The sequence below is a fragment of the Cognatishimia sp. MH4019 genome (genome assembly GCF_020177595.1).
Classification (GTDB): Bacteria; Pseudomonadota; Alphaproteobacteria; order Rhodobacterales; family Rhodobacteraceae; genus JAHTBL01.
This window is the reverse complement of record NZ_JAHTBL010000004.1, coordinates 276,171-328,879: the sequence shown is the minus strand read 5'-3', so window position 1 is coordinate 328,879 and position 52,709 is coordinate 276,171. Positions and strand designations below refer to the sequence as shown.

The 52,709-nt window shown below is 58.2% G+C and carries 64 protein-coding genes and 2 tRNA genes (2 of these 66 cut by a window edge); 31 read left to right on the top strand and 35 right to left on the bottom strand.

Annotated elements, in window-relative coordinates; genetic code table 11:
* Together KUW67_RS09820 and KUW67_RS09815 are read left to right on the top strand one after the other, a co-directional pair.
* A protein-coding gene (locus KUW67_RS09820; protein ID WP_224825108.1) for a thiamine/thiamine pyrophosphate ABC transporter permease ThiP crosses the window boundary here: on the top strand, positions 1-853 show its 3' portion. Its footprint begins 713 nt before the window's first position; only the last 853 of its 1,566 coding nucleotides appear in the window; its start codon lies off the left edge, out of view; its stop codon occupies positions 851-853.
* Entirely contained in the window at positions 840-1,532 is a 693-nt protein-coding gene (locus KUW67_RS09815) for an ATP-binding cassette domain-containing protein (RefSeq protein WP_224825107.1), read from the top strand. Before KUW67_RS09820 ends, KUW67_RS09815 begins: the two co-directional genes overlap by 14 nt.
* 48 nt (positions 1,533-1,580) lie before the next feature.
* On the opposite strand, the gene KUW67_RS09810 is transcribed toward KUW67_RS09815, so the two are convergent.
* The 3 genes from KUW67_RS09810 to petA are packed head-to-tail and all read right to left on the bottom strand — an operon-like array spanning position 1,581 to position 4,325.
* On the bottom strand, positions 1,581-2,387 hold the full coding sequence (locus KUW67_RS09810) for a cytochrome c1 (protein ID WP_224825106.1): 807 nt from the start codon (positions 2,385-2,387) through the stop codon (positions 1,581-1,583).
* 13 nt (positions 2,388-2,400) lie between these two features.
* Complete coding sequence (locus KUW67_RS09805; RefSeq protein WP_224825105.1) at positions 2,401-3,750, bottom strand: cytochrome b N-terminal domain-containing protein; 1,350 nt, start codon at positions 3,748-3,750, stop codon at positions 2,401-2,403.
* A gap of 14 nt (positions 3,751-3,764) precedes the next feature.
* Entirely contained in the window at positions 3,765-4,325 is a 561-nt protein-coding gene (gene petA / locus KUW67_RS09800; protein WP_224825104.1) for a ubiquinol-cytochrome c reductase iron-sulfur subunit, read from the bottom strand.
* A 251-nt stretch (positions 4,326-4,576) separates the two neighbouring features.
* On the opposite strand from petA, the gene KUW67_RS09795 reads away from it, so the two are divergent.
* Both KUW67_RS09795 and KUW67_RS09790 read left to right on the top strand, forming a co-directional pair.
* Positions 4,577-5,221, top strand: coding sequence for an outer membrane beta-barrel protein (locus KUW67_RS09795; RefSeq protein WP_224825103.1), 645 nt, complete (start codon positions 4,577-4,579; stop codon positions 5,219-5,221).
* A gap of 156 nt (positions 5,222-5,377) precedes the next feature.
* The gene (locus KUW67_RS09790) at positions 5,378-6,955 is read left to right on the top strand and encodes an alkaline phosphatase (RefSeq protein WP_224825102.1); all 1,578 of its coding nucleotides are present in this window, start codon (positions 5,378-5,380) and stop codon (positions 6,953-6,955) included.
* Positions 6,956-7,063: 108 nt separating this feature from the next.
* On the opposite strand, the gene KUW67_RS09785 is transcribed toward KUW67_RS09790, so the two are convergent.
* The 7 genes from KUW67_RS09785 to dapF all read right to left on the bottom strand — a co-directional run bounded on the left by KUW67_RS09785 (position 7,064) and on the right by dapF (position 12,169).
* The gene (locus KUW67_RS09785; RefSeq protein ID WP_224825101.1) at positions 7,064-7,843 is read right to left on the bottom strand and encodes an SDR family oxidoreductase; all 780 of its coding nucleotides are present in this window, start codon (positions 7,841-7,843) and stop codon (positions 7,064-7,066) included.
* Between the two features lie 102 nt (positions 7,844-7,945).
* Positions 7,946-8,548, bottom strand: coding sequence for a glutathione S-transferase (locus tag KUW67_RS09780; RefSeq protein ID WP_224825100.1), 603 nt, complete (start codon positions 8,546-8,548; stop codon positions 7,946-7,948).
* A gap of 3 nt (positions 8,549-8,551) precedes the next feature.
* Complete coding sequence (locus KUW67_RS09775) at positions 8,552-8,830, bottom strand: hypothetical protein (RefSeq protein ID WP_224825099.1); 279 nt, start codon at positions 8,828-8,830, stop codon at positions 8,552-8,554.
* A 45-nt stretch (positions 8,831-8,875) separates the two neighbouring features.
* Positions 8,876-9,487 carry an FMN-binding negative transcriptional regulator gene (locus KUW67_RS09770; protein WP_224825098.1) on the bottom strand — a complete coding sequence of 204 codons (612 nt, stop codon included), beginning with the start codon at positions 9,485-9,487 and terminating at the stop codon, positions 8,876-8,878.
* Positions 9,488-9,490: 3 nt separating this feature from the next.
* The gene (locus tag KUW67_RS09765; protein ID WP_224825097.1) at positions 9,491-10,111 is read right to left on the bottom strand and encodes a glutathione S-transferase; all 621 of its coding nucleotides are present in this window, start codon (positions 10,109-10,111) and stop codon (positions 9,491-9,493) included.
* The gene (gene mtaB / locus KUW67_RS09760) at positions 10,108-11,370 is read right to left on the bottom strand and encodes a tRNA (N(6)-L-threonylcarbamoyladenosine(37)-C(2))-methylthiotransferase MtaB (protein WP_224825096.1); all 1,263 of its coding nucleotides are present in this window, start codon (positions 11,368-11,370) and stop codon (positions 10,108-10,110) included. Before mtaB ends, KUW67_RS09765 begins: the two co-directional genes overlap by 4 nt.
* Before the next feature lies 1 nt (position 11,371).
* Positions 11,372-12,169, bottom strand: a complete 798-nt coding sequence (gene dapF, locus KUW67_RS09755; protein ID WP_370634944.1) for a diaminopimelate epimerase — start codon at positions 12,167-12,169, stop codon at positions 11,372-11,374.
* 132 nt (positions 12,170-12,301) lie between these two features.
* Here dapF and KUW67_RS09750 point away from each other — a divergent pair.
* From KUW67_RS09750 to KUW67_RS09740, 3 genes are all read left to right on the top strand, one after another.
* Positions 12,302-12,377, top strand: a tRNA-Lys gene (locus KUW67_RS09750).
* A 161-nt stretch (positions 12,378-12,538) separates the two neighbouring features.
* Entirely contained in the window at positions 12,539-13,321 is a 783-nt protein-coding gene (locus KUW67_RS09745) for a mannosyl-3-phosphoglycerate phosphatase (RefSeq protein ID WP_224825094.1), read from the top strand.
* A 12-nt stretch (positions 13,322-13,333) separates the two neighbouring features.
* The gene (locus KUW67_RS09740; protein WP_224825093.1) at positions 13,334-14,554 is read left to right on the top strand and encodes a glycosyl transferase; all 1,221 of its coding nucleotides are present in this window, start codon (positions 13,334-13,336) and stop codon (positions 14,552-14,554) included.
* Here KUW67_RS09740 and KUW67_RS09735 read toward each other — a convergent pair.
* The 6 genes from KUW67_RS09735 to KUW67_RS09710 form a co-directional block, all read right to left on the bottom strand.
* Positions 14,548-16,311, bottom strand: coding sequence for a sugar phosphorylase (locus tag KUW67_RS09735; RefSeq protein ID WP_224825092.1), 1,764 nt, complete (start codon positions 16,309-16,311; stop codon positions 14,548-14,550). The two genes, KUW67_RS09740 and KUW67_RS09735, sit on opposite strands and share 7 nt — an antisense overlap.
* Positions 16,312-16,452: 141 nt before the next feature.
* Complete coding sequence (locus tag KUW67_RS09730; protein WP_224825091.1) at positions 16,453-17,529, bottom strand: DUF1513 domain-containing protein; 1,077 nt, start codon at positions 17,527-17,529, stop codon at positions 16,453-16,455.
* 1 nt (position 17,530) lies between these two features.
* A complete protein-coding gene (locus tag KUW67_RS09725; RefSeq protein WP_224825090.1) occupies positions 17,531-18,523 on the bottom strand; it encodes an imelysin family protein in 993 nt (330 codons plus the stop codon).
* Between the two features lie 3 nt (positions 18,524-18,526).
* On the bottom strand, positions 18,527-20,056 hold the full coding sequence (locus KUW67_RS09720) for a di-heme oxidoredictase family protein (protein ID WP_224825089.1): 1,530 nt from the start codon (positions 20,054-20,056) through the stop codon (positions 18,527-18,529).
* 118 nt (positions 20,057-20,174) lie between these two features.
* Positions 20,175-21,437, bottom strand: coding sequence for an imelysin family protein (locus tag KUW67_RS09715; RefSeq protein ID WP_224825088.1), 1,263 nt, complete (start codon positions 21,435-21,437; stop codon positions 20,175-20,177).
* A gap of 310 nt (positions 21,438-21,747) precedes the next feature.
* The gene (locus tag KUW67_RS09710) at positions 21,748-22,695 is read right to left on the bottom strand and encodes a mechanosensitive ion channel family protein (RefSeq protein ID WP_370634943.1); all 948 of its coding nucleotides are present in this window, start codon (positions 22,693-22,695) and stop codon (positions 21,748-21,750) included.
* A 150-nt stretch (positions 22,696-22,845) separates the two neighbouring features.
* Between KUW67_RS09710 and KUW67_RS09705 the strand changes: the two genes are divergently transcribed.
* From KUW67_RS09705 to KUW67_RS09695, 3 genes are all read left to right on the top strand, one after another.
* Positions 22,846-23,715, top strand: a complete 870-nt coding sequence (locus tag KUW67_RS09705; protein WP_370634942.1) for a formate/nitrite transporter family protein — start codon at positions 22,846-22,848, stop codon at positions 23,713-23,715.
* Positions 23,708-24,184, top strand: coding sequence for an MgtC/SapB family protein (locus KUW67_RS09700; protein WP_224825087.1), 477 nt, complete (start codon positions 23,708-23,710; stop codon positions 24,182-24,184). The genes KUW67_RS09705 and KUW67_RS09700 overlap by 8 nt, the downstream gene beginning before the upstream one ends.
* 72 nt (positions 24,185-24,256) lie before the next feature.
* The gene (locus KUW67_RS09695; RefSeq protein WP_224825086.1) at positions 24,257-24,433 is read left to right on the top strand and encodes a PLDc N-terminal domain-containing protein; all 177 of its coding nucleotides are present in this window, start codon (positions 24,257-24,259) and stop codon (positions 24,431-24,433) included.
* A 15-nt stretch (positions 24,434-24,448) separates the two neighbouring features.
* On the opposite strand, the gene KUW67_RS09690 is transcribed toward KUW67_RS09695, so the two are convergent.
* The gene (locus tag KUW67_RS09690) at positions 24,449-25,177 is read right to left on the bottom strand and encodes a Crp/Fnr family transcriptional regulator (RefSeq protein WP_224825085.1); all 729 of its coding nucleotides are present in this window, start codon (positions 25,175-25,177) and stop codon (positions 24,449-24,451) included.
* Between the two features lie 100 nt (positions 25,178-25,277).
* Here KUW67_RS09690 and KUW67_RS09685 point away from each other — a divergent pair, with 100 nt between their 5' ends.
* Complete coding sequence (locus tag KUW67_RS09685) at positions 25,278-25,604, top strand: hypothetical protein (RefSeq protein WP_224825084.1); 327 nt, start codon at positions 25,278-25,280, stop codon at positions 25,602-25,604.
* A 111-nt stretch (positions 25,605-25,715) separates the two neighbouring features.
* Positions 25,716-26,213, top strand: a complete 498-nt coding sequence (locus KUW67_RS09680; protein WP_224825083.1) for a Dps family protein — start codon at positions 25,716-25,718, stop codon at positions 26,211-26,213.
* Between the two features lie 128 nt (positions 26,214-26,341).
* On the opposite strand, the gene KUW67_RS09675 is transcribed toward KUW67_RS09680, so the two are convergent.
* Positions 26,342-27,154: a response regulator gene (locus tag KUW67_RS09675; protein ID WP_304522392.1), complete on the bottom strand. Its 813-nt coding sequence runs from the start codon at positions 27,152-27,154 to the stop codon at positions 26,342-26,344.
* Positions 27,155-27,253: 99 nt separating this feature from the next.
* On the opposite strand from KUW67_RS09675, the gene KUW67_RS09670 reads away from it, so the two are divergent.
* The 6 genes from KUW67_RS09670 to KUW67_RS09645 all read left to right on the top strand — a co-directional run bounded on the left by KUW67_RS09670 (position 27,254) and on the right by KUW67_RS09645 (position 32,201).
* Positions 27,254-27,421: a NepR family anti-sigma factor gene (locus KUW67_RS09670; protein WP_224825081.1), complete on the top strand. Its 168-nt coding sequence runs from the start codon at positions 27,254-27,256 to the stop codon at positions 27,419-27,421.
* Positions 27,418-27,978, top strand: coding sequence for an RNA polymerase sigma factor (locus KUW67_RS09665; protein ID WP_224825080.1), 561 nt, complete (start codon positions 27,418-27,420; stop codon positions 27,976-27,978). The genes KUW67_RS09670 and KUW67_RS09665 overlap by 4 nt, the downstream gene beginning before the upstream one ends.
* The gene (locus KUW67_RS09660) at positions 27,975-29,705 is read left to right on the top strand and encodes a sensor histidine kinase (protein ID WP_224825079.1); all 1,731 of its coding nucleotides are present in this window, start codon (positions 27,975-27,977) and stop codon (positions 29,703-29,705) included. Before KUW67_RS09665 ends, KUW67_RS09660 begins: the two co-directional genes overlap by 4 nt.
* Before the next feature lie 3 nt (positions 29,706-29,708).
* A complete protein-coding gene (locus KUW67_RS09655) occupies positions 29,709-31,259 on the top strand; it encodes a phospholipase D-like domain-containing protein (RefSeq protein WP_224825078.1) in 1,551 nt (516 codons plus the stop codon).
* 74 nt (positions 31,260-31,333) lie between these two features.
* Positions 31,334-31,534 carry a CsbD family protein gene (locus KUW67_RS09650; protein ID WP_224825077.1) on the top strand — a complete coding sequence of 67 codons (201 nt, stop codon included), beginning with the start codon at positions 31,334-31,336 and terminating at the stop codon, positions 31,532-31,534.
* A 73-nt stretch (positions 31,535-31,607) separates the two neighbouring features.
* Entirely contained in the window at positions 31,608-32,201 is a 594-nt protein-coding gene (locus KUW67_RS09645; protein ID WP_224825076.1) for an exopolysaccharide biosynthesis protein, read from the top strand.
* A gap of 78 nt (positions 32,202-32,279) precedes the next feature.
* Here the strand turns inward: KUW67_RS09645 and KUW67_RS09640 are convergent, their stop codons facing one another.
* The gene (locus KUW67_RS09640) at positions 32,280-32,444 is read right to left on the bottom strand and encodes a DUF1328 domain-containing protein (protein WP_224825075.1); all 165 of its coding nucleotides are present in this window, start codon (positions 32,442-32,444) and stop codon (positions 32,280-32,282) included.
* Positions 32,445-32,591: 147 nt separating this feature from the next.
* Here KUW67_RS09640 and KUW67_RS09635 point away from each other — a divergent pair, with 147 nt between their 5' ends.
* Together KUW67_RS09635 and KUW67_RS09630 are read left to right on the top strand one after the other, a co-directional pair.
* Positions 32,592-32,924: a YqjD family protein gene (locus KUW67_RS09635; RefSeq protein WP_224825074.1), complete on the top strand. Its 333-nt coding sequence runs from the start codon at positions 32,592-32,594 to the stop codon at positions 32,922-32,924.
* Between the two features lies 1 nt (position 32,925).
* Positions 32,926-33,276 carry a hypothetical protein gene (locus tag KUW67_RS09630; RefSeq protein ID WP_224825073.1) on the top strand — a complete coding sequence of 117 codons (351 nt, stop codon included), beginning with the start codon at positions 32,926-32,928 and terminating at the stop codon, positions 33,274-33,276.
* A gap of 75 nt (positions 33,277-33,351) precedes the next feature.
* Here KUW67_RS09630 and KUW67_RS09625 read toward each other — a convergent pair whose 3' ends face one another.
* Positions 33,352-33,519, bottom strand: coding sequence for a hypothetical protein (locus tag KUW67_RS09625; protein WP_224825072.1), 168 nt, complete (start codon positions 33,517-33,519; stop codon positions 33,352-33,354).
* Between the two features lie 166 nt (positions 33,520-33,685).
* Between KUW67_RS09625 and KUW67_RS09620 the strand changes: the two genes are divergently transcribed.
* The gene (locus KUW67_RS09620) at positions 33,686-34,333 is read left to right on the top strand and encodes a PRC-barrel domain-containing protein (protein WP_224825071.1); all 648 of its coding nucleotides are present in this window, start codon (positions 33,686-33,688) and stop codon (positions 34,331-34,333) included.
* A 281-nt stretch (positions 34,334-34,614) separates the two neighbouring features.
* Positions 34,615-34,821: a hypothetical protein gene (locus KUW67_RS09615; RefSeq protein ID WP_224825070.1), complete on the top strand. Its 207-nt coding sequence runs from the start codon at positions 34,615-34,617 to the stop codon at positions 34,819-34,821.
* Between the two features lie 3 nt (positions 34,822-34,824).
* Here the strand turns inward: KUW67_RS09615 and KUW67_RS09610 are convergent, their stop codons facing one another.
* Entirely contained in the window at positions 34,825-35,790 is a 966-nt protein-coding gene (locus KUW67_RS09610; RefSeq protein ID WP_224825069.1) for a cupin domain-containing protein, read from the bottom strand.
* Positions 35,791-35,951: 161 nt separating this feature from the next.
* On the opposite strand from KUW67_RS09610, the gene KUW67_RS09605 reads away from it, so the two are divergent.
* Together KUW67_RS09605 and KUW67_RS09600 are read left to right on the top strand one after the other, a co-directional pair.
* Positions 35,952-36,374: a hypothetical protein gene (locus tag KUW67_RS09605; RefSeq protein ID WP_224825068.1), complete on the top strand. Its 423-nt coding sequence runs from the start codon at positions 35,952-35,954 to the stop codon at positions 36,372-36,374.
* A 105-nt stretch (positions 36,375-36,479) separates the two neighbouring features.
* Positions 36,480-36,950, top strand: coding sequence for a Dps family protein (locus KUW67_RS09600; RefSeq protein WP_224825067.1), 471 nt, complete (start codon positions 36,480-36,482; stop codon positions 36,948-36,950).
* On the opposite strand, the gene KUW67_RS09595 is transcribed toward KUW67_RS09600, so the two are convergent.
* Positions 36,947-37,189 (bottom strand): DUF1289 domain-containing protein, encoded by a 243-nt coding sequence (locus KUW67_RS09595; RefSeq protein ID WP_224825066.1) that lies wholly within the window; start codon positions 37,187-37,189, stop codon positions 36,947-36,949. The genes KUW67_RS09600 and KUW67_RS09595 overlap by 4 nt on opposite strands.
* Positions 37,190-37,230: 41 nt before the next feature.
* The gene (gene hemP, locus KUW67_RS09590) at positions 37,231-37,392 is read right to left on the bottom strand and encodes a hemin uptake protein HemP (RefSeq protein ID WP_224825065.1); all 162 of its coding nucleotides are present in this window, start codon (positions 37,390-37,392) and stop codon (positions 37,231-37,233) included.
* A 313-nt stretch (positions 37,393-37,705) separates the two neighbouring features.
* Here hemP and KUW67_RS09585 point away from each other — a divergent pair, with 313 nt between their 5' ends.
* On the top strand, positions 37,706-38,902 hold the full coding sequence (locus KUW67_RS09585) for a CaiB/BaiF CoA-transferase family protein (protein ID WP_224825064.1): 1,197 nt from the start codon (positions 37,706-37,708) through the stop codon (positions 38,900-38,902).
* A 3-nt stretch (positions 38,903-38,905) separates the two neighbouring features.
* Here the strand turns inward: KUW67_RS09585 and KUW67_RS09580 are convergent, their stop codons facing one another.
* The 4 genes from KUW67_RS09580 to KUW67_RS09565 are packed head-to-tail and all read right to left on the bottom strand — an operon-like array spanning position 38,906 to position 42,444.
* Entirely contained in the window at positions 38,906-40,360 is a 1,455-nt protein-coding gene (locus KUW67_RS09580; RefSeq protein WP_224825063.1) for a glycosyltransferase family 39 protein, read from the bottom strand.
* Positions 40,335-40,640: a lipid-A-disaccharide synthase N-terminal domain-containing protein gene (locus tag KUW67_RS09575; RefSeq protein ID WP_224825062.1), complete on the bottom strand. Its 306-nt coding sequence runs from the start codon at positions 40,638-40,640 to the stop codon at positions 40,335-40,337. The genes KUW67_RS09580 and KUW67_RS09575 overlap by 26 nt, the downstream gene beginning before the upstream one ends.
* Positions 40,633-41,349 (bottom strand): glycosyltransferase family 2 protein, encoded by a 717-nt coding sequence (locus KUW67_RS09570; protein WP_224825061.1) that lies wholly within the window; start codon positions 41,347-41,349, stop codon positions 40,633-40,635. Before KUW67_RS09570 ends, KUW67_RS09575 begins: the two co-directional genes overlap by 8 nt.
* A gap of 60 nt (positions 41,350-41,409) precedes the next feature.
* Positions 41,410-42,444 carry a LacI family DNA-binding transcriptional regulator gene (locus KUW67_RS09565; protein WP_224825060.1) on the bottom strand — a complete coding sequence of 345 codons (1,035 nt, stop codon included), beginning with the start codon at positions 42,442-42,444 and terminating at the stop codon, positions 41,410-41,412.
* 110 nt (positions 42,445-42,554) lie between these two features.
* Between KUW67_RS09565 and KUW67_RS09560 the strand changes: the two genes are divergently transcribed.
* Positions 42,555-42,631 (top strand) — tRNA-Arg (locus tag KUW67_RS09560).
* Positions 42,632-42,638: 7 nt separating this feature from the next.
* Here the strand turns inward: KUW67_RS09560 and KUW67_RS09555 are convergent.
* Together KUW67_RS09555 and KUW67_RS09550 are read right to left on the bottom strand one after the other, a co-directional pair.
* Positions 42,639-43,343: a hypothetical protein gene (locus KUW67_RS09555; RefSeq protein WP_224825059.1), complete on the bottom strand. Its 705-nt coding sequence runs from the start codon at positions 43,341-43,343 to the stop codon at positions 42,639-42,641.
* Entirely contained in the window at positions 43,315-43,593 is a 279-nt protein-coding gene (locus tag KUW67_RS09550; RefSeq protein WP_224825058.1) for a hypothetical protein, read from the bottom strand. Before KUW67_RS09550 ends, KUW67_RS09555 begins: the two co-directional genes overlap by 29 nt.
* A 171-nt stretch (positions 43,594-43,764) precedes the next feature.
* Between KUW67_RS09550 and KUW67_RS09545 the strand changes: the two genes are divergently transcribed.
* The 3 genes from KUW67_RS09545 to KUW67_RS09535 all read left to right on the top strand — a co-directional run bounded on the left by KUW67_RS09545 (position 43,765) and on the right by KUW67_RS09535 (position 46,163).
* Positions 43,765-44,220, top strand: coding sequence for a hypothetical protein (locus KUW67_RS09545; protein WP_224825057.1), 456 nt, complete (start codon positions 43,765-43,767; stop codon positions 44,218-44,220).
* A gap of 99 nt (positions 44,221-44,319) precedes the next feature.
* Entirely contained in the window at positions 44,320-44,967 is a 648-nt protein-coding gene (locus tag KUW67_RS09540) for a ribonuclease HII (RefSeq protein WP_224825056.1), read from the top strand.
* An 89-nt stretch (positions 44,968-45,056) separates the two neighbouring features.
* On the top strand, positions 45,057-46,163 hold the full coding sequence (locus tag KUW67_RS09535; protein WP_224825055.1) for a site-specific DNA-methyltransferase: 1,107 nt from the start codon (positions 45,057-45,059) through the stop codon (positions 46,161-46,163).
* A 76-nt stretch (positions 46,164-46,239) separates the two neighbouring features.
* Here the strand turns inward: KUW67_RS09535 and KUW67_RS09530 are convergent, their stop codons facing one another.
* From KUW67_RS09530 to mutY, 3 genes are read right to left on the bottom strand one after another with little or no spacing between them, the layout of a single operon-like run.
* A complete protein-coding gene (locus KUW67_RS09530; protein WP_224825054.1) occupies positions 46,240-46,797 on the bottom strand; it encodes a hypothetical protein in 558 nt (185 codons plus the stop codon).
* A 42-nt stretch (positions 46,798-46,839) separates the two neighbouring features.
* The gene (locus KUW67_RS09525; protein WP_224825053.1) at positions 46,840-47,973 is read right to left on the bottom strand and encodes an alkane 1-monooxygenase; all 1,134 of its coding nucleotides are present in this window, start codon (positions 47,971-47,973) and stop codon (positions 46,840-46,842) included.
* Positions 47,974-48,028: 55 nt separating this feature from the next.
* Positions 48,029-49,087, bottom strand: coding sequence for an A/G-specific adenine glycosylase (mutY, locus tag KUW67_RS09520; RefSeq protein WP_224825052.1), 1,059 nt, complete (start codon positions 49,085-49,087; stop codon positions 48,029-48,031).
* Between the two features lie 79 nt (positions 49,088-49,166).
* Between mutY and KUW67_RS09515 the strand changes: the two genes are divergently transcribed.
* Entirely contained in the window at positions 49,167-49,685 is a 519-nt protein-coding gene (locus tag KUW67_RS09515; RefSeq protein WP_224825051.1) for a DUF721 domain-containing protein, read from the top strand.
* A gap of 9 nt (positions 49,686-49,694) precedes the next feature.
* On the top strand, positions 49,695-50,366 hold the full coding sequence (locus KUW67_RS09510; protein WP_224825050.1) for a DsbA family protein: 672 nt from the start codon (positions 49,695-49,697) through the stop codon (positions 50,364-50,366).
* On the opposite strand, the gene lpxK is transcribed toward KUW67_RS09510, so the two are convergent.
* The 3 genes in view from lpxK to KUW67_RS09495 are tightly spaced (at most 6 nt apart) and all read right to left on the bottom strand, a layout consistent with a single transcriptional unit that may run on beyond the window.
* Positions 50,351-51,352 (bottom strand): tetraacyldisaccharide 4'-kinase, encoded by a 1,002-nt coding sequence (lpxK, locus tag KUW67_RS09505; protein WP_224825049.1) that lies wholly within the window; start codon positions 51,350-51,352, stop codon positions 50,351-50,353. The genes KUW67_RS09510 and lpxK overlap by 16 nt on opposite strands.
* The gene (locus tag KUW67_RS09500; RefSeq protein WP_224825048.1) at positions 51,352-52,566 is read right to left on the bottom strand and encodes a 3-deoxy-D-manno-octulosonic acid transferase; all 1,215 of its coding nucleotides are present in this window, start codon (positions 52,564-52,566) and stop codon (positions 51,352-51,354) included. Before KUW67_RS09500 ends, lpxK begins: the two co-directional genes overlap by 1 nt.
* 6 nt (positions 52,567-52,572) lie before the next feature.
* Positions 52,573-52,709: the 3' portion of a DUF4170 domain-containing protein gene (locus KUW67_RS09495; protein WP_224825047.1), read on the bottom strand. It continues 106 nt past the right edge of the window; the window shows 137 of its 243 coding nt (coding positions 107-243); the start codon falls outside the window, past its right edge — the gene reads right to left on this strand; it ends in the stop codon at positions 52,573-52,575.

Sequence of the window (52,709 nt, the reverse complement as noted above, 5' to 3'; positions counted from 1 at the left end):
GGGACTGGTGCAGGTGATGATCTGCGTTGTCGCGGGGGCTTTGGTTTTCAAAGTGCGCTTGCCGTCGACCAGCGGGGTCGGATTGGACCGCGTGGTGCGACGGTGGGAGGCGGACGGGCTGGGCCTGCGCGTCTTGGACGCCCTGTGCATCGGGCTGGCAGCAGTGTTCCTTTTAGGACCGCTGAGCATGATCGTGATTGAGGGGATCGGCGGTGTATTCAGCTTGCCGGGATCGGTGCTGGAGGCGGCGTGGAGCTCAATCTGGGTGACGGTGGTCTCGACCGCGCTGTGCATGGCTTTGGCCCTGTCGATGGCGCTGGCGGTGAGCCGGTTGTCAGCGGGGGCGGGCGCTTTGGTGGAAGGGATCGGGTCCCTGACAATCGCCGCGTCGCCCTTGGTGATGGGCACCGGGCTTTTCGTGATGATCTTTCCGTTTGCGGACCCTACAGCGCTGAGCTTACCCGTTACTGCGGTGGTGAACGCGGCGATGGCCTTGCCTTTTGCGTTGCGCGCGTTGGTGCCTGCGGTGCGGGATTTGCAGGCGGGCTATGGCAATTTGAGCGCGTCACTGGGGATCAGCGGCTTTACATGGTTGCGCTGGGTGGCGGTGCCGCGTTTGCGGCGACCTTTGGGCTTCGGCGCAGGGCTGGCGGCGGCGTTGTCGATGGGCGATCTGGGGGTGATTGCGCTGTTCAGCAACCCGGACGTGGAAACGTTGCCGCTGGCGCTCTTCCGGCTGATGGGGGCCTACCGGTTGGAGCAGGCGGCAGCGGCGGCGCTGGTGCTGGTGACGCTGAGCCTTGCCGCTTTCTGGATTTGCGACCGTGGAGGACGCGTTGATGTTGACGTTTGAGAACATGCGTGTCGATTTGGGCGACTTCACGATGGAAGGCACGTTTGAGGTCGCCAAGGGCGCGCGTGTGGCGGTGATGGGGCCGTCGGGCGCGGGGAAATCGACGCTGCTCAATGTGATTGCCGGTTTTCAGGACGCGACGGGGCGGCTGATGTGGAACGGGCAGGAGATCGGCCCGCTACCCCCGGCTGAGCGGCCGGTGAGCATGGTCTTTCAGGACAATAACCTCTTTCCGCATCTGACGGCGTTTCAGAATGTGGGTCTGGGGATTTCGCCAAAGTTGAAACTGAACGAGGCTGACGCCACGCGCGTGCGGGAGGCGTTGCAGCGTGTGGGGCTTGAAGGTCTTGAGGATCGCAAGCCAGCGGCGCTTTCAGGGGGGCAGCAAAGCCGTGTGGCTGTGGCGCGGATGCTTCTGAGGGAAAAGCCCCTTGTGCTGCTGGATGAGCCTTTCGCGGCGCTGGGGCCTGCTATGCGGATCGAGATGCTGGGGCTGGTGCGTGATTTGGTGGCAGAGACGGGGGCGACCTTGCTGATGATCACCCATGATCCCGACGATGCGCGCCTGATTGCGGATCAGTGCATTCTGGTGGCGGATGGTCGTGTCGAAGCGCCGGTCGAAATGGAGACGTTCCTGAGCGATCCCCCTGAGGCGATGCGCGCCTATCTGGGAACATGAAAAAGGGCGCCGCATGGGGCGCCCTTTTTGATTGGATATGTGGGTAGCTTACTCGGCCGGTTGACCTTGACCCTTGGCGCGGGCCTTGATCGGCGCCCAGAGACGCTTGTTGGTCAGATAGAGCAGCACAGACAGGACCGTCAGGAACATAACGGCGATAAAGCCGGTCTGCTTGCGGGCCATCATCTTGGGCTCTGCCGTCCACATCAGGAAGGCGGCCACGTCTTGCGACACGGATTCGATATCCGTGGGTGAGCCGTCGGCATATTCCACGTCATCACCGTAAAGCGGCGGTGCCATGGAAATCCAGCCACCCGGGAACGCGATGTTCTCGTAGAGGATGGTGCCGGCTTCTTCTTTCTCTTCACCGGTATATCCGGCGAGCAGGGTTGCGATGTATTCCGCGCCACCCATGCCTTTGAAGAGCTGGTTCAGGCCCGAGCCATAAGGGCCGTGGAAGCCAGCGCGCGCCTTGGCCATCAAGCTAAGGTCAGGTGCGTTTTCCAGACCGGACTCGGGGAACTTGTCGTTCGGCGTCGCGGTGCGGAAATCGTCAATCGCAGGGTCGAAGACTTCCCAGAACTCGGCATAGGCCGCGACCTGATCGTCGGGCAGGTTGGGCCCGCCTTCGTCACCCAGCGTGCGGATGGCGACGAATTTCAGACCGTGACAGGCCGAGCAAACCTCGGTGTAGACCTGCAGACCGCGTTGCAGCTGCATCTCGTCATAGGTGCCGAAAGGCCCCTCGAACGAGAAGTCGTAGTCGTAAACCTCGCCTGCACCGCCTGCCGCGAAGGCTGCGCCGGCCGTGAGGCCGAGCGCGGTGGCGATCCCAAGAGTGAGTTTCTTAAACATGAGTAGTCCTTTCTCACTCAGCCGGCGTCGCGACGGTTGCACCGTCTTTGCCGCCTTTGCTTTTCGCAACTTTGGCGTTGAAGTCATCTTCGATGGTTGCCGGTTGCGGCAGCGGCTTCTCAATCACACCCAGAAGCGGCAGGATCACCAGGAAATAGGCGAACCAGTAGGTCGAGGCCACCAGCGCGATATAGGGGTAGATGCCTTCTGCTGGCATCGCGCCCACCCACATCAGGACGAAGAAGTCGACGACCAAGACCCAGAACCAGATCTTGAACATCGGGCGATAGCGACCCGAGCGGACCGACGAGGTGTCGAGCCACGGAGCCAGTGCCAGCACGACGATCGCGCCGAACATGGCGACCACGCCGAAGAACTTCGCATCCACGATGCCGAAGGTGATCCAGTCAACCGCGATCACAAGCCAGACTTCGCCGTCGAACGCACGCAGGATCGCGTAGAAGGGCAAGAAGTACCATTCGGGCACGATATGTGCAGGCGTCGCCAGCGGGTTGGCTTCGATGTAGTTGTCGGGGTGACCCAGATAGTTGGGCATGAAGCCGACAATCGCGAAGAAGACAGCCATGATGATGGCCAATGCGAACAGGTCCTTGATCACGAAGTAGGGCCAGAACGGGAGCGTATCACGCTCGGCTTCTTCTTTGCTGGTGCGGCGTACTTCGACACCGGTCGGGTTGTTGTTGCCTGTGGTGTGGAAGGCCCAGATGTGCACGATAACCAGACCGGCAATCACGAAGGGCAGCAGGTAGTGCAGCGAGAAGAAGCGGTTCAGCGCGGGCTGACCGACAGCCGTTGCACCCAGCAGCCATGTCTGCAGCGCGTCACCCACGAAAGGCACAGCACCAAAGAGGCCGGTGATCACGGCTGTGCCGTGGAACGACATCTGACCCCAGGGCAGAACGTAGCCCATGAAGGCGGTGCCCATCATCATCAGATAGATCAGCATGCCGATGATCCATGTCACCTCACGCGGGGCCTTGTAGGAGCCGTAGTAGAGCCCACGGAAGATGTGGGCATAAACGGCGACAAAGAACAGCGAAGCACCGTTCATGTGCAGGTAGCGGATCATTGCACCACCATTCACGTCGCGCATGATATGCTCGACCGAGGCAAAGGCCATGTCGACATGCGGCGTGTAGTGCATGACAAGAATGACGCCGGTGACGATCTGCAAAACAAGGCAGAAGGTCAGCACGATGCCCCAGATCCACATCCAGTTCAGGTTCTTGGGTGTGGGGATCATGATAGTGTCATACAGCAGACCGATCACCGGCAGGCGACGGTCCATCCATTTTTCAAAGCCAGACTTCGGCTCGTAGTGGTCGTGAGGAATTCCAGACATTCGCTCTTTCTCCCTTAACCGAGTTGGATTGTTGTTTCGTCGACAAACGCAGAGGTCGGCACCGGAAGGTTCTCAGGTGCGGGACCGCGGCGAATACGCCCGGACGTATCATAGTGCGAGCCGTGGCAGGGGCAGAACCAGCCGCCAAAGTCGCCAGCATCGCCCAGCGGAACGCAGCCCAAGTGGGTGCAAACGCCCATCTGAACCAGCCATTCACCGGCCTCGTCCAGGGCACGGTTTTCGTCGGTTGCGGGGGCGGCGTCTTCGCCATTGGCGTTGCGCGCGATGGGATCAGGCAACTCGTCCATGCTCACTTCGCGGGCGGCGGTGATCTCTTCTTCGGTGCGGCGGCGGATGAAAACCGGCTTGCCTTGCCAAAGAACGGTCAACTGCGTGCCGGGTTCGATTGTGGAGACATCGACCGGGATCGAGGCCTGCGCCAGAACGTCTGCACTGGGGTTCATTTGATTAACAAGCGGCCAGATGGCGGCGCCTGCTGTCACGGCGCCTGCACCCGCTGTCGCGTAATACAGGAAATCTCGCCGGGTTCCTTCGTGGTCTTCAGCATGGGACACGAGGTGTACTCCCTTTCGTCAATCGCTGGTCTTGCTCAACTTGCTACGGGCCACACGCGTGATGCAGCCTTCAACGGCGCTAATTAGAGCGCGGGGGTAGAGTCGTCCAGCGGTCATAGGCGCGCAGAGCAGATTTGTTGCAGTTTGACGCAGGCAAAAGTCACAATTCAGGCATTTGCTGCGCTGCCGCATTGAATTAGGGCCTGTGGAAAAGTATTATATATAGAGCACTCTTGCTGAGGACCTCTGACGTGAAATCCCTTCTTCTATCGACTGTCATGCTGACCGGATTGGCAGGCTTCGCAGCCGCCGAAACCGAGTTGAGCTTTTATACCGGCATTCAAACTGCGCCGCATGGATCAATCGACGGCGATGACGACGGTGCTGACTTCGATTTTGATGTGGAATGGGAAGGGCGCTCGGGCGAGGCCCCTCCTTATTATGGATTTCGATATACCCGCTGGCAGGACGAAAACTGGGGCTGGGGTGTCGAGCTGAACCACGCCAAGGTGTATGCTGATGACGATACACTGGATGACAACGGCTTTGATAATCTGGAACTCACCGATGGTCTGAACCTGCTCACGGTTAACGGCATGTATCGTTGGCAGAACGAGGCGAGCCGCTGGACGCCCTATGTGGGGGCAGGCGCGGGCTTTGCGATCCCCCATGTGGATGTGAAAATCGGTGACAATCGGACATTCGGTTATCAGCTGACAGGCTTGGCGGTCGTGGCGATGGCGGGTGTGAGCTATGATATCAACGACACCTGGGCCGTTTTCGGCGAGTATAAAGGCAGCTTTTCGTCCAACACGGCTGAATTGGACGGAGGTGGTGAGCTGAGCACGGATATCATCACCAATGCGGTCAATCTGGGTGTCACCTACAAGTGGTGACGTAGCATTGCGGTGCGCGGCCTTTCGGGTACTGCTTTCTCGGCAAGAGCCCGCCGACGTCATAATAGTTTGGCTTTATCGATACACAGGCTCAAAATAACTGACACATCGCGGTTCTATCCATAACGGGTTTTCGCCTTTTCCATGGAGCCCGATATGCCACACAGACCGTCCCACATGCCCCCGCTGTCTCGCCGCCAGACCCTGATCGGTGGATCCGCGCTTGCCGTATCTCTTGCGATGCCGTCTATCAGCCGCGCCGCCAGCCGTCCGATGTTTACCCATGGGGTGCAATCAGGGGATGTCGATCTGAATTCGGGTATGATCTGGACGCGCGTTGATCGCCCGGCTCAGATCATGATGGAGGTCTCGACCACCGAAAGTTTTGCCGATGCGCGCAAACTGGCGCCGCTTTACGCTGATCCCACGGGGGACTTTGCGGTAAAGCGTCTGGTTGATGGCCTGCCCTCGGATCAGACGATTTTCTATCGCTTCACGGCAGCTGATCTGAGCGATGTGAATGTCGTCTCGGAACCGATCATCGGGCAGTTCAAGACAGCCCCTGCCGCGCGCCGCAATATTCGGTTCGCGTGGTCTGGTGACACCGCTGGACAGGGATGGGGCATTGATGCTGACGGCATGCGCACCTACGCCACGATGGCCCAGCACCGGCCCGATTTCTTTATCCATTCGGGCGATACGGTCTATGCCGACGGCCCGATGGAGGATGAAGTCGAGCTGGCGGATGGCAGTCTTTGGAAAAACGCGGTGCTGCCTGACGAAAAGCGCAAAGTGGCCGAGAGCCTTGATGAGTTCCGCGCGCAGTGGAAATACAACATGCTTGACGATCATGTCCGCGAGATGAACGCGCTGGTTCCGGTGATGATGCAATGGGATGACCACGAGGTGGTCAACAACTGGTCTGCGGCCAAAGACCTGACCAATGATGATCGCTATACCGAAAAATCGGTGCCGCTGCTGACCGCGCGTGCGGCGCGCGCGTTTCACGAAATGGCGCCCATTCGCTTTACACCGGCAGAGCCGGGGCGCGTCTATCGCAAAATCAATTACGGCCCCCTGCTGGATGTGTTCTTTCTTGATCTGCGGTCCTATCGCGGCCCGAATGACGCCGAAATGACAACGGAGCTGACCGAGGAGACGCGGGTTCTGGGCGCCGAACAGATGGCATGGCTCAAGCGGGAGTTGGCGCAATCGACGGCAACATGGAAGGTCATCGCAAGCGACCAGCCTTTGGGTCTGATCGTCTGGGACAATTTCCGCGAACAGTCCGGGTCCGAAGGCGTGGCTGATGGCGTGAGCGATGTTCCCATGGGCCGCGAGGTCGAGATTGCGGACCTGCTGCGGTTCATCAAGACCGGTGATATCCGCAACACCGTCTGGTTCACTGCGGATGTGCATTACACAGCGGCGCATCACTACAGCCCGGAGCGCGCGCAGTTTCAGGACTTCAACCCGTTCTGGGAGTTTGTTTCTGGCCCGCTGCATGCGGGCAGCTTCGGCCCGAACGCGTTGGACGCCACGTTCGGACCAGAGGTGCGTTTTGTCAAAGCGCCGCCCGAGGGTCAGGTGAACCTGCCGCCCAGCGCCGGTCTGCAGTTCTTTGGCCTCGTCGATATCGATGGGGACACGCAGCAGATGACAGTGCGTCTAATGGATCGTGCGGATACCGAGCTTTACTCGGTCACGATTGATCCGGAAGGCATCGCGCTTTAGAGCGGCGTCTGTAAAATCTGCAACGCAGATTTTACGCTGTTGGTTGGTATGTAACGCGGCACCTGTCTTGAAATCCAAAAAGCTGATTCAGATTTTTTGGATTTCGCTTTAGCCGGGTGAGGCGGCAGAGCCGGCCAGAAGGCCACCATCAATGGTCAGCTCTGCCCCGGTCATATAGGCCGCCTCGTCACTGGCGAGCATGACAGCCAAGGCGGCGACCTCTTCGGGGTCGCCGAACCGTTTCAGCGGGGTTTCGGCCACCAGCGCCTCCATCCGGGTGGCGCGATCCGGGCCGTCGCCCAGCATGGGCTCCCACATGGGGGTGAGCACGGCGGCTGGGAAGATCGCATTGCAGCGAATGTTGAGCCCGTGTTGTGCGCAGTAAAGCGCGACGGTTTTCGTGTGGTTGCGGATCGCAGCTTTGGAGGATGCATAGGCGGCCGCCCCCGGAATGCCGACAAGACCTGACCGGGACGAGATGTTGATAATCGCGCCTGCTTTTGCCGCGCGCATCGCCCGGATCGCCGTGCGGCAGCCCAGAAAGGTGCCATCGAGATTGGTCGCATGGACAGCGTGCCAATCCTTCAGGCTGGCGTTTTCGGGGTCATGGGGCTTTGCGCAGTCCTCGAACCCGGTGATGCCTGCGTTGTTGACCAGCACGTCGAAGGCGGGGTGCGCCTCACAGAGCGCGGCCCAATCGTCTTCGGAGCGGACATCGAGCGGCAGCCAGTTAGCGCCAAGGCGCTGGGCGGTTGCAGGACCGTCGCTGTCATAAAGGTCGGTCAGAATGACATGGGCACCTTCGGTGATGAAGGCTTCGGCGATAGCGGCACCGATACCGCGGGCGGCGCCTGTGATGACACAGGTCTTGTTGGAGAGTCGGGGCATGTGGTCCTCGATAGAAATAGCGTCAGGGCCGCTTGAGGCGGCGCAATGTCAGAAAACGGGGGAAGTCCGATTACCGGTGACGCTTGATCATCGTAGGGGTCCTTACTCGGGTTGTGTAGCGAGCATAGAGGGGCGCGCCGCGAATGTCTCGTGCCAAGTGGCGAGCGCGTCCCGACCTTGTCGCCAGTTGCGCCCCTCATGGCGGAAATCCAGATAAGACAGGGCGCAGGCCATGGCAATATGCGCCATGTCGAGACGGCTGGAGAGGTGGCTCATCCAGCGGGTATTCACGGCGTCCAATGCGCGGTCGACCTTGGCCCATTGGCCTTCGATCCAGTCATGGGACTGTTGAGCCGGGTCCTTGAAGCGCGCCTCGTAGACGATCAGCACGGCGGCATCCATCATGGCATCGGCGGTGGCTTCCAGTGTCAACGTCTCCCACAGGCGAGAGGCGGGATAGAGGTTCGCGCCCGCGCGGTCATCGAGAAAACGGCAGATCACGCGGCTGTCGTAGAGCGCGGGGCCGTCATCGCGGATCAGGGCGGGGATCTTACCGGTGGGATTTACGGCGACAAGCTCTGGATCGGGACCGACGGGGGAGGCGGTGACGTGCACCATCTCAATGTCGTCCAACTGGTCGGTTTCATGCAGCAAAACGCGCACTTTGCGCACAAAGGGCGATGGCCCGGCATGAAGCAGTTTCATCGCTTAAACTTTCTTGAACTTGATGCGAGTAAGCGCGGTTGCGTCAATCTCGACCCCTGGACCGGTCGTGCCAAGGCGGATCGTGCGCTTGAAACGGGCATGACCGTTGATCTGCTCGTCGTTCTTGCCAAGAGACATGCCTTCGGTGACATCGTCCATCGCATCCTCGGCCCGCTGATCGCGGGGCGTCGTGGGCAGGTTGCGCGTTACGGCATAGGTCGCGAGGGCAACGGCTCCGTAGCGGATCGCGAGGCCAGCGATAGGGGCGATGGGTAGGGGCATGACGTCTCCTCTGGTCTATAATGTAGGAGGCGCAGCGCCGGGCGTCTAGTCTTGCGGCGGATCGCGCATGAGAGTGGCGAGCGTCGTCAGCTCACTGCCGAGACCGGTCTCAAGCTGGTTGGCGGCGTCGATGCGGACCTGATCGGGTTTGTTCTGCCCCAGTTTGAAGGTGCTTTGAATGTCGCTGATGTGGAACCGGAACGGCAGGATTTGTCGCATCATCTTCTCCATCACACCGTCGCTCATCTTGCTGGTGAGCCAAGGGGCTTTGTCGAGGCGATCCTCATAGGCGGCGGTTTGGCGGTCGAGCAAGTCGTGCATATCGACGTCCGAAGGCTCTAATGTGCCGCGCAGATGCACGGCGATGTAGTTCCACGTGGGCACCTGATCGGGGACGTTATACCAATCGGGAGAGATATAGGCATCGGGCCCGGAGACAGCGATTACCGCAGGAATAGGGTCTGTTATCCGCGCAATCGGGTTGGATCGGACGAGGTGTAGTTCGGCCATATCGGCGGCATCGTTCAGCAGGAACGGGATATAGCTGATGAGGGGACCATCGTCGCCATTGATGCAGAGCTGGCCAAAGGCGCGGTCGCGGATGAAGGCGAGTGCGTGGGTCAGATCGGTCCGGCGAAAGGACGGGTTGGGATGCATGGGTTACTCCGGCCAGTAGGTCGCGGGGTCACCTGAGCTCCATTTCGGATACTTGTCCATGATTGCATTGTATCGTTCAGACGCCAGAAATGTATCGAGCCAGTGGCGTAATGCAGGCCAGTCTTGGGCGTCGAACCACGTGCGATCTGTGTTCGCGAACTGGCGGATGAATGTGATTGTCGCCATATCGGCAAGGGTCGCGTGATCACCCATCAGCCAGCGGGTCTTTTGCAGGTTTTTGTCCAAGTTGCGCAAGATTAGAGCCGCTTTCTCGCGCTCTTCCTCTGCGTCGGAGCCGTAGCGCGTGTCGTATTTGTAGCGATCCAGCGCGGTTTTGAAGGGGCCGTTGATGGTGGCGATGATCTGGTGGCCTTCGTCCGGCATATCGAGCCAGCCTTCGGGGTCATTTCGCTGCAGCGCCCAAATCATGATGTCGAGGCTTTCTTCGATCACTTGGTCGCCTGTGACAAGAACAGGAACGGTTCCTTTGGGGGAGGTCTCAAGAAACTCGGGCGCTTTATCGCGCAGGACAATCTCGCGGAGTTCAACTTGGATACCAGCGACGAGCAGGGCCAACCGCGCGCGCATGGCGTAGGGGCAGCGGCGGAAAGAATAGAGGATCATTGGGCCAGCAGCTGCGTGCCGTCATCCCCGATGATTTTGGCGGTGACGATCTGGCTTTCCGCCTGTTTAGTCTCGAATTTCACTTCGGTGAACTGCTCGGTCCGGCCCATTTGGGCGTTCTCCATCAGGATGTGATGGGTCTTGCCGTACTGCGCGCGCAGATGCTTGGCGACCTGTTTGGCCCCGGCCGCACGGAGGCGCTTGGCGCGGTCTTTGATGATGGTGCCATTCACGGGCGGGATCTTTGCAGCGGGCGTGCCTTCGCGCGCACTGTACGGGAAGACGTGGAGCCAGGTCAGATCGCATTCGTCCACCAGCTTGAGGGAGTTGGCGAACATCGCTTCCGTTTCGGTCGGGAACCCCGCGATGATATCAGCCCCAAAAGTCATATCGGGGCGCAGCTTGCGGGCATCTTCGCAGAAGCGGATCGCGTCATCCCGCAAATGGCGGCGCTTCATCCGCTTGAGAATCATATCGTCGCCCGCCTGTAGGCTCAGGTGCAGGTGGGGCATCAGGCGCGGCTCAGACGCGATGGCTTCCATCAGGGCCGGGTCGACTTCGATGCTGTCGATCGAGCTGATCCGAAGGCGGCGCAAATCGGGGACCAGCTTGAGGATGCGCATAACCAGATCGCCCAGCTTCGGCTGCATCGGCAGGTCAGCACCCCACGAGGTCAGGTCGACGCCGGTCAGAACGACTTCGTTATAGCCGCGATCCACGAGGCGCTTGATCTGATCGACCACGACGCCCGCCGCGACGGACCTCGAATTGCCGCGACCGTAGGGGATGATGCAGAACGTGCAGCGGTGATCGCAGCCGTTCTGCACCTGCACATAGGCGCGCGACCGGGTGCCGAAACCGTCGATTAGATGGCCAGCGGTTTCGGTCACGGACATGATGTCGTCGACCTGCACAGGCTCCACATCGCCCAGGAAATCAGCGGCCAGGCCCTGCCACGTGTCGGCCTGCATCTTCTCGGTATTGCCGATGACGGCATCGACTTCGGCCATGTTAGAGAAGGTTTTCGGCTCTGTCTGGGCGGCACAGCCTGTCACGATCAGGCGCGCATTCGGGTTTTCGCGGCGCAGCTTGCGGATTTCCTGACGGGCCTTGCGGACGGCCTCGGCTGTCACGGCGCAGGTGTTGACGATCACGGCGTCGCTCAGGCCAGCCGTATCGGCAAGCTCCTTCATCGCCTCGGTCTCATAGGCGTTCAGGCGACAGCCGAGGGTCGAGAATATGGGCGCTTTGCGGTCCATGTCAGAGCGAGCTCAGAAAGGCGTCGGTCAGCACGCCGTCAAAGACGTGCATCGTGGGGCCGGTCATCCAGACGCCATCTTCGCGCTGCTCAATGATGAGCCAGCCGCCATCCACCTCCATCCGGACACGCGCATCGGTTAGGCCGCGCGCATGGGCGGCGACAAGGGTGGCGCAAGCGCCGGAGCCGCAGGCGAGCGTGATGCCGGTGCCGCGCTCCCAGACGCGCATACGGATATCATCGCGGGCGCGGATCTGGGCGAACTCGACATTCGTGCGCTCGGGGAAAAGCGAGTGATGTTCGATCTGGGGGCCAAGAGTGTCGACGGGGGCTGCCTCGGCGTCGTCTACGAAGAATACGCAATGGGGGTTGCCCATGCCGACGGCCATCGGGTCGCCTTCGATGGGTAGATGGGTGGGGTCGATGTCCTCGGCCAGCGGAATCTCGTCCCATACCAATTGCGGCTGGCCCATGTTCACTGAAATCATCGTCCGGTCGCGGGAGGCTTCCAGCAGACCGCGTGGGGTGGTGAGTGTCAGGTGATCAGACCCGGTCTCGCTTAAGATAAATTCAGACACGCAGCGGGTTGCGTTACCACAGGCGGCGGCCTTGGAGCCATCGCTGTTCCAGAACCGCAACCCGATATCGGTCGAATCGTGATCTGTAATCTCGGCCAACTGATCGAAGCCCACGCCGTGGTGCCGATCCCCCAAAGCGGCGGCCAGCTCACGCGTCATCAACGGCTCGCGCCCACGCGAGTCGATCACAACGAAATCGTTGCCAAGGCCGTGCATCTTCATAAAACGCAGGCCTGTCTGGGGAGTCGGTCCATCCATGCTGCGCGATATAGACCCAGCGCGGCTTTTTTGAAAGGGAGGGCTGCGTTTAAGGGGTTGACCGCGTGGGGGGGCTTTTCTAGATAGGCGCTTCGTGGGCCCTTAGCTCAGTTGGTAGAGCAACTGACTTTTAATCAGTGGGTCGCAGGTTCGAATCCTGCAGGGCTCACCACTTCTTTTTTATCGTGACAACTCGTGATGTTTGGCCGTTACGGCCATTTGCCGGGTTTGACTGTGCGCGGCGGCTTTAAAGCGTGCCAGCTCAGACCTGACAGGTGCACTCCATTCGGATTTCGGGTTGCAGCCCATAGGAGCACTCTGGATAGTGAGCATATGGATAAAGGTGCCGCTCTTATTGTTTTTTCGGACCTTGATGGCACGCTTCTGGATCACGATACCTATGATTGGCAGCCTGCACGGCCTGCCTTGGATGCGCTGGAACGGCAAGGCGCGTTGCTTGTGCTGTCCAGCAGCAAGACCGCGTCCGAGATGCGGGTTTTGCAAGATGCATTCGGGCTGCAGGGTGCACCCGCAATTGTCGAAAACGGGGCGGGTGTCATTGGCCTGCCGGAATCGTCCAGGAGCGTGGCGGAGTATGACGAAATTCGCGCGGCCTTGGGTGCAGTGCCCGGCCCGTTGCGCGAGCTCTATCGCGGGTTTGGCGACTTGACGGCCGAGGAGGTCGCCGAGGTCACGGGCCTTCCCCTTGAGGGTGCGGTCAGAGCGAAAGAGCGCCATTTTTCAGAACCGGGTTTGTGGTCGGGGGAGGACACCGAACAGCAGGCCTTTCTGGCAGAGCTTAACGCCCATGGCGTTTATGGCCGCTTTGGTGGGCGTTTTCTGACATTGTCGAAAGGGCGCACCAAGGCGGATGCGATGGCCGATGTCATCTCCGCCTACCGCCCTGACCATACCATTGCGTTAGGGGACGCCCCGAACGATATCGAAATGCTGGAGGCGGCGGATCATGGCGTGATCGTCGCGAACCCGCATAGTCCGGATTTGCCACCCTTGAAAGGCGAGCATGCCGGACGCATCATGCGAACGACCTTGCCGGGGCCGATGGGCTGGTCTGAGGCTGTTCTTACGCTGCTTACAAAACTCACGCCCAGATAGGACACGGACTTTATGGTCGACTTTCACCAAAGCGGAAACATCGCGACGCTACATGATTTGCGGACCCGTTCGCTTCAGGAAATGACCTACGAGTTGGAGACGTTTGCCCAGACGCGGAAGATGTCTCTGATCCTGCCGTGCCTCTATTCCGAGCTTGAGACAGACGCGATGCCGCGCATTCTGTCCGAGCTGTCGAAGGTCACCTATCTGCACCGGATCATCATCGGTTTGGACCGTGCCAATGAGGAGGAGTTTCGCCACGCGCGTCAATTCTTCAAAGGGCTGAACCAGAACCATATCGTGATCTGGAATGACAGTCCGCGAATGCTTGAGTTGGGGCAACGGCTGGACGCGATGGGGCTGGCCCCGTCTGAGCAGGGCAAGGGCAAAAACGTCTGGTCCTCGCTGGGCTATCTGATCGGCTGCGAAGACAGTGCGGTGATGGCGATCCATGATTGTGATATTCTGACCTACACCAACGATATGCTGGCCAAGCTGATTTATCCGGTGGCGAACCCGACATTCCCCTATCAGTTGGCCAAGGGCTATTACTCGCGGATCGGGGGCGGCAAGCTGAACGGGCGTGTCACCCGGCTGTTGGTCAGCCCCTTGTTGATTGCGCTGAAGAAGGTGATCGGAGATCGCGATTACCTCGATTACTTGCGCAGCTTCCGCTACCCGCTGTCGGGCGAAATGGCGATGCGCACCAATATTCTGCCGGACCTGCGGATTCCATCGGATTGGGGGCTGGAGATCGGTCTACTGTCAGAGGCGTGGCGCAACCTTGCGCCGCGCTCCGTCTGTCAGGTGGAGATCGCGGATGCTTATGATCACAAGCATCAGACGCTCAGCCCCGAGGATGCCAATGCCGGACTGAACCGGATGTCTACGGATATCTGCAAGGCGATTTTCCGCAAGCTCGCCGCCGATGGCACGATCTTTACGCACAACACGTTTCGCACGCTGAAGGCCACGTATTACCGCAGCGCGCTGGACCTGCTGGAGGCCTATCACAGCGACGCGCAGATGAACGGGCTGGCGCTGGACCGGCATTCGGAAGAGGTCTCGATCGAGCTGTTTGCCGAAGCCATTATGCGGGCGGGGCAGACCTTTTTGGACAATCCACACGAGACGCCGTTTATTCCGACTTGGAGCCGTGTGCATGCGGCCGACCCCCGCTTTGTCCGCGATCTGCAGGCAGCGGCGATGGCTGATGCGGAGGAGTTTCAGTAACTCAGATTGGTGATCCAGCGGCACTGATACGGCGCTAAAACGATCTCGTCTGCGATGGTGTCATCGGGGGCGAGAACGTCGCTCCAGTTCTCGTCGGCGATCAAATTGAGGGTGGCTGCGGGCAGCGTGACCGTCTCGGCGCTGACATTGTGCAGGGCGAAAATGGATTGCTTGCGATCAAGGCTCTGTCGCCACAGGCCGAACACACGGCTATCGGTTGTCTGCAACGTGAATTGCGTGGCGTTCGGGTGAAAGGCGATTTGCTTGCGGCGGATTTTCAACCGGTCGCGCATCGCATTCAGAACAACCGAATGCTGGCTTTGCGGGTCGGCCAGATGCTCTTGCAGCAGATCGTAATTCCAACGATGCCGATTGATGGCCCGGTTCATCCCGCGCTTTTCGACGCTGTCGTGATCGTTTGGTGTGGCCAGCAGGGAATGGATATAGAAGGCAGGCACCCCTTCCAGCGACATGACGATCATCTGAGAGCAAAGGAACCGCGCGATATGATGGTCGTCTGGCCCGTCAAAGGGTTCGCTGAGCGCGTCGAAATAGGTGGTGTTCAACTCGTATGGTGCTTCGTCGCCACTCGGCAGCGTGCGCATGGACACACGGCCACCAACCTTGGTCACGGTTTCGATCATCGCGGCTTGATCTTCGGGTGATAAAAGCCCCTCGGCCGGGCGCATCCCGATGCCGTCATGGCTGGACGTGAAGTTCAGATAAGCGCACCCCAGCGGGGCTGGTGGCATCGTGCGTTGCCACTCCACCAGATGCGTGGCAGAGCCGGAGAGCAGCGCATGCAGGATCAGCGGTGGCAGGGGGAAATTGTAGATGACATGAGCTTCGTCCTGCTTGCCGAAATAGCTGAGGTTTTCGGCCTTGGGGACGTTGGTTTCCGTCAGCAGAATGATCGGCTCCACCGCGAAATCACATAGCATGCGGATCAGTTTCACGATCTCATGTGTTTGCGGCATATGGATCGACGAGGTGCCAGGTTCTTTCCACAAAAACGCCACCGCATCGAGGCGGATGATCTGCACGCCATTATCTACATGCAGACGGATGATCCGCAGGAATTCCAGCAGCACTTCGGGGTTTCGGAAATCCAGATCAATCTGGTCATGGCTGAACGTGCACCAGACATGGCGCGGGCCGTCGGCGGTTTCGACCTCTTGCAGAAGCGGTGTGGTCCGAGGGCGCACGACCGCGCTGAGGTCATCATTCGGGTCGCCTTCAAAGAAGAACCTGTCATAGGGAGCCTGGCGTTGGCGATAGGCGTTGAACCACTGGCCTTGGCTGGACACATGGTTCAGCACCAGATCGGACATCAATTTGAAATCACTCGCGATGCGCCCCACGTCGGTCCAGTCCCCCAGCTGGGGGTTCACGCTGGTATAGTCCGATACGGCAAAGCCATCGTCAGAGGTGAAGGGAAAGAACGGCAGGATATGCACGCCGTTCAGCACGCCTTTCAACTGCGCGCCCAGGAAATGGTGCAACAGGTCGAGCGGCTTATGCTTGCCGTCGATCAGCGAGTTTCCATAGGTGATCAGCAGCGCGTCTTCCTGCGACCAGAGCGCATTGCCCGCTTTTCGGGCGCGTTTGCGGCGCATCGTGCCATCGGGCCAGAAGGCTTCAACGATCTTGCTGGCGAGGATATCGGGATTTATATCCGGGTAAATCAGCGCAATGCGCGCAGAAAGCGCACGGCTGAGGCTCGCAAGTGGCGCGTCGGAGGAATTCTGGAACGTCATTTCGCTAAACAAGCATACAAGCGTCCGCAGAAACAGGTATTACCGTGTGATTTCAACCATGAGGTGCTGCGTGGTGGTCTTGGGGCCACTTTTTTACGCGGCGTCAGGCTGGCAAGCGAATTGTCGAGTGAAATGATGCGGTTAAGTGGAGCTTTCTCGGATGGCGACCAAATGGTTGTCCCAGCGCAGACCCGGCACCGGGGTGGTGCGCCCGGATAGAAAGCGGATCGCACCTGTTCCTGAGGTAACAACAAGACCGTCGCGCGTTGTCGCGACCCCGCAGACATCTGCCATTTGCACCTGATCCTGTAGCGTCGCTGTTTGGGTGTCGAATAACTGAACCCGCCCACCACGCGGGGAGGTGACTGCGAGCTGCAGACCACTGGTCGAGAACGCGACGCTGCCGATATAGCCGCGCATGGCGCGCCAGTCGGTGCTGGTCGCTTGCGCCAGACGTGGCGCTGTTCCGCGCTTGTGCAGAGCCAGAAGTGGCAGGTCTGTGATGTCGCCTTGCCGTTGCATCGCGAAAGCAACCTCCCCGCTGGCAGAGACGGCCAGATGGCGGATGGAGTTCTTGTGTAAGTCTGCCGTCAGTTCGATCTGTTCCGAAACCTCGCCTTGGTCGATATAGCTCAGATTCGGGCGCATCGTGGGCAGGTTCAGCTTGCTGCGCCCGCTATCCGGATGGGTTTCGATACCGCCATTGGCGACAACAAGCGTGTCTTTTCCGGGTAAACGCTTGATGTCATGGGGGCCGATGCCGCCGCTTGGGATTTCGGCGATGCGGCGATAGTTTTGGGTGGCGTCCCAAATGCCGATCCGGCCTTCACCGGCTTCAAAATCATTTTCGGTTGTGTAAAGTCGTGTGCCGTCTTGGGAAAAGACGCCATGGCCGTAGAAATGCCGCCCGGTCGGTGCGTTGAGTGTCGCACGGACGTCACCAGTGCGGCAGTCGATGACTAGCGCGAAGGTGCCGGGACGGCGGGCAAAAGCGACAGCCTCGGGGCGCGTGGGATGCGCGGCGGCGGCATGACCACGCGTGGGCAACGGCAGGCGAAAGAGCACGTCATGCGCGGCGCTGATACCACACAGCGCATAACCGCCATCAGGCAAACCCGCCGCAGACAGAAATGCAGGACCGCCCAAATCGGCCCATGAGGGACGCGGGGTGAGGCCGGTAGCAAGAAGCCCTGCAAGAACCTGACGACGCGTCGTCATTCTAGTCACCGTCCAGCGCGTTGAACCCGGCGGAAACGCCCAAGTGGGAGGCCAGATCAAGACCAACGGTCAGGCGGATCGCTTCGACCGCGCTTTGCAAGGCTTCGACCCTAAGACGGGAAGCGGGATCAGCGACGCCTGCAAAGCTGGGGTCTTGAATGCGCCCCGCGACTTCAAGGGCTTTTGTGAACCGCTGATCAAGGGTGCCTTGCAGCTCAGGCGCGTCTGACGCCAAGGCCAGAGCTAGCGATTGCAGCGCGCTCAGCGACAGCTCTACATGGCGCAAGGAGCGATCTGACCTGCGTGCTTCAGCCCGCAAAGGACGCGGTTTGTCGAAAGTGCCGAGCGGTCGGCCCAAGCGCGTTTCTGATGTGAACTGCAAGCCGGTGCTGAGCGCTTTGAACAGCTCTTGCGTGACCTCCTGATCGGTGCGGTACGGGCCATCGGCGGAGGGGTCGATCAACTTGGTTGCGTAGCTTCCATGCCAGTCCTGCGCGATAGCGCGTGTTGTCAGGGCGATGTCAGCAGTCATCGTCTGGATCAGTTGGCAGCGATACTCTGGCTTGCCTGCGTCGGTGAAGGCGGGATCATAGAGCAGGAACTCAAGCGCATAAAATCCGCGCGCAGCGATGGAGACGTCGCGATAGCCTTGCGCCGTCTGGGCAATCGGGTCGCTTTGGCTGATCAGCTTGGACAGCGCTTTGGGTGTCGCGCCCCGACTATCGGGCCAGAAGGCCAGCGCGAAGGCGCGGTCGTCCGTCTCGGTCGGGCCGAAGCGCAGATGGCTGATGGTGACCCACGCATCAAACGCGGTGCTGTAGGCGTCCTTCAAGGGCATGCTTGGCGTGCAGTTCTGCCTGGCGGTCTTGTGCAGTGTCTCTGCACGTTCGGCCAGTTGCGTGACACCGGGCAGGATCTGGGTATCGACGATCTGCCGCGTGTCCGCGAGTGCGGCCAACGGCATCAGAGCCAAAAGAAGAACGATGAGTCGCATGTGTTAAAGGCTTTCCAAAAAGGCGATCAGCGCGGCACGGTCCGCAGCAGGCATGGAGATAACGGCGTCTTTCTGCGCCTCGGCCTCACCCCCATGCCAAAGCACGGCTTCCAGCAAGTTTCGGGCGCGCCCGTCATGCAAGAAGTACGTATGGCCGCTGACCCGTTCTGTCATGCCGATACCCCAAAGAGGTGGCGTGCGCCATTCGCGGCCATTGGCGCGGGCTTCGGGACGATTGTCGGCAAGCCCTTCGCCCATATCGTGTAGTAGCATATCGGTGTAAGGCCAGATCAGCTGAAAGCTCTGTTCTGGCTGGTCTTCAAGCCGGTGGGTGACGAATGCGGGTTGGTGACAGGCGACGCAGTTGGTCTCGTAGAACACTTGCTTACCACGCAGCACCTGCGGGTCATTGACGTCTCGGCGGGCAGGCACGGCAAGGTTCTGGCTATAGAATGTCACCAGATCCAGCCCTTCGGCGTCAATTTCGGTCACGCGGGTATCTCCGTCGCCATGGGGTGCGTTTCGACAGTCGGTTTGCGCTTGGGTGCATTCCGCCCATGCGTTCGGGTTCAGCGGATTGGAGATGCCGATATCGCCAGCAAACGCCCCGGCGGATTGCTCTTTCACTGTCGGTGCGCCAGCCTTGAGGCCAAAACGACCCAGCATGGGTTGGTCAAATTCGGCAGACCAGATGATATTGGGTCGGCCCGAGATGCCATCGCCATCGGCGTCATCCGGATCGGCCAGCGCAAGGATGTCGGCCGCCGGGATCGCCTCCAGCAGGCCAAGGCCGATCATCTGTGGGGCGACGCGCGGGCTGAGCATCGCGTCGGGGTGCAGTGGCCCATAGCCCAGATCGGCGGCGGTGTAGGTTGGGACGCGCAGGCTGGCGCTTTCCCCTTCTGACAGCTCGAGGCGTTGCTCTTCATACGCGATCTGCAGGCTGTATTCGGCTGGCATTCCGGCAATGCCAAAATCTTGCATCTGCGTGCCGTAAACCGGGTCGGGCAATGTCGCGATATAGTCTTCGATCTGGGCCATGCCATCGTCAGGGCCACCGGGGATCGAGATGCGCAGAAACATCGAAATGGAGTTGGTGTCATTCAGCTCTGGCGGGTGGCCGCGCCCGTCCTTGATATGGCAGCGCTGGCAAGAGCGCGCATTATAAAGCGGGCCAAGCCCGTCTGACGCCATCGTTGAGGAAGGGGACGAAACCCAGAGCTTCTTGAACAGGCCGTTGCCAACCTTAAAGGTCAACTCATCCTCGAACGAGATATTGCCAGAGGGCTGCGAGAACGCATCGGCGTTATTGCGTGCCCGAACGGTGGCCGCGCCTGCGGACATTTCCTCGAACGGAGCTGCGGTGGTGAAATCGTCGGGCGGCGTCAGAACCTTGGCAATGCGTGCGGCCTCGGCTTCGGTCCGGGGGATGATATTCAGATGCGGCTCAAGCGTGACATCGGCAACCGCGGTGCTGGAGAGCAAAGCGCCGCAGATTGTCAGAACGGCAAGAGAGTGGAAGCTGGCGGGCATGGGAGGACCACCTTGATGCGTTAAATGTTGAGCAATGCTGTGGTCAAAAACCTCAGCATCACATGAGCGCCGCCCGACCATTCGAGGCAGTCGGGCGACATGTTTTGACTGGCGCTTTTTATTCAAAAACCGCGTCGGGATTGTCGAGGCTGTCAGATCCTTCAAACTCAATCGCGTCGGCACCAAGGGTAGCGACCACACGTTCGATCGACCGTGTCTGGTCAATCAGTCCGTTGACGCCGCCCATGATCAACGCCTCGCCCCCTGCATTGCCCTGCTCCAGCATTTGGTCATAGGCAAAACCTGCCTCTGCTGCGGTCTTGATGCGGCCAAGCGCCATCATCGTGTCTGACAGTTTGCTGCGCATTTCAGCGTCCAAGGCGGGGTCGGCTGCTGCAACCATGCCCGACAGCGACGCACCCGAGACGAGTGTGCCGTCAATGCGGACATATTCTCCCAGATAAACATTCTGGATACCCAGCCCGTCATAATAGTGGCTGTTATGGGTGTTGTCGGAGAAGCAATCATGCTCTTCCTCGGGGTCGTTCAGCATCAGGCCAAGGCGCATCCGTTCGCCAGCTTGTTCGCCGTAAGACAGCGAGCCCATGCCGGTCAAAATGGCGGAAATCCCGGCATCTTCGTTCTCGGTCAAGGTCGCGCGGGCAGTACCCCCCTCGACCCATTGCGCGGCCATCCAGTCAAGATCCGAGACCAGCAGGTCGGTCGCCGCTTTGAGATATTCCGCGCGGCGGTCGCAATTGCCGCCGGTGCAGGCGTCGCCTGAGGCGTAGTCGGTCCATGGGCGATTGCCCGCGCCGGCGTCATGGCCATTCAGGTCCTGACCCCATAGCAAAAACTCTATTGCGTGATAGCCGGTCGCGACATTGGCCTCGATGCCGTCAGCTTCGTGCAGGGTCTCTTCGAGTAAGGCAGGTGTAATCTGGGCAGCATCAACATCCGAGCCGGACAGGCTGAAGGACGGGTTCGCCACGACATTCAGCACCGCAAACTCATTCTCGTCGGATGGACCTCCATAGGTGCCATCGACATAGTCGATCAGACCTTCGTCAAGCGGCCAGGCGTTCACCTTGCCTTCCCAATCGTCGACGATGGCATTGCCGAAGCGGTAAACCTCGGTCTGTTGATAGGGGACGCGCGCGGCCAGCCAAGCGGCTTTGGCAGCTTGCAGCGCCTCGGCTGAGGGATCAGCGATCAAGGCGTCGACGGCGGTTTGCAGACGTTGGGCCGTGGTCAGGCTGTCGGCATATTTTGCAGCGGCGATATTGGCGTAATTGTCCAAAACGTCGGCCTTTTCCACGGCGAAGGCCGGGGTCGCCAGCGCAAGCGCGAGTGGGGTTAGCAAAAGGGGGGCGGTCTTCATCGGGTTCTCCTTGAGGAAGCACTTGGAATGGTGGGTGTGCTGCAGGACAAGCATCGACCGTAATCGCGTCCAGTTGGACAGCGACTTGGCCAAAGTGGATTTGGAAGACAGGATCAGGTGCATCGCGATGCCAAGCTTGAAAAACAGCGTCGGGCTTTCGGCTTGGGATGCAGAATGGCTAGACTATACGGCCCTATTTCTGAGTAAAATAATCAGATAAATCAATAGCAGAAAAGTCGCAGGGGTATTTTTGGGGCTGAGGCAACGGAAAGACCCCACCCGTCATGCAACGGGCAGGGTCTGAAACACCTTATTCAGCGGCGATGGACTGATCATCCTTGTCATCGCGTTTGTCGTCCACAAGCGAGATTGCGGGCGTCTCGTGCACCAAGGTGCGTGTGGGGAAGGGAATGTTGATATCAGCCGCATCCAGCGCCTCTTTCACCTTGCGCTTCATGTCGGCCTGATACTGGAAGTAATCGCTGGAACTACACCAGACCCGCACCAGAAAATCGACACTGCTGCCGCCCAGATTATTCACTTGAATAAACGGCTCAGGATCGGAGTGCGAGCGGTCATCGGCCATGATCGTGTCGTGAATTACACGTTCTGCATCGGCCAGATTAACCCCGTAGCCAACGCCAAATGTCCACTCGGCCCGGCGCGTGGGATACTCAGAATAGTTCTTGATCGTGTTTCCCCAAACCTCGGAGTTTGGCACGATCACCTTCACATTCCCCAGGCTTGCGATCTCGGTATAGTTGAGCGTGATTTCCTTGACCGTGCCCATCACGTCATTGACCTGAACGAAATCTCCGATCTTGAGGGGGCGAAAAAGGATAATCATCACACCTGCGGCGACGTTGGATAATGTGCCTTGCAAAGCCAAACCGATCGCCAAGCCTGCCGCACCGATAACAGCGATAATAGAAGTCGTTTGAACGCCAAATGTGTTGAGCACGAAGAGCGCGGTGAAGGCGAGGACCGTGTATCTGGCAATGTTGCCCAAGAAGATGAAGAGCGTGTCATCCAGCGTGTCGTGATCTTCGCCCAGCTGACGCACCCGGCGGCGCAAGAAGCCCGACACCATGAAACCCAGCAGAATAATCGCAATGGCGGCGATGACATTACCGGCAATGCCGAGCAAGGCCTCCAACGTCAGAAGATCAGCGACGGATCTGCCGTCGTAAATCTCCATCGTAAAAATGCTTGAAAACCAGTTTGCGGCGTCTTCGGTGACAGCTTCGATTTGTTCCATGGGTCCTCTGTAGGTCTTGTCAGAAATGATTGGTGTGAACGCTTTAGGATGAGGAAAGTTCCCTGCCATGGTCGATGCCGCGAAGAAATTTCGCAACCAAATCAAGCGCTGCGCGTTGAGAGGGGCTTTACGCGAAAAGGACAATGACACATGGCAATCGACCCCGCGCAGGACCGAGACGCATTAGATCAACGGGACGGCACGCTTGAAGAGACAAATGACGAGATGTCGGTCGAACGCGCCTCAAAGCTCGCTCCGAAGCTGATCTATGAAGTGATCCGGCGCGACGGGGAGGAAGAGCTTGAGCGCACCAACCGTGCATTGATCTGGTCGGGAATCGCTGCGGGTATCATGATCAGTTTTTCCGTTGTCGGAGAGGCCATCTTGCGCACCTATCTGCCAGACACACCATCGCGATATCTTATTGAAAATCTGGGATATTCACTGGGTTTCCTGATCGTGATCCTTGGTCGGATGCAGCTTTTCACCGAAAACACGATTACGACCGTCCTGCCGGTCATTCATACCGGCGATGGCTCAATGTTGGGTCGGATGATCCGCCTTTGGGGAATTGTCTTGGGGGCCAATGTCGTCGGTGCATTCGCGGTCGCCACGCTTTATGTCTACACGCCTGCGCTGCCGGCCGAGATTACCCCCGCTATGATGGAGTTGTCGCGCCACGCAACAGGTTTCGCCCCGCAAGAGGCATTTTTCCGCGCTATTCCCGCAGGCGTTCTGGTGGCGTGCATCGTGTGGATGCTGCCGCAAGCCGAAAGCGCATCCTTCTTGCTGATTGCCACATTCACATGGTTGATCGCGGCGGGTGACTTTACTCATATCGTCGCTGGATCGGTCGAAATGGCCTATCTGATGGTGCAGAATGACCTATCATTCGCAGACGCCATGACCCGGTTTTTCCTGCCGGTGCTGGCAGGCAACGTGATCGGCGGCACCGCGATTTTCTCGTTGATGGCCTATGGACAGGTCAAAGACGAGTTGAGCGAAACGCGCCATGATTGAGTTTGCCGACTTTGCTTTGCGCGCGACTGTAGCCTTGGGTCTGGGCTTTCTGATCGGGGTCGAGCGCGAGATGAAAGCCAAACCACTTGGGATTCGCGCTTACATGCTCGTCTCTCTGGGATCGGCAGGCCTGATGATGGTGACGCTGAATTTCTCGCTAAGCTCAGTGGCGAGCGACCCTGCGCTTAGCGTTGACCCCACCCGGCTGATCCAAGGACTTGTCGGCGGGATCGGGTTTCTTGGAGCAGGCGCAATTATCTCCAATTCTGGTGACGGGCGATTACGCGGTGTCGGCAGTGGCGCGGCGATCTGGGGCGTTGGCGGGATCGGCATCGCGTGCGGGCTGGGTTTTCTGATGGAAGCGACATTCCTTGCGGTGCTGAGCTTCATAATCTTGTGGGGATGTGACCGGTTGCAAGCCCATGGCGATTTGCCGGATGGGGACGATGACGAGACCCGCACAGACTAGCGATGTCTGACCAAGGCGCTTATCTATGAAAGCGTTGGGCGCGGTCGCGCCAACCTGCAATGGAGGTTTGAGATGGTAGAGATCGCTGGGCTGGGGAGCCTGATTTTATTGGGCCTGAATATCTGGGCTTTCATATCTATCGTCGGCTCATCCGTCAGCACCGGTGCGAAAGTATTGTGGTGTTTGCTTGTGCTGATCTTGCCGCTGCTGGGCTTCATCATTTGGCTGGTTGCAGGCCCGCGCAGTTAGGCGGGCTAAACTGCGTCAGATAAAGGGGCGTTTCGGCAGTGGTTCAAATTCGGTAAGTGCCACTTCAGCAAGCATCTCGGGGTCATTGACTTGCAGCACGCCATTGGACCAGGCGGCCAGTTGACGGTCACGCAGTTTCGCGAGCGTTTTGTTGGTATGAACCAAAGACAGGCCTAGCGCATCTGCGAGATCCTGTTGCCGGAAAGGCAAAGGCATTTTGGCCTGTCGGACCAACGCAAGCTGTTCGCCTCGCTGGAAAAGTTTCAATAGTGCCCAAGCGACGGCCTCGATTGCCGACCGTTGACCCACAGTTGCAAGGGAGCTGCCCAAAAAATGCTCCTCGACTGCAGCAAGCCAAGTGATGTCGTATCCCCGCGACGGGTTTGACTTGAAGAACTTGAAAAAATCGCTGCGGTCAAAAACACACAATGTCATGGCGGTCGTCGCTTCGACAGAATGGCTCATTTCACCCATGACGCCAGCCTGCAAGCCGATGAAATCACCGGGAAAGACAAAATTTATGACCTGACGTTCGCCATTGGGCAATGTCGTATAACGCAGACCCATTCCGCGTAGCGCAGTATAGAGTTGTGGCGCGTTCGTGCCTTCCATCATTACAGGCGTTCCGGGATCGACCATCAATTCCCCTGATTTAAAACGCTGTGTGATGCGGCGATCCTCAGGACTGACATCTGTAAAGAGCGTGCTTTTGTGGAGCGGACAGCTTTCGCAATGCGTGGCCATGATCAGAAATTACCTCTCGTTGCTACGTCACAGTTTAATGCGCATGACGTCGAAGGGTTCCATAAAGAGGTCTCTTTATCCGCGTCCTGGATCAACTCCTGTGAATATTCTTCTGATCGAAACCGATCCGTTTGTACGGACAGACATGCAAGAGGCCCTGCGCGCTGCGTTTCCAGGGGTCAATTTGCTATCGGTGGAGACTTTGGATGGCGGCGATTTCCCCCAAGGATCGCCGCAAATCATCATTCTAGATACGCCCATGGACGAGGTGCAGACCAATCAGCGAATCGCGGCTTGGATCGCGTCAGGTTCTCAAATCGTATTAACGAATGGCAGCTCGGTTCCGCTGTCGTTGCCAGAGGGTAAGTGGCGAAAGGTCGACCGCCCGTTCACCGAACAGATGCTGCTTGATGCGCTTGATTGGTAGGGTCAGCCGGACAACGTAAGTGATCTGTCGCCAGAAAAACCTGCGCTGTGACAGGAACAGTTCCCTCTTTCTCGCGTTTAGAAAAGACTCGAATGAGAAAGGAGATTTATCATGGCAAATGCCCTGAAAGTCGCACCCCAGACCGATGAAGTTCATTCCGGTGTGAAGGACGTCAAGCCAATCACTGACGGTTTGGCTGATGTATTGGCGGACACGTATCGCCTGATTTTCAAGACCCACGCGTATCATTGGAATGTGGAAGGTCCGCTGTTTTATTCGATCCATAATCTGACCGAAGCGCAGTACGAGGACATGTTCGAAGCTGCCGACGATTTGGCAGAGCGTATTCGAGCGTTGGGTCAATTTGCGCCGATGGCGATGAAGGATATCATGGCGCGTTCCGCAATTGACGATAAGCACGAACTGCCGACAGCGGGGGAAATGTGTGAAGATCTGGCCGCCGATCACGAACGGATCGCACATCGCCTGCACGCATTGATCGAGCTTACGGAAGGGCGTCATGACCCGGTCACCGAAGATTTGGCGACAGCGCGGTCAGCCTTTCACGAGCAAGCGGCGTGGATGCTGCGAGCGATTGCAAAGACCTAAGAAATTGTCCCGCAGTCAGCCCACCTGACTGACTGCCCATTAACTGCCCCGCCTTTCGGCGGGGCTTTTTTTAACAAAAAAGCGCCCCAGATATCTGGGGCGCTTGAATTTCGGATAACTAGAAACGATCAGGCTTTGAGCGTTTCGGTTGATGAGAAGAACATCGCTTGGCTCACCGCTGACCGTACCTGCGCCTCTGAATATGGCTTGGAGATCAGGAAAGCCGGTTCGGGACGTTCCCCGGTTAACAAACGCTCGGGGAAGGCAGTGATGAAGATCACCGGGCGGTCGCCATGTGCGGCGAGGATATCATTGACCGCATCGATGCCAGAGGAATTATCGGCTAGCTGAATATCCGCCAAAATCAGATCGGGACGCTCTTTATTGGCAATATCCACTGCGCCAACGCGTGTGCGCGCGATCCCCGTCACCCGATGGCCCATGTCGGCGACGACATTTTCCAGATCCATCGCGATAATAGCCTCGTCCTCGATGATGAGGACGCGGCCCGCGATAGCGTCTTCCATCTCGCGGCGCGCGACGGACAGCAAATGGTCTGCTTCGGATTGGTCGATATCCATGATCTCGGCAACTGCCTGAACATTGAATTCTTCGATTGTGTGAAGCAGCAGCGCCTCGCGCGTATTCTCGGTCAACTTGGCCAGATGCTTTTGCGCTTCGGCGCGCAAACCCGTCTCGTTATGTTCGATGGGTGCGCCTGTGCTTTTCCACAATGTGTGAAACATCTTGAACAGGCCCGTTTTTACGGTTGAAGCAGCGTCGATCACACTGCGATCCTCAAGAACAGCTTCCAGCGTTGCGGCGGCATAGCGATCGCCAGTGTCTTGGTCCCCGGTCAGCGCGCGGCCATACCGGCGTAGAAACGGGAGCGCTTCACTGATGGCGGCTGTGAAATCCTGAGAAGTTGTCATGTCCGACATCCTTTTTTAAATTTTATGGAACCAAACGCCCAATGTTGCAGTTAGTTCCCGTCAGTGTTCAAATTTTTGACGACCGATTGAGGAAGGGATAAGCCAAACATGGCGCAGGATGAGAAAAGGCCAAGAGGCGAAGATACCATTGATGCGAATTTAAAGCGCGTCTACGACGAAACCTTGAAGGAAGACGTTCCTGATCGGTTCAAGGATCTTCTCGCTCAGCTCAAGGCGCAAGATGCGCCCGGCAATGGGAGCAACAACGCAAAATGAGCACGCCTGATCCCAAAGACGAGCTGGTAGACCATCTGCCGGCAATGCGTGCCTTTGCGATGTCGCTGACGCGCAATTCGGCGACAGCTGATGACATGGTGCAAGACACTTTGGTCAAAGCCTGGACCAACATCGAAAAATTTGAGGTGGGCACGAATATGCGGGCCTGGCTTTTTACCATTCTTCGCAACACATATTATTCCAGCCGCCGCAAAACCAAACGCGAAGTGGCAGATGTTGATGGCGTCTTCACCGAAAGCCTGTCGCAAAAGCCTGACCATGACGGACGGCTTCAGATGACTGACTTCCGTGCGGCCTTTGTGCAATTGCCGGATGAACAGCGCGAGGCACTGATCCTTGTTGGTGCATCCGGCTTTGCTTATGAAGAGGCGGCCGAGATGTGCGGCGTGGCCATCGGCACGATCAAAAGTCGGGTGAATCGCGGGCGGGCCAAGTTGGCTGAGTTAATGCACATCAATGAGAACGAGGCGATGGAGCTGACAGACGATGCGACCATGGCTGTCGTTGCCTCGCGGGTTAATGGCGGAATGAGATGACAGAGCGCGTCGCCGCGCATCAACGTCTGACGACGCGCGTTCTGTTTTTTCTAACCCTTGCTCTGGTGCCGCTCGGCGTTATTGGCGTTGTGCAAAACCAACGCTTGGGTATGGAAGCAGAGCTGCGATCCGATCTATCCCTGCGCGCATTGACCGAAACGGCTGCATCAGGTGAGCGGCAATTGATCCAACGCGCTTTCGGAGCAACTCAGGCTTTGGCCAACTCAATCGAGTCGGTTTTGGATGATCCAGAAGTCTGCCAGAATTTTCTAAAGCGATTTTTGCGATCCGACGAGAAATTCGCTTTCGTTGGGTTCATTGAGCCCGATGGAAGCAGTGTGTGTTCGACTGCGGATATGGCCTTGGACTATTCGGAAGAAGAAAGCTTTCAAAAGCTGCTCGCCGAACCCAAGCCTACGGTCGATGTCTTGCTGGATGACCCCACCACTGAGATGAGTGTGCTAACGCTGACCCAGCCAGTCTTTAATGGAACCGGTCTGAAAGGGTTCATGCTGGGCGCGCTTCCTCTGCGTGATGTCGTCGAATCCGAGGATTTTCTAGGCGAGGCGAACCCGGTGACGTTGGTCACCTTCAATCACGAAGGCACTCTGCTGTCGTCTGAAAGTGGGCGTCTACAAGCCGAACGTAAATTGCCCAGTAGTTTCGCTCTCTCCGAGCTTGCCCATGGTGAGTCGCGGACGTTTACAGACACACATATGGACGGGGATGAGTTGGCCTATGCCGTGATCCCGATTGTCCCGGATGTGGTCTATGCCCTCAGTTCGTGGAACACTGACGAGACGTATAACGACCCTGACGCGGCTGCTTGGTTAAACATCGCGCTGCCCTTCGTGATGTGGCTGTCCAGCCTCTTGGTGGCATGGTTTGTCATTGACCGTTTTGTCATCGCCCGCGTCACGCGTTTGAACAAGGCGATGCGGCGCTTCTCGCAAGAGCGCACCGTGCCGGAATTTGGTCAAAATCGCGGCGCTCCTGCGGAGTTGCTGATGATTGAAGACGGTTTTCGCAGCCTTGCCGAAGATCTTATCCAAGACGAAGCCGAGCAAGAGCATCGCCTGCGCGAAAAGTCGATCCTGCTCAAGGAAGTGCACCATCGGGTTAAGAATAACCTGCAGATCATCTCGTCGATCATGAACATGCAGATTCGCAAGGCCCGCTCACCCGAGACGAAGTATGCGCTGGGTCAGGTGCAAGACCGGATCATGGGGCTTTCGGGTGTGCACCGGACGCTTTACCAAGCCGAAACGCTGACCCAGATCAGCGCGGCAAAGCTGATTGAACAGATTGTTGAGCAAAGTCAGGCCATCGGGACGCGCGATGACCGGAAAGTCACGCTTAACCTTGATCTGGAGCCTGTCATTGTTTTCCCCGATCAAGCGGTTCCTTTGGCAATGCTGGTCTCGGAGGCGTTGACAAATGCAACGAAATATCTGGGCGCAGCTGAAGGAGAGACGGCGCATCTGTCAGTGCATCTATCGCTCTCCGAGGAAGAGACTGCGCGCCTATTCATCGAAAATACGCGTAATCCGAATACGGTAGCGGCTGAGGCGCCGGATGATTTGTCGACCGGGCTGGGGCAACAACTGATCCGTGCATTTGCGACCCAGCTAAATGGTGAGATCGAGGTCCATGAAACACCTACCAGCTACGCCATCGAAACGCGCTTCCGTGTCGAGGATTTTCGCGACGAGGTCGTGGATTACTGATCCATGACACATGCACAACCGCTCCGATCCTGTCAGATCCTACTTACCGCCCAAGAAGCGTTTACAGCTTTCGAGACGGCCGTTCTTGAGGCCGAGACCGACGTGCTGGCCGGGTTTCGCATCTTTGATTTCAGCACCAAGCTGCGCAGTGACGCGGCGCGCGCCATCGGCGAAGACTGGTTTGACCTGGTGCGCCACAAGCTCGATCAAGGGATTCGTTTTGATCTGACCGTGTCCGATTTCGAACCCGTTGTGCGTTGGAAATTGCACGGCACGGCGTGGCGCGCGGTTCGACGTGGGGCTGCGTTGCGCGAGGTCACACGGCATCCCGATCTGATCCGTGTTCGGGCCGAGATGCATGGCGCGCGCGTTGGAAGCTTTGCCAATTTTGCGATCTGGCCCAAAACGCGCAGCCTTCTGAAAGAGATTGCCGCGCATTATAATGGTCTTGCCAAACCTGACCAAGCGCGCTTTCGGACAGAGCATCCAGCGCTTGATGGGCCGTTACGCTTTCAGGATGGCGCAGCGCAGGTGCCATTTTGGCCAAGCACGCAGCTAATGCCCGCGACCCATCATCACAAAATTGCAGTGATTGATAGCAAGCATGTCTATGTCGGCGGGCTTGATTTGAACGAGCGCCGCTATGACACGCCTGATCATGATCGTGATGGCGATCAAACCTGGCACGACGTCCAGATGTTGGTTGGCGATGCTGATCTTGCGCAATCCGCCAAGCGTCATCTGGACAGTTTCACAAAGGTGACCCGAGGCAAGAAAGCCGCGCAGGCTTTGCCGCGTCCGTTTCTGCAAACGGTATCTGCCCCGAAGACAAATGCGCCGTTTACCATGTCTGCGCTTCCGAAAATCCAAACTCTGCGCAAAGCGCATTTGGAAAATATCGCGCAAGCCAGCGACCTCATTTATCTTGAAACGCAGTACTTTCGCGATCGCGAGGTTGCGGATGCGCTTTGCACTGCTGCAGCGCGCCGTTCGTCCTTGGGGTTGGTATTGATCCTGCCCGCTGCCCCTGAAGATGTGGCTTTTGAAGGCTCTCGCAGCCTGGACGCGCGCTATGGCGAGTATCGGCAGGCGTCCTGCGTCATGCAGGTGGCTGACGCGTTCAAAGAGCGCGCCTTTATCGGTGCACCGGTTAAACCTGAACGTGCCGCAGGCACTGATCGTGACGTTTTGCATCAGGCGCCGTTGGTTTATCTGCATGCCAAAGTGTCGATCTTTGATGACCGTGCAGCGATTGTCTCTTCCGCCAATTTGAATGGGCGCAGTCTGAGCTGGGACACAGAGGCTGGTGTCGAACTAACCGTGTATGACACCGTGCGCCATCTCAAGGAGCGCTGCGTCCGCCATTGGTTGCGTGACGCTGACCCGGACCCGTTTCTGGGGGGCATCGACGCTGTGCAAAACTGGCGACGTTTAGGCGATACGAATGCCGCGCGCGCGCCTGAAGACCGTCGCGGCTTCTTGGTCCCTTACAATGTCGCGCCAGCACGCCGGTTCGGCAAGAACCTGCCGGGCGTGCCTGAGGAAATGGTCTGACGCATAACGCGCACGGAACATTTCAGGGCCGTCTGGGGTTGAGTGGTTAGTAATCATCAACATAGGAGAGCGAGATGAACTGGGACCAAATTAAAGGCAAATGGAAACAGATCAAAGGTGACGTTCAGTCCGAATGGGGTGAATTGACCAATGACGAAGTCGACCGTGCCGAAGGCGATCGCGAGAAGCTCGAAGGCATCATTCAAGCCAAATACGGCAAGAGCAAAGAAGAGGTCCGCAACGAAGTGGACAACTGGATGAAAAAGGTCGCCTGATGCGACCTGTCTCTTAGAGACTTCAAAAGGGCCGACCGGCGGGTCGGCCTTTTTTGCTGCGAAGAGAGGTGTCATGCGAAACGCAGAACCGATCACCGAAATCGTTGATACGCTGGAAGACGCCACGCGGGAGAAAAACGCGTGTCTCGGCGATATCTTGGGGTCGTTCGGCGCAGCGGCGTTTTCGCCGTGCTTGCTGACGGTGTCTTTGTTTCTTGTTTCACCTCTAAGCGGCATTCCGCTTTTCTCAAGCCTTTGTGGTATATTGATTTTTCTGATTTCTGTGCAGGGCGCATGGGGGCGGAAGCGCATCTGGGTGCCGCGCCGTCTGGGTGCTATCGAGATCGACTCGGACCGGTCCGAATGGACATTGCGCAAGGCTCGCCGGGCCGCTGAATGGATCGACAAACACTCTCATAATCGCCTTCTTGTTTTGGTAACGCCTCCGGCTTCACGGGTGCTTTACAGCTTTTGCGCAGTGCTTGGACTTATCCTGCCGTTCTTGGAGATTGTCCCGATGTCGTCGAGTTTGATTGGAGGCGTCGTCGCATTGATTGCGACCGGACTTCTGACACGCGATGGGGTGATTTCGTTGATTGGTCTTCTCGCTTTGCCGCTGGCTGCGCTCCCTCCTGTCGCTGCATATTCTGCGCTGCTTGGCGGTTGATTAATTCGTACCTGGCATAGAAAAAGGGCCGCGCATTTTACTGCGTGGCCCTTTTCTTGTGTGCGTTGTTGTAAAGTGTCAGCGTCCGCGCGCGGCTCGTGCGATCAACGAGACTGCGAACAGCACCAAGAAGATCACGAACAGAATCTGCGCGATGCCAGCAGATGCGGACGCGATGCCACCAAAGCCGATGACGCCTGCGACGATTGCGACGACAAAAAAGACGAGTGCCCAATAAAGCATTGTTTTTCCTCCAAAAGGTTACGGCCAGATGGCCCAAGATGAAAAATAAACTCACGCCAGTGCCGTGCAGTTCCCAAGTTTTTTCAGGGAACTTCCGAAGGCAGCAATGCGTTCATTTCTCAGACACGCAACGCAAAGGAGGCCGTCATGGCGAATACATCGATGACAAATGGCAAAGCAAAAAGTCCCAACACCGGTGATCTGGCAGAGCAGATCAACACCATCAAATCAGACATTGCAGAACTGACGTCGCTGATGGCCGAGATGGGGACCGCGAAAACCGAAGACGCCAAGGAGAAGGTGCGCGAACGCGTTGAACAAGCTCGCGATGTTGGCGCTGCTCAGCTGGCCGACGCACAGGTCAAAGCGCAAAAACTTGGCGCAGAAGCCAATGATTTTGTAACACGCCAACCGGCGACTGCGCTTGGGATCGCAGCCGGCGTCGGTTTCCTGATTGGTATGCTGGGTTCGCGGAAATAATATGCTCAGCGCAATTGAAAACGCCTTTGCCCGGGCCGGCCGTCGCGCCGCCCTGGGCATTTGTGCGTCTATCCTTATCGCCGTCGGCATCGGTTTTCTGACCACCGCTGGCTGGATCGTACTAGAAGTTGCTTTTGGCGCTCTCCAAGCGGCTCTGATTATCGCAGCCATATATAGTGGTGTCGGTTTGGTGATCATTGGTGTTTTAATGAGCTCGGGAGATTCCGAACAAACGCCGAAACCGGAAACTACCGAAACCGCCGCAAAAGCCGTGACAGCGCCACCTCTGGTAGAGGCCTTTCTTTATGGCTTGCAAGCTGGCTCTCACGCATCAAACGCGCGCCGCAGCTAAATAGTCGCTCTTTCAAACAAAAAAACGCCCCGCTCCTATGTGGAGCGGGGCGTTTTCATTTGATTGTCAGATCGCTCAGTAGTCTGCGCGGCGATGGTCGTTGCTATCCGCTGCAAGACTGGACTTGGGAGCATCGTCATCAGCCATGCGTTCTTGTGTCTTCTTCTTCGACGTCAACGCGAAGATAAGCACGGCAACAAAAGTTACTCCAACGAGCCCGGCGACAAAAATATCGATATTCATTTTCTCGTCCTTTCGTTGGCTGTTCAGTTGGACAACGGGCGACTCACCCCAAAGGTTCCGGAACTTTCTCAAAAGACATTCGTTGAGTTGCAGGAGGTTACGTATGCTATTTTCACTCGGAGATCTGGCGCGATATGACGCGCAGATAAATGACAACAGCTATCCCGTGAAAGATGTATTCTTCTCGATCGCGGATGGCACATTGGCCTTTCTGCTGGTCGATACTGGAAGCTGGCTTCAAAGCGATACCGTGCTGATATCCAGCAAAATGATTTCCGATATTTCGATTGAAGATCGATCTATCGAACTTGATATCACCGCCGCTCAGCTTGAGGCTGCGCCGGTCTGGAAAGAAGACGACACTATTTTCTTGGACGCTATGCCGCCGGTTGTCGTCGGTCCTTTTGGCAACACGATCTCGCCCGCGATGATGGCGGCTCTGATCAGACAGCGTCGGCAAGAGCAAGACAGCAGTGTTGCAGAGGAGCTAATTGATGATCTTGATCAATTCACGACGATCCAAGGAACTGATGTGTTCGGCACTGACGGGGAACTCGGCAATCTGGTTGATTTCCTCATGACACCTGAAGAACGTAAAATCACGCATATGGTGATCGATAACGGCAATGTTTTGCCCGGTCGTCAGCTTGTCATCCCTTTAGAAAAGCTGCGCCATAAAGCAGCCCAAGATACTCATCTGGTGCTGGATTTGACCTCGAGCGAATTGGCCGATGCGCCACAGCTTGAAGCGATCAACCGGGTAAACCGGAATTGGCTGGATGATTTGCGCAGCTATTACGGGTTGCCGATCTAGGCGTGACGCCCCACGGATACCAACTGCCCAGACCACTTCGGGCGTTGGCGTACCGGTTTCTAAATTAACAAGAAAAACATCGACGCGTTGGCTTATGGCCAGCGCGCCGCCATCTTCGAGACGGGCTCACCAGTAATCATTGACGATTTGGGCCTTGATGCCATCGGTCAATTACACGCGCTGCGGCGCTTTGTGCTTATGGGATCCTGAAAAATCGTTTGGTGAGAATCGATTAGGATGTCAGAAAAGTAACAGGGAGACGACAGAACCTGGGGATCGCCATGTCTAACTTTCAAAAGGTCGAACAGGACCTTGCCAGCGCCATTCTGCAAATGCGGGATGATCAGCTTATGACGCTTTTGCGCGGGCAGATTGCAGATCAAAAGCTCAGCTCTGTTGTGCAGCGTCTCAATTCGTCTGTGCTGGACGGCACTCCAAAAGAAAGTGAGCAGGCCCGCGATGCGCTGGGCCGGCTCGGATTTATTTAGCGCCTAAACCGGCAGCGTCGGACCTGCGGGATCATCGGTGCTGCGAATCCGATAAAGGCTTGCCTCGCCGGTCATCGAAGGGCGCAGACTGCGCGTGACGCCGGGCGGTACAGCGCAGGTATCGCCGGGGTTCAACACGGTTTCACCGCCCTCGTAACTTAGCTTCCAGTGACCGCGCACAGGCATGAGAACTTCGTGCGTGTCCGTGCTGTAGCTGTCATCTGAAATGGAGCCGCGTGCGAGCAGTTCCACTGTAAAGCCGGGTTTGTCGCGCAGCATGCCGGTCTCTGAGATGACATCGGCGGGCTGGCGGTCGGCCAGCGCCATCATATCCCAATAACGCGCGACATAGTTGGGGATGACATCTGCCGTCGTGGGTTCAGGCATACGATCCAAAACAGCTTGATCCAGCAAGGGCATCGGCGCGATGCCATCGGGTAGCGTTTCGCCCTTCTTGGTATCATAGAGCTTGCCATTTTCGCCCAGAACCAGCCCGTGATCGGCTGCATCCTCGATCACTTGGGGGGCCCAGAGAACACCGCCACCCGCATCGTCGCCACCGAGGATCGCCATGATCATCCCGTAATCGGTGCCGATATTCTCGAACCCGCGAAAAATGCCGGTGGGGATGTTGAAGATATCGCCTTCCTCCAATACGACCTCGCCCGCGTTGCCCCAGCGGCCCCAAAAGAACCGCCAGCGGCCCTTGAGAACGAAAAACACTTCTGCGGTCGAATGCGTATGAAGCGAGTTGCGGCATTTTGGAGGCTGTCCAGCGGCCCCGATGTTAAACCCAGGCGTGTCACGGATATGGACATGCTGATCGGCACTTTCCGAGACGCCGCCGCCGATGATCGTAAAGTTCTCTTTCTGATCACTGCCAGGGGTGTGGGCGTCGATAAAGGCGGTCTTGCAGGGCACCAGATCGCCATAGCGGACGATTCGAGCTTCCATATCTGCGGGGGTCATCATGTATCTCCGTATGCTGTCGCGCAGAGACTACTCTGATTGAATACCTATGCAATCCCTTTTTTGTGGGGCTTTTGGCCGAACTGCGTCACCTCGACACTATGCAGGCAGCCATAATCTTATTATTTTAATCAGGAATAATCCGGGTAAGATTCTTTACTATGGCCTTACATGCAGTTTCTCTGAACGAGCCAGTCGTTTTGAAGTCAGTGCAGCGCACGATGCTGCTAGACGAGACGAAACGCACGACATTGGTACCGTTACGGCATTTGCTGCGGGCCTCGCGCATCTCAGGGCGGGTCGACAGCTATTGTGTGTGCGCTGCTGTGGGTTGTGGCATTGCACTTCAACGCGAGATTTTAGCGACGACGCTGATGCAATTACTGCGCGACACATGGGGGCAAGCGCCGGTCGTGTTTCATCCAACAGTTCATGTTGCCTCTTTCGATGAGGCCTGGTTGCTGTCGTTGATTACGGCGATGCGTGACGATGATACCGACAGTGCTGCGTTCCTGCTTGGCTCGCGCTTGCCGAAATACACGCACCGGATGGTCTTGTCGCTACTCGCCCAGCTCGGTTTTTAGAATTATTCTAAAAAACTACTTGGCTTTCGATTGAACTCGCTTATCTTTAACGGGAAGCGAGCCAGCCGTCGCCAGCCAGCTGATATTTATCACGAGGATACCACAATGACACAAACTGCTGCGAACCTGAGCCCCGACGCCACCACTGCAATTGCGGAGGCTCTGAATCAGTCGGTTGCCGAGACGGCTGTCACCACCATGCTGGCGCAAAACTTTCACTGGAACGTGACGGGCATGGGCTTTGGCCCGCTGCACGCGTTGTTTCAGGAAATCTACGAAGATCATTTCGTCGCCCAAGACGACTTGGCAGAGCGGATCAAAGCGCTGGATGCCCACGCCGAAGGCATGCTTGCGGGAATGCTCAAGCGCTCAAAGGTGACCGAGCATGACGGGCACGCAGATGATAAAACCATGATCAAAGCAATGATGGATGCGCAGGTCACGTTGGCTGCGACGCTTGGCGGTGCCGGTGAACTGGCTGCCGAGCATGGCGATACGTTGACCGAGGATTTGTGCATCGCGCGCGGTCAGACCCACGAGAAATTCGCCTGGATGCTGCGCGCGCATCTGCGCTAAGCGGCGGGGTTTTTGGCCCCTTTCTTCCGGCACTTCTTGGCATAGGCCTCTGCCCAGTGCTTATATTTGCCTAAAGCGTCTTGTTGAGACACCAGCATGTGCACGAACGCCTGCTGGTGTTTCGCTTTTTTAAGCTGCTTGAACAGCGATTTCTGGGGCTTCGTCATCGAACAGCCGATGCAATGGCCCTGACGTTTGAACTTGCAGACGTCAATGCAGGGGCTTGGAACTTTCGACATGGCGACCTTGGCTAAGCGCGGAGTGTCCGCGTGTGGCGGGGTTACTTGGTGAGGATCAGTTTCCCCGCACGGGTGATGCGTAGGGTGTAGATTTGGTCTTTGAGAACGATCCGGGCCAGCCCGTCCTGTCCTGTGAGGTCCTGCGCATCATAGCTGGGCGTGTCATCGACCAGTTGCGGTGTGGGGGCGGGGCGTCCGGTCATCATCAACCCCATGATTCAATCCGGTCCAGGCTGCGGGCCAAACGGCGTTCGGTCGGGCAGAGGCCTGTGTGGGTGGCCTCGATCAGGGCGCGCCAGAGGCGGCGGGTCATTGGCGTTGTCATGGTCTCTCCTGTTGCGCTATGGCTCCGGGCTGACCTGAGAACAGGGTGGCTTGGATGGATTCTCTAACACGATCCAAGATAGGGAGTGTGCGGGTTCCCGTCAATCCTGATAAAATTAGTCAGATAAATAGGCTGATGGACGCTGACGCAGCGCTCGCATAGCGTGCTTGTCAGGAACGAGGGGCATTACGATGACAACTTCTGTGCTGACGGGCGTGCGGGTTCTGGACTTGACCAACGTCCTTGCGGGTCCGTTTTGTTGCCATCAGCTTGCGCATCTGGGTGCCGAGGTCATCAAGATAGAACGCCCGGGTGGCGGCGATCTGGCCCGGCAATTGGGCGCTGATTCCGCGTTGAACGCAGCCAATATGGGTGTCAGCTTTCTGGCGCAGAATGCAGGGAAATCGTCTGTCACGTTGAACCTGAAAGACCCGCGTGGCGCAGATCTGCTAAAACGGCTCGTGCGCAGCGCGGATGTTGTGGTCGAGAATTACCGCCCCGGTGTCATGGCGCGCTTGGGGCTGGGGCCAGAGGTCTTGCGCGCCGAAAACCCCCGGCTGATCTATGCTGCAATCTCTGGCTTTGGGCAGGACGGCCCGTGGCGGGATCGCCCCGCCTATGACCAGATCGTCCAAGGCGTGTCGGGTGTCATGTCGATCACCGGGCGCGCGGGCGAGGGGCCTTTGCGCGCAGGCTATCCGGTTGCCGACACGGTGGGCGGCCTGACCGCTGCCATGGCAATCTGCGCTGCGCTGAACGCCACGCCGCGTGGCTGTGTAATCGACGTGTCGATGCTGGAAGCAACGCTGGCGACGATGGGTTGGGCAATTTCCAATCATCTGATTGCTGGTGTCGCGCCGCAGCAAAACGGCAACGAGAACCCGACCTCTGCGCCGTCTGGAACGTTCCGGGTGGCCGACGGGCATATCAACATCGCGGCCAATCGGGACGAGCAATGGGTCAGCCTTGCGCGTCATCTGGGCCGCGAGGATCTGCTGAAGGACCCTGATTTCACTACGCGCGAGAATCGAAAGGCCAATCGCCTCCGGTTGATGGTCGAACTTGAAACAGTGCTGGTCACACAGCCCGCCGATCACTGGGTGCGCGAGTTAAACGCTCTGGGTGTGCCAACAGGTGAGGTGATGAGCGTGCCTGAAATTCTGTCTCATCCGCAGATCGCGGATCGGGGGTTTTTGGCCCGGTTTGACGACGTTCCAAATGTGCCAGCGGGCGCCACTGTGGTGCGGGCGGGCGCGCGGATTGACGGAGCGCCACTTTCGGTTGAGACACCCCCGCCTGCGCTGGGGGCGGATACGGATAAGATTTTGAACGCGTTGGGTCTGACTGTGGAAGACCGCGCTCAATTGCGGGCGGATGGGGTGATCTAGCGCCTATTCGAGACAGTCACCTTCAATCACGAACCCCATGTATTGCCGCGTCCGGTATTTACCCTCGTCATTATTTATCTCGAACTTGGTAAATTCCGGGCAAGGGCGCGAGCGACCTTCTTTCTGAACATAAAGCACCGTCGATCCTGTGCTTTCGAAGGGGTGTTTCAGCGCGTAGTGATGCGGTGCACGGCCTTCAAAGGGCGAGGCATAGATCGTGAAACCGCGCCCTTTTCCAGTGTAGAAAAGATCCGCCAGAACATCGCGGTTCGACGCGACAATTACCGTCTGGTCAGTGTCCTCTGCCAGCTGGAAAATCTTTTCCGACATCTCATCAAGGCCGACGTAGCGATTGAAAACAAGGTTTTCCCCATCCAGCGACAGGCTGCCTGCGAAGAGGGTCAGGAGCGGCAGTACCACGCTGACCGCTCCGTTTATCCAGAACGACGCGCGCAGCCAGCGCGGACGCTCGATCAGCCAGGGCATTACCGCCACGATCCCCGCGATAGATGCGGCGGCGGCCCAGTTGGCATAAGCCTCGGATAGCAGCGCCTGTATACAGACAACCGCGATAATCGGCAGTGCAAACAGCAGCAACGTGACCTGAACCAGGGTCAGTTGCCCGCGGATCGCTTGCCATCCCATTGTCAGCAAAGCGGCAAAGATCAGTGGCCCAAAGACAGCGAATTGCAGCAGGAAAAACTCGGCGAGCCCGGTGAGGTTCAGCCCCGCGCGCGCGCTGGGATCGCGCACCCAATCGGCGTTGTCCATCGTGTGCTGAACGGTCGAAAAGCCGTTGATGACATTCCACAGAATGTTGGGCGAAATCGTGATCAGGAAGGCGAGCAGGATCATGCCATAGTTACGTGCCCTCAGGCGCTCCAGCGGCAAAGCCAGCGCCACCAAGCCCGCGCACATGATGTAATAGATCGCCGCGTATTTCGACAGAAATGCGAGGCCCAGCATCGCCCCAGTGAAGAGCGCAAGATTGCGTGACGGCTCCAGCACAAGGCGCAGATAACCGCCCAAGGCGAGCGCCAGAAACGGGAACATGATCGTGTCGGTCGAGATCAGCGTGGAGCCGACGGCGATCACCGGCATGGTCGCGTATCCCAAGGCGGTCATTACGGCCGCGCGGTGGCCCAGATGCTCGCGCGCGATGGCGCCAAGGATCAAGGCGGTCACCGCATGGAAAAGCGGTGCAGGCAGGCGCACCCAGAAGGCGGCATCGCTGCCAGCGGCTTCCACAAAGGCGCGGATCACCCAGCCGATCATCGGCGGTTTGGAGTAGTAGCCGAAGGCCAGCTCCTGCCCCCAGAACCAGTATTGCGCCTCGTCTACAAAGAGGTCCAACTGCCCCCACCACAGCGCCAAGACGCGGTAAAGTGTCAGCAGCCCGACGCCCAGAAGCGCCGGTTTCAGCCAAGCGCGGTCAGGTGTCGAGACGACGTTCGACACGGATCAGCCACAGGTTTCTGAGGTAGATGAAAAGGCCCATCGACTGGCCCAGAATGAAAACAGGGTCTTGCCGATAGATCGCATAAGCCAGCAGGATAATCCCGCCGCTGATCGAAAAATACCAAAACGCGATCGGCACCACTGAGCGTTTCGCACGTTCCGAGGCAATCCATTGCACAAGGAAACGCCCCGTGAACAGCAATTGGCCAAAAAGGCCAAAGGCGACCCACCAGAACTCAAGATAGCTGTCGACCTTGAGCCACGCAAAGACGCTATCCATCCGTGACCTCCGTCGGGGTGGCGGTCTTGCGACGGCGGATCAGCCAAGCCACGCCAAACAGATCCCAAACGCCGACAAAGGCGCGCTGCAGATTGGTGTAGTTGGAACTTCCCGCGCCACGTTCGCGGTGGCTGACATCGACCAGCACGACCTCCCACCCGTCGCGTTTGAACAGCGCGGGCAGGTAGCGGTGCATATGGTTGAAGAACGGCAGGCGCAGAAACGCATCGCGGCGGAACCCTTTCAGGCCACAGCCCGTGTCGCGTGTGCCGTCATTCAAAATGGCCGAGCGCAGCTTGTTCGCCGCCTTGGACGCCCATTTTTTCGCGGCCGTGTCCTGACGATCCACGCGCTGTCCGGCGACCAGACCAACGCGGTTCTGCGTGTCGGCCAGAAGCGGTTTATAGAGCTTGGGCAATTCGGACGGCGGGTTTTGTCCATCCCCGTCCAATGTGCAAATCACATCGGCTTTGGCGACCAGAACGCCGCTATGCACAGCTGCACTTTGCCCGCCAGAGCGCTCGTTGCGAAGAACGCGCACCGGATGATCCAGCCCGCGCGCCACATCGCCCGTGCCGTCGGTAGAGCCATCATCGACGATGATGATCTCATAGGCGATGCCCGCGCAGGCCTCTGCGATGTCGGTCACGACGGACGCGACATTGCCGGCCTCGTTCTTCATGGGGATGACGATGGAAACGGCAGTCATGGCATAGAGTCTCTTTGTTCGGCGGGCTTAAATACCAAAGCGCGCGCGCTGTCCACGGCGCTAGCCTTTTGTGCGACGCAGCGTATCGCCGAAGCTGACCTTGGGCGACAGCTCGATCACCTGACCCGTTTCGGCATTGGGGTCTTCACAACGGTCGGCAATGATCTGGGCGGCTGCGCGCCCGATTTCAAGGCGGCAACTGTCCATCGTGGCCAGTTTACGCGGCAAGCCCTGAAGCAGTTCGACGCCGTTAAACCCGGCCAGCCCGATTTCCTGCGGGATCTTTACGCCTTGCTCAAGCAAATACAGCAACCCGCCAGCGCCGATCATATCATTGGAATAATAGAGAAAATCGAGCTCTTCATTGCGCTCAAGCATCGCTTGCGTCATCTCGCGCCCTTTGGCCAGCGCCGATCCGCCTTCGTAGAACTCTTTTTCTTGCACTTCGAGCCCATGCTTTGCGAGCCCTTCGATCAACCCTTCAAAGCGTTTCCGCGCCCGGTGATCGAGCGGCATTTTCGTGCCCATGAAGCCAATATTCTGAAAGCCTGCCTTCGCAATCTGCTGCGCCATCATGCGACCTGCGCGCCGATGCGAAATACCGACCATGCTGTCGATGGGCGTGCCGTCGACATCCATAATCTCGACCACCGGAATGCCCGACGCTTTCAACATCGCGCGGCTGGCATCCGAATGCTCAAGCCCTGCAATGATGATCCCCGAAGGCCGCCATGACAGCATCTCATACAGAACGGCTTCTTCCTTATCCTGAGAGTAGTGCGTGACACCGACAACGGGTTGTAGCGGCGTCTCGTCCAGCACTTCGGAAATACCGGTCATCACTTCAGGAAAGACCATGTTGGACATCGACGGGATAATCACGGCCACGAGGTTCACACGTTGCGAGGCCAGGGCGCCTGCGATCTTGTTGGGCACATAACCAAGGGTCTTGGCCGCCTCCAACACCTTTTCGCGCGTCGCCGCACTGACATCGCCGCGATTGCGCAGCACCCGACTGACGGTCATTTCACTGACACCCGAGGCCTCCGACACATCACGGAGGGTCAGCGGGCGTTTCATATCATTGGGGGCCATTGCGGTCTTTCTGCTGCGAGTCTTTCCTAAATGTTAGCCGCTAACATTCAAAAAGTCCAAGCGCTTGCGTCTTGCGCGCTGCGTCAAATAGAGCGAAATAGTTTGCGTGTGGTCCCGTGGCTCAACTGGATAGAGCAGCCCCCTCCTAAGGGGCAGGTTGCAGGTTCGAATCCTGCCGGGATCACCAGTGTAATTCAGACCATCCGAATGACGTCTTTATCTATCGACAGCATGTAGCCTTTGCGCGCGATATTGCGGACCAGAAGGTCGCTGACCATCTGGTTACCAAGTGTGTCTCGCAGTCGTTTGATCCGTGTGGCGCCAGCCGCCTCGTCACAGTCTGAGGCGGAGCGGCCGGAAATCATTGCCTCGATCTCGGCGCCGGAGAGAACATCGTCGTCCATGCGCGCCTCGGCCAGAACGGACAGCGTTTCAATCGCAGCTTCGGTCAGCTTGAACTCCATGTTGTTCAGATAGACGAGGTTCTGATCGCGGCTGATCAGAAGGGAGTTCACCTGAATACCGGCTTGTTCAACTTGCGCCATGCGCCGGTTCAGGCCGATCAGCATCACCAAAAAGACCAAGGCGGCGATCAGAAGGGCTGTGGCAAACACCAGCAGCACGAAGATCACCATGCGGTAGCTGGATAGTGTGTCGGAAAACGCGGTGCCGGATTGGGCGAGGATTTCGAGCAGTTTGATTTGGTTGCCCGAGGTCAGTGCGTCGTTCTCAATGAAGATGCGCTCTACCCGGTCGTTGAACGCGTTCGCGTCGGGCAGGCTCCAGAACAGGGCGAGGCCTGTGACCAGCAGGATCAGGACAATCGCGCCGAGGCCAAACGCCACGATGCGACTGCCACCGCGTGTCGGCTCAGTAGCGGAGGAAGTGACGTCCGGCATTGTCTTTGCGCTCCTCCAGTCCGCTGTCATCAAAGATCGACAGGATGTTCAAAAGCTCCCATCCGGCGCGGGCCAGACGCGGGCGTAATTCGCGCTTGGCGGCCTGCGCCGAACACTCCGAGATCTGCGCCACACCATAGTGCAAGCGCAAGGGATCGTCTTGCTTGGCCTTGTAGTCGGCAAAACAAGCGGCATGGGCGGGGCCAGCCAGCGCGAGGGTTAGCGCAGTTAGGGCGATAAGACGTTTCATGGGGAAAACATGACCGCCACCTGCCAGTTATTCAATAACAACCGGCACTTGACGGGCGTGTTATCCGATAACAAGGGGGTGTTATTGTTTAGCGCGCGGGGGCGCTCTCAAATCAGGTCATCTCAGGTCACCGGCCCAACCGCCACAGACCGCATTACGAAAGGACACGAGATGACCAAAGGATTGATTGCATCGGTCTTGGCGGCGGCGCTGGCGCTGACCAGCCTGCCTACCGCGCCTGCGCGTGCCGATGACGAGTTGGCCAAGATCCTCGCTGCGGGAACTGTCTTGTTCATCATCGGCAAGGCGATTGAGAACGAAAACAAAAGTAAGAAGCGCACCAAGCAAGTGCATCACCATCACTACAAACCCAAAGCGAAGAAGAAAAAGCACGTTCATCAGCGCCCCCACCAGTCTGCGCGCCTTCCGGGCTATTGCCTGACGCGGGTGCGCACATGGGAGGGGCCGCGCAAGATCCTGTCGGGTCGCTGCCTGCGTCGCAACTATGATTATGTCGACAGCCTGCCCCGCAAATGTCGCCGCCAAGTGGAGACCTATGAAGGTGTCCGCCGCGGCTGGGGGCCAGGCTGCCTTCGCAAGCAAGGTTATGTGATCGCAGGGCGCTAAACGCTTTCGAGCAGAGACCGGCGGTTTGAGGTCGCCGGCTCGATTGGAGGAGGGGGTGGTCATGGCCCCTCCTCCTTTTTGTTTGCGGTGTGGGGCGGGATGCGGCAAGCCGTCCATATGGGACCGGATTATTCATTTGAAAGCGCTGCGCAGGGTCGTGGCTTGGTGCATATCGCTGGCGTGGATGAGGTCGGGCGAGGGCCGCTTGCCGGGCCGGTTGTGGCTGCCGCGGTGATCCTCAACCCGGCGTGCATTCCTGACGGGTTGAATGACAGCAAGAAGATGACGGCCAAGAAACGGCGGATGCTAAATGATCTGTTGTGGGAAGTCGCGGATGTGTCCCTTGGGGAAGCGACGGTTGAGGAGATTGACGACATCAACATCCTGCGCGCCTCGCATTTGGCGATGGAGCGGGCGGTGGCGGGGCTGAAACAGACACCTGATCATGTGCTGGTCGATGGCAACCTGATCCCGCGTGGGCTGACACTTTCGTCTGAGGCGATTGTTAAAGGCGATGGCCGGTCTCAAAGCATCGCGGCGGCCTCAATTGTGGCCAAAATCAGGCGAGATTATGTCATGTGGGATTTGGCGCAACACTACCCCGGCTATGGCTGGGAGACAAACGCAGGTTATCCGACAAAAGCGCATGTTGAAGCGCTCCGAAATATCGGCATAACCCCACACCATAGACGTTCGTTCAAACCGGTGCACAATATCTTGTATCAAGAAAAATATGTAAGTAACTGATTCAAAAAAGAATTTGACGGCGAATCAGCTTTGACTCATCTTTGACCTCAACCAACGAGCACAAAAAGTGCCGGGGACAGAGGCAGAGAATGACAACGATGACCAAAGCGAAGAGTGCATCCGCACTCCCTCTCAACACGATCCTGGATGGGGACTGCATCGAGATGATGAACAGTCTGCCGGAGGCATCTGTCGATCTGATCTTTGCCGATCCGCCCTACAATCTTCAGTTGAAAAGCACTCTGCATCGTCCGGACAATTCCCAGGTCGATGCGGTTGATGATCACTGGGATCAGTTTTCCTCATTCGCCGCTTATGACCGATTTACCCAAGACTGGCTGAAAGCGGCGCGCCGACTCCTGAAACCCGATGGGGCGATTTGGGTGATCGGCAGCTATCACAACATCTTCCGGGTCGGGGCCGCGTTGCAGAACGAAGGCTTCTGGATCCTGAACGATGTGGTCTGGCGCAAGTCCAACCCGATGCCGAACTTCCGCGGCAAACGGCTGACGAACGCGCACGAGACGATGATCTGGGCGTCCAAGTCTGAAGGCGCGAAATACACCTTCAATTACGAGGCGTTGAAGTCCTTGAACGAGGGCATCCAGATGCGCAGCGATTGGGTGCTGCCGATCTGCACGGGCCATGAACGCTTGAAGGACGAAAAGGGTGACAAGGCCCATCCAACGCAAAAGCCCGAAAGCCTGCTGCACCGTGTGATTGTCGGCTCGACCAACCCCGGTGACGTGGTGCTGGACCCCTTCTTTGGCACAGGCACCACTGGCGCTGTCGCTAAGATGCTGGGCCGAGAGTTCATCGGGATCGAGCGCGAGGAAGCCTATCGTAAGGTCGCCGAAAAGCGCCTGTCGAAGGTCCGCAAGTTTGACCGCGAGGCGTTGCAGGTCTCTACCTCGAAACGGGCCGAGCCGCGTGTGCCCTTTGGCCAGCTGGTCGAACGCGGCATGCTGCGTCCGGGCGAGAACCTTTACTCGATGAACAACCGTCACAAAGCCAAAGTGCGCGCCGATGGCACGCTGATTGGTGACGATGTGAAGGGCTCAATCCATCAGGTTGGCGCCGCGCTGGAAGGCGCCCCCAGCTGCAATGGTTGGACCTACTGGTGCTACAAGCGCGAGGGCAAAATGGTGCCCATCGACCTGCTGCGTCAGCAAATCCGGTCCGAGATGAAGAATTAACCAAAGTTTACCGCCGGTGCCTGTGGCCTGACTACAAGCACTAACTATGCCCCGCCTTTTGGCGGGGCTTTTTTTGTCACATCATCGCGGCGGGGGATTGCGCGGTGAACACGCGGATATAGTCACCGGGCGAGGACCCCGCCCAAAGCACCCAAAGACGGAACGGGTTTTGCACGTCGATCCAGATCTCATCGCCCGTCTCAAGCCCACGCAGATCGGTGCTGATGTAGTTGATAGATGTGTTGGCCAGAAAGTCTGTCGCATCCATGGTATCGGGCTGGGCTGCGACGCCTAAGATCGGGGCATCGAACTCGACATAGCCATATTGCGAACTGTCGACGCTGTCGAAAAAGACGTAGTGGCTGGCGACGGTCTGGCCTTGAGGGATGATTCCAGCGTCGCCACCTACATCCACGCGGATCGGACGGTCGAGGACGATATTCTGGTCCTCGTCGAAGGCATAAAGGTGATCGGTGTTGAAATTGTCCTGCCCGACATCGAAAGGGACATCCGTTGACAGTTTGATGAATGTCCCATTGCCGGTTTGCTGTAGAATGGCACCGTCCAGTACAGTGGCTGTCGCTGGCGTCGCAATCAGCGTGAAGAGGACAACGGCCTGTGCAAGTCTGGACATCGTCGGTGCCTCCGGCGGGGATCTCTGTACCAGAACGAAACCCTAGCGCGGTAACGGATGGAGCGCTTTGTTATAGGGCTTCCAGTCGGTGATTTCTGGGTAGTACATCTCGCGCCAGCGCCGCACACGCGGGTTCATGCGTTTGCGCCACATGGGCGGGATCATCGCGATCATAGTCATGACCGGGTAGCCATAGGGCAATTGTGGCGCGTCGGCTTCGGTATAGGTTTGCAGCAAGGGGAAGCGGCGGTCGGGTTTGTAGTGGTGATCCGAATGGCGTTGCAGGTTGATCAGCAGCCAGTTCGAGGCCTTTTGCGAGGCATTCCAGCTGTGGCGGGGGAGGACATGCTCGTATTTGCCGTCGCCCAGATGCTTGCGGGTCAGACCGTAATGTTCGACGTAGTTCACCAGTTCCAACTGCCAGATCGCGGTGAAGGCCTGCACGGTGAAAAGCCACAGACCGACCCAGCCGCCAAGGGCCAGCGCGAGCAGGGCAAAGCCGCCTTGAAGCGCCCAGTATTTCCAAAACGGGTTGCTGGAGTGCGTCCATGGCAAACCTTTGCGGGCGAGCATCGCCTTTTCGGCTTTGAACGACGAGGTTAACGATTGCTTCAAAACGCGCGGGAAGAACTTGTGGAAACCCTCGTTATAGCGAGCGGTCACGGGGTCTTTGGGGGTGGCGACATAGCGGTGATGCACCAGCAGATGCTCCGACCGGAAGTGGCTGTACAGCACCATGGCCAGCAGCAGATCACCCAACCACCGCTCCAGCCTGTTCTTCTGATGCATCAGCTCGTGGCTGTAGGTGATGCCGATGGTGCCTGTCAGCACGCCAACGCCGAAGAACAGGCCGAATTTCTCAAGCAGGTTCAGGTGATCGGTGGCACCCACATACCAAATCAAACTGAAGATCGTGAGGAACTGCAGCGGAGCCCAGATCATTGTGATGGCGCGATACCAAAAGAGCTGGTCGTCGGTCGTTTCCAGATCAGGGTTTTCCTCGTTCAGACCTGCGAAGGCGTCAATGATCGAAAACAGATACCACGTCGCGATGGGTGGCAGCAGTACCGTCCAGCCGCCATAGGCCGCGCCGATAAAAACCAGCGGGATCAGGGCCAGCGACAAAGCAAAGGGCAAAGCGCTGTGAAATTTGGCGATGGTCTGAGACGAAATCATACGCGGCTCCAACAGTCACGACATGGGATATTTGTCGGTCAATCAGCGCGGGTTTTCAACTGTCCCGTAACGTCTCATGGGCCAAATCGAAGGCTTTGCGCATGACAGTGGGTAGGTCTGAGGGACGAAATCGATCTTGCGGGATGAATTGTCCACGGGTTGGCAACGCGTCTTGCGGCACAGTTGCGGTGCAGATCGCAAGCCGCAGATGGAAATGGGTGAAGGTGTGGCGCGCCTCGGCAGGCAGGTCGTGCCAATCGGCCCCAAGGGGAGGGGCCTCTTGCGGCGCGTCTTCGGCCCAGCCGGTGGTGGGCCAACCCAGCATGCCACCCAGCAGTCCCTTGTCAGGGCGCGTCTCCAAAAGCCAGGCGCCATCGGTGCGACGCGCGATATAGGCGATGCCAAGGCGGATAGGCTTGGGTTTTTTCGGGGTCTTCTTGGGAAGCTCCGCCGCAGTGCCATTCGCGCGGGCAAGACAGGGGTCCCGCCAAGGGCAGATTCCGCAAGCCGGGTTGCGCGGTGTGCAAATCGTAGCGCCCAGATCCATCACAGCTTGAGCGTAATCGCCTGGCCGCTTGGCATTGGTCAGCTTTTGAGCCTCTACCATCAGCTCGGGTTTGGCGGCAGGAAGCGGCGTGTGAATGTCATGCAGGCGCGCCATGACGCGTTCAACATTGCCGTCCAGAACCGTCTCGGGCAGATCAAACGCGATGGCCGAGATTGCCGCCGCCGTATAAGGCCCGATGCCTGGGAGCTTAAGCAACGCATCGTGATCGGCTGGAAAGACGCTATCATGATCGGCCACGACAGCACGGGCGCATTTCAACAGGTTGCGGGCGCGGGCGTAATATCCAAGCCCCGCCCATTCGGCCATCACGTCAGCATCCTCTGCCGCGGCCAGATCGCGGACGGTGGGCCACCGATTGGTAAATCGCTCGAAATAGGCTTTCACCGCAGCGACTGTGGTTTGCTGCAGCATCACCTCGGACATCCAGACGCGGTAGGGATCGGCCTTTTGTCCCGATAGCGGTGGCGCGCGCCATGGCATCTGACGGGCGTGGCGGTCATACCAGTCCAGCAGCGTGTCGCTTAAATCGGCTGTGTCATAACGCAATCTTTATGATCCTTGTTCGGATTGGGCTGGTTCCCCGCCCGATCACGGATAGAATAGTGTTCGAGTGAGGGAAAGACAGATGGCCGAGCGTTCGGGATATCGCAAAAACGGCACGACCCGTGGCTTCAAAAGCGCCTCGGGCCTGTTGCAGTCGCGTATCCGCACGGCGAGCCAAAGCCGTGGCTTTGCTGAAACGCGTCTTCTGACCCACTGGGCCGAGATTGTGGGCGCTGAGATTGCCGCGCAGGCCCATCCCGTGAAGGTCGGCTATGGGCGCGGTGGTATCGGGGCCACGCTGACGATCCTGACCACGGGCGCTGTTGCGCCGATGATCGAAATGCAGAAAGAGCAAATTCGCGAGCGGGTGAACACCTGCTACGGCTATACTGCGATCAGCCGCGTGCTGATCACGCAGACAGCGCCGACAGGGTTTTCTGAAGGGCAGGTGCAGTTCACACCCGCCCCAAAAGCCAAACCCGGGATCACAGCCGAGGCGAAGGCTCGCGCGGTGCAGGTCGCGGGTGATGTGAAAGATGACGGTCTGAAACAGGCCATTGAAACGCTAGCAGGCAATGTCCTGTCGAAAGCAAAACAGTAAGAGGCACTTATGAAACCAATTCTGGGATATGCAGCACTCTTCGTCGGGGCGGTGGCCGTTGGCGGGTATTTTCTGAACTCCGGCGGCACGGGATCGACCCCGGCAGCGCCAGCGCTGGGCGCGGCCAATGCGCAAGACGCCTCCGAGATTGATACATCCGGCATCGTCGAGATGACGTTGGGCGAAGCGGATGCGCCGGTTACCGTGATCGAATATGCGTCTTACACCTGCCCGCATTGCGCGACCTTCCACGAAGGGCCGTTCAAGCAGCTCAAGGAAGAATATATCGACACCGGCAAGGTCCAGTTCATCTACCGCGAGGTCTATTTTGACCGGTTCGGTCTATGGGCCTCCATGGTGGCGCGTTGCGGCGGCGAGATGCGCTTTTTCGGTGTCAGCGAAATGATTTATGATCAGCAAAGCGAATGGACGCAGGGCGAGCCTGCGCAGATCGCAGACAACCTGCGCCGTATTGGCCGCGCGGCTGGCATGAATGATGACGAACTGGACGCGTGTCTGAACGATGGTGACAAAGCTCAGGCGCTTGTCGCGTGGTATCAAGAGAACGCAGAAGAGCATGATATCAGCTCGACCCCGTCTTTCGTTGTGAATGGCACGACCCACTCCAACATGAGCTTTTCTGAGTTCTCGTCGCTGATCGATGGTCAGCTCGACGGCTGATCTTTCACGTTACCCCAGGCGGTATCGAACGCGGACCAATCCGCCAGTTCGAGCCGCACGGGCAGGGTCAGCACTTTCTTGCGAAAACTGTCGGGCAGGCGCACAGCATCTTTTTCAGTCGTGACCATCTGAGCGCCAAGGGCCTTTGCCTCGGTCTCCAGCCGGGTCATCAGAGCATCGGTCAGCGGTTGATGATCCTCCAACGCCTCGCCCCGGTGCAACGTCGCGCCGAGTGATTTGAGCGTGGCGAAAAACTTTTCTGGATGTCCGATGCCTGCGAAGGCCAGCAATGGGGTACGCGTCCAGTCCATGCCGGTCATCAGGGGTTTCAGCTGTCCGGTGAGATGGGGGCATGGCAGCTTGGGTAAGGTCGCCGCAAAGCTCTCTTGTGCTGGGGCAGGCCCGATGGACAGGAGCATATCCGCACGCTGTAAGCCTGTTGCCACTGGCTCTCGCAAAGGACCGGCAGGCAAGACGCGGCCATTGCCAAAGCCCTTGGCTGCATCCACGACCACGATTGAAATGTCATAGGCAAGCGCCGGGTTCTGAAACCCGTCATCAAGCACGATCACGCTGGCCCCAGCCTTCACCGCGGCACGCGCGCCTGCGGCCCTATCCTTGGCGACCCAAGTCGGCGCGAAGGCGGCCAGCAGAAGCGGCTCGTCTCCGGTCTGGGCGGCTGAATGTTCACGCTCAATCACCTGCACCGGCCCATCCAGCGATCCACCATAGCCGCGCGAGACGATATGCGGGGTCTCTCCGCGCTCAATCAAGCGCTGTGCGATGGCGATTGTCGTCGGCGTTTTGCCGGTGCCGCCCGCGTTGATGTTGCCGATGCAGATGACCGGAACGCCGATCTTTTCACGCGGCCCTTTGGCCAAGCGCCGCGCCGTGCCGTGGGCATAAAGTGCCCCCAGCGGTGCCAGCAATCGCGCGCGCAGTCCTGGCGCATCAGGCGGCGTGAACCAGAAAGACGGCGTCCGCATCAGGCGGCTTCCAACGTATCAAGCGTGTCTGTCACAAGTGCCACAATCCGGTCCGACACTTCGGCGCCTTGGGTGCACACGTCCCAGGCCGCATGGGCCATGACGGCAGTGGTTTCCGGAAGCATCAACGCCTCGACCGCGCGGGCGAGCGTGGTGGTGTCGCGCACGCGGCGCACGGCGCCAGCTTCAATCAGGCGGGTGTAGCTATTGATATAGCTGCGCGTGTTTGGGCCGGCGAGAATGGCCGAGCCAAGCGCGGCAGGTTCCAACGGATTGCACCCCCCGCCATTCGACATGGATCGCCCCAGATAGGTGGTGGGCGAAAGCCGATACCATAGCCCCATCTCGTCATCATCCGCGTCCGCAATATAGACTTGCGTGTCTTCCTCCGGCTCTTCATCGCGCGATCGCAGATTGACCGTGAAGCCCTGCGCTTCGACTGATTTGGCAAGGCCCGGTCCGCGTGACGGGTCATCTGGCACAAGGATCAGCATAAGCCGATGCGCGGCGCGACTGGCGAGGCGATGCGCTTCAAGCACGGTGTTTTCCTCGGCGGGTTCGGTATGGGCTGCCAGCCAGACGGGTCGCCCGGCAAGCAGATTGGCCAGCGTGTCTCGCTCATTTTCGTTGCAGGGCAGCGCACTGGTGCTTTCTTGCAAGGTGCCGCTGACCTCGATGCGCCAGCGTGGTGCGCCGATCCGTTTGAGGTGATCTGCATCAGCCTCGGTCACTGCAAAAATCCGGCGCACGCGGTCCAGAAGAGAGCGATACATGCCCCGCTCCAACGGAGAGACTTGAAACGCTTCGGCCTCGGCATTCACCAGGAAGAGGGGGATGTTCCGCTCGCCGATCTCACTGATAAGACCGGGCAAGAAATAGCCTTCGCTCCACAGGCACAGATCGGGCTGCCAGTGATCCAGAAAGCGCGCGATGTTGGGCAGCGCTTCTGTGGGCGTCACGTCGATCAGAAGGTTCTTGGAAGGCCGCTCGGGAAGCAATTCCGCATCGGGCGCGGTCAGTAGGAACGACACGTCGGGCCGTTCGTTTTGCAGCCGGTGGATCAAACCGTTCAGCCGCCGCACCGCGTCGGCGCTGGGTGCATGAAGCCAGACCAGAAGCCCGCCGGGTCGATCCGCCCGCGCGCGCTTACTATCGGCACCAGAGGCCCCGCCCCGCAGCGCCAGATAGAGCGCCAGACCAAGCGACTGGCCCATCGATCCCTAGTCCAGTTCTTCGGTGGGGGAGGCTTCTGTTTCCTCGTCCCGCAACCGGTGCAGGTGGGCAATAAAGTAGCGCATATGGGCGTTATCGACGGTCTTTTGTGCCTCGGATTTCCACGCATCATAGGCGCTGTCAT

Excerpts from the sequence above, each read along its gene's own strand:
- KUW67_RS09815 (WP_224825107.1), top strand. The coding sequence starts at position 840 with ATGTTGACGTTTGAGAACATGCGTGTCGATTTGGGCGACTTCACGATG.
- KUW67_RS09810 (WP_224825106.1), bottom strand. The coding sequence starts at position 2,387 with ATGTTTAAGAAACTCACTCTTGGGATCGCCACCGCGCTCGGCCTCACG.
- KUW67_RS09805 (WP_224825105.1), bottom strand. The coding sequence starts at position 3,750 with ATGTCTGGAATTCCTCACGACCACTACGAGCCGAAGTCTGGCTTTGAA.
- KUW67_RS09790 (WP_224825102.1), top strand. The coding sequence starts at position 5,378 with ATGCCACACAGACCGTCCCACATGCCCCCGCTGTCTCGCCGCCAGACC.
- KUW67_RS09785 (WP_224825101.1), bottom strand. The coding sequence starts at position 7,843 with ATGCCCCGACTCTCCAACAAGACCTGTGTCATCACAGGCGCCGCCCGC.
- KUW67_RS09780 (WP_224825100.1), bottom strand. The coding sequence starts at position 8,548 with ATGAAACTGCTTCATGCCGGGCCATCGCCCTTTGTGCGCAAAGTGCGC.
- KUW67_RS09775 (WP_224825099.1), bottom strand. The coding sequence starts at position 8,830 with ATGCCCCTACCCATCGCCCCTATCGCTGGCCTCGCGATCCGCTACGGA.
- KUW67_RS09770 (WP_224825098.1), bottom strand. The coding sequence starts at position 9,487 with ATGCATCCCAACCCGTCCTTTCGCCGGACCGATCTGACCCACGCACTC.
- KUW67_RS09765 (WP_224825097.1), bottom strand. The coding sequence starts at position 10,111 with ATGATCCTCTATTCTTTCCGCCGCTGCCCCTACGCCATGCGCGCGCGG.
- mtaB (WP_224825096.1), bottom strand. The coding sequence starts at position 11,370 with ATGGACCGCAAAGCGCCCATATTCTCGACCCTCGGCTGTCGCCTGAAC.
- dapF (WP_370634944.1), bottom strand. The coding sequence starts at position 12,169 with ATGAAGATGCACGGCCTTGGCAACGATTTCGTTGTGATCGACTCGCGT.
- KUW67_RS09745 (WP_224825094.1), top strand. The coding sequence starts at position 12,539 with ATGGATAAAGGTGCCGCTCTTATTGTTTTTTCGGACCTTGATGGCACG.
- KUW67_RS09740 (WP_224825093.1), top strand. The coding sequence starts at position 13,334 with ATGGTCGACTTTCACCAAAGCGGAAACATCGCGACGCTACATGATTTG.
- KUW67_RS09735 (WP_224825092.1), bottom strand. The coding sequence starts at position 16,311 with ATGACGTTCCAGAATTCCTCCGACGCGCCACTTGCGAGCCTCAGCCGT.
- KUW67_RS09730 (WP_224825091.1), bottom strand. The coding sequence starts at position 17,529 with ATGACGACGCGTCGTCAGGTTCTTGCAGGGCTTCTTGCTACCGGCCTC.
- KUW67_RS09725 (WP_224825090.1), bottom strand. The coding sequence starts at position 18,523 with ATGCGACTCATCGTTCTTCTTTTGGCTCTGATGCCGTTGGCCGCACTC.
- KUW67_RS09720 (WP_224825089.1), bottom strand. The coding sequence starts at position 20,056 with ATGCCCGCCAGCTTCCACTCTCTTGCCGTTCTGACAATCTGCGGCGCT.
- KUW67_RS09715 (WP_224825088.1), bottom strand. The coding sequence starts at position 21,437 with ATGAAGACCGCCCCCCTTTTGCTAACCCCACTCGCGCTTGCGCTGGCG.
- KUW67_RS09710 (WP_370634943.1), bottom strand. The coding sequence starts at position 22,695 with ATGGAACAAATCGAAGCTGTCACCGAAGACGCCGCAAACTGGTTTTCA.
- KUW67_RS09705 (WP_370634942.1), top strand. The coding sequence starts at position 22,846 with ATGGCAATCGACCCCGCGCAGGACCGAGACGCATTAGATCAACGGGAC.
- KUW67_RS09700 (WP_224825087.1), top strand. The coding sequence starts at position 23,708 with ATGATTGAGTTTGCCGACTTTGCTTTGCGCGCGACTGTAGCCTTGGGT.
- KUW67_RS09695 (WP_224825086.1), top strand. The coding sequence starts at position 24,257 with ATGGTAGAGATCGCTGGGCTGGGGAGCCTGATTTTATTGGGCCTGAAT.
- KUW67_RS09690 (WP_224825085.1), bottom strand. The coding sequence starts at position 25,177 with ATGGCCACGCATTGCGAAAGCTGTCCGCTCCACAAAAGCACGCTCTTT.
- KUW67_RS09680 (WP_224825083.1), top strand. The coding sequence starts at position 25,716 with ATGGCAAATGCCCTGAAAGTCGCACCCCAGACCGATGAAGTTCATTCC.
- KUW67_RS09675 (WP_304522392.1), bottom strand. The coding sequence starts at position 27,154 with ATGTCGGACATGACAACTTCTCAGGATTTCACAGCCGCCATCAGTGAA.
- KUW67_RS09670 (WP_224825081.1), top strand. The coding sequence starts at position 27,254 with ATGGCGCAGGATGAGAAAAGGCCAAGAGGCGAAGATACCATTGATGCG.
- KUW67_RS09665 (WP_224825080.1), top strand. The coding sequence starts at position 27,418 with ATGAGCACGCCTGATCCCAAAGACGAGCTGGTAGACCATCTGCCGGCA.
- KUW67_RS09660 (WP_224825079.1), top strand. The coding sequence starts at position 27,975 with ATGACAGAGCGCGTCGCCGCGCATCAACGTCTGACGACGCGCGTTCTG.
- KUW67_RS09655 (WP_224825078.1), top strand. The coding sequence starts at position 29,709 with ATGACACATGCACAACCGCTCCGATCCTGTCAGATCCTACTTACCGCC.
- KUW67_RS09650 (WP_224825077.1), top strand. The coding sequence starts at position 31,334 with ATGAACTGGGACCAAATTAAAGGCAAATGGAAACAGATCAAAGGTGAC.
- KUW67_RS09645 (WP_224825076.1), top strand. The coding sequence starts at position 31,608 with ATGCGAAACGCAGAACCGATCACCGAAATCGTTGATACGCTGGAAGAC.
- KUW67_RS09640 (WP_224825075.1), bottom strand. The coding sequence starts at position 32,444 with ATGCTTTATTGGGCACTCGTCTTTTTTGTCGTCGCAATCGTCGCAGGC.
- KUW67_RS09635 (WP_224825074.1), top strand. The coding sequence starts at position 32,592 with ATGGCGAATACATCGATGACAAATGGCAAAGCAAAAAGTCCCAACACC.
- KUW67_RS09630 (WP_224825073.1), top strand. The coding sequence starts at position 32,926 with ATGCTCAGCGCAATTGAAAACGCCTTTGCCCGGGCCGGCCGTCGCGCC.
- KUW67_RS09625 (WP_224825072.1), bottom strand. The coding sequence starts at position 33,519 with ATGAATATCGATATTTTTGTCGCCGGGCTCGTTGGAGTAACTTTTGTT.
- KUW67_RS09615 (WP_224825070.1), top strand. The coding sequence starts at position 34,615 with ATGTCTAACTTTCAAAAGGTCGAACAGGACCTTGCCAGCGCCATTCTG.
- KUW67_RS09610 (WP_224825069.1), bottom strand. The coding sequence starts at position 35,790 with ATGACCCCCGCAGATATGGAAGCTCGAATCGTCCGCTATGGCGATCTG.
- KUW67_RS09605 (WP_224825068.1), top strand. The coding sequence starts at position 35,952 with ATGGCCTTACATGCAGTTTCTCTGAACGAGCCAGTCGTTTTGAAGTCA.
- KUW67_RS09600 (WP_224825067.1), top strand. The coding sequence starts at position 36,480 with ATGACACAAACTGCTGCGAACCTGAGCCCCGACGCCACCACTGCAATT.
- KUW67_RS09595 (WP_224825066.1), bottom strand. The coding sequence starts at position 37,189 with ATGTCGAAAGTTCCAAGCCCCTGCATTGACGTCTGCAAGTTCAAACGT.
- hemP (WP_224825065.1), bottom strand. The coding sequence starts at position 37,392 with ATGACCGGACGCCCCGCCCCCACACCGCAACTGGTCGATGACACGCCC.
- KUW67_RS09585 (WP_224825064.1), top strand. The coding sequence starts at position 37,706 with ATGACAACTTCTGTGCTGACGGGCGTGCGGGTTCTGGACTTGACCAAC.
- KUW67_RS09575 (WP_224825062.1), bottom strand. The coding sequence starts at position 40,640 with ATGGATAGCGTCTTTGCGTGGCTCAAGGTCGACAGCTATCTTGAGTTC.
- KUW67_RS09570 (WP_224825061.1), bottom strand. The coding sequence starts at position 41,349 with ATGACTGCCGTTTCCATCGTCATCCCCATGAAGAACGAGGCCGGCAAT.
- KUW67_RS09565 (WP_224825060.1), bottom strand. The coding sequence starts at position 42,444 with ATGGCCCCCAATGATATGAAACGCCCGCTGACCCTCCGTGATGTGTCG.
- KUW67_RS09555 (WP_224825059.1), bottom strand. The coding sequence starts at position 43,343 with ATGCCGGACGTCACTTCCTCCGCTACTGAGCCGACACGCGGTGGCAGT.
- KUW67_RS09550 (WP_224825058.1), bottom strand. The coding sequence starts at position 43,593 with ATGAAACGTCTTATCGCCCTAACTGCGCTAACCCTCGCGCTGGCTGGC.
- KUW67_RS09545 (WP_224825057.1), top strand. The coding sequence starts at position 43,765 with ATGACCAAAGGATTGATTGCATCGGTCTTGGCGGCGGCGCTGGCGCTG.
- KUW67_RS09540 (WP_224825056.1), top strand. The coding sequence starts at position 44,320 with ATGCGGCAAGCCGTCCATATGGGACCGGATTATTCATTTGAAAGCGCT.
- KUW67_RS09535 (WP_224825055.1), top strand. The coding sequence starts at position 45,057 with ATGACAACGATGACCAAAGCGAAGAGTGCATCCGCACTCCCTCTCAAC.
- KUW67_RS09530 (WP_224825054.1), bottom strand. The coding sequence starts at position 46,797 with ATGTCCAGACTTGCACAGGCCGTTGTCCTCTTCACGCTGATTGCGACG.
- KUW67_RS09525 (WP_224825053.1), bottom strand. The coding sequence starts at position 47,973 with ATGATTTCGTCTCAGACCATCGCCAAATTTCACAGCGCTTTGCCCTTT.
- KUW67_RS09515 (WP_224825051.1), top strand. The coding sequence starts at position 49,167 with ATGGCCGAGCGTTCGGGATATCGCAAAAACGGCACGACCCGTGGCTTC.
- KUW67_RS09510 (WP_224825050.1), top strand. The coding sequence starts at position 49,695 with ATGAAACCAATTCTGGGATATGCAGCACTCTTCGTCGGGGCGGTGGCC.
- lpxK (WP_224825049.1), bottom strand. The coding sequence starts at position 51,352 with ATGCGGACGCCGTCTTTCTGGTTCACGCCGCCTGATGCGCCAGGACTG.
- KUW67_RS09500 (WP_224825048.1), bottom strand. The coding sequence starts at position 52,566 with ATGGGCCAGTCGCTTGGTCTGGCGCTCTATCTGGCGCTGCGGGGCGGG.